Below are 57,671 nucleotides of genomic sequence, written 5' to 3' on the forward strand. Positions count from 1 at the left end.
CGGTGCGCGACACCTACGACTACTCGCTCCGCGAGTTGTAGCCGATCACGCTTGGCCGCGTCTTCGCCCACACCGTGCCCCGGTGAACCTCGAACCGGCACGCCAGCGCGGTCACGCTCACGCCCTGCGCGCGGGCTGTTCGCATAGCGTCCACTTCGGTGTCCGTGAGGCGTGTTCGAGGTCGTTTCTTTGGTTCCGCCGCCGCCCCGATCAACGGGTCATCGGCCCCGTCCTCGGGCTCGGCATCCTCGCGGATGCCTTGATTCCACGCGGAAACAAGCCGCTCAACCCGCTGTCGTCTGTTCCCGCAGCGTTCCATTGCGCCCACCCGAACGTCGTTGTTCAAACCAACGACATTTCCAGTTTGACCCCCAGATTCCCCGACCTGGCGTTGCCGCTCGGCGGCGGTGCGCTGCACGTCGAGGTCGAACAGGATGGTGAAGGCCTCACCGGGCCGACGTGAGCAGTACGAGGGAAAGTCTTGTCCCCGACCGATTGTCGGTGGTCTCTGGGAGGCTTGAGGTGTGAGTGATCCCAGCGTGTCAACTCCGGAGGACGGCAGCAGCCCTCTGCATCGTCGGGCGATCGGCGTGCCGCTGACCGGGGATATCGAGCTGGTCGAGCGGGTGTCGTCCCTCATCGACCAAGCTCGCGAGCAGGTTGCCTCCTATGCCAACGCGACCTTGACGATGACCTACTGGCAGATCGGATCGCTGATCGACACCGAGGTGCTGCGCGGCGAGAGGGCCGACTACGGGTCTCAGATTCTTGTGTCGCTGGCACACGAATTGACTGAGCGGTTCGGGCGAGGCTTCGACCGCCCGAACCTCAGCCGGATGGTCAAGTTCGCTCGTCAGTTCCCCGACTCTGAGATTGTTGCGTCGCTGGCACACAAATTGAGTTGGACGCACATCGTGGCTCTCTTGCCACTGAAGTCCGACGAAGCGCGGAAGTTCTACGCCAGCTATGTCGCCGCCGGTCGGCTCACGGTCAGGGAGCTCAAGAGCGCGATCGGGCGCAAGGCATACGAGCGTCGGGAGATCGCCGACTCACAGCTCGGTCCTGGGTCGATGGTCCCGGCCGATACCTTCAGCGACCCCTACCTGCTCGACTTCCTAGGCCTCCATGACGGCTACCTCGAAGCGGACCTGGAAGCGGCGATCCTGCGAGACCTGGAGGCATTCCTGCTGGAGGTCGGCACCGGCTTCACCTTCGTGGAGCGTCAGAAGCGGATGGTCATCGACGGCAAGGACTTCCACCTCGACCTGCTCCTGTACCACCGAGCGCTGAAGCGGCTGGTCGCCGTCGAACTGAAGATCGGCGAGTTCGATGCCAGGGACGAGGGCCAGATGAAGCTCTACTTGAAGTGGCTCAACCGGTGTGAACGTCAAGACGGCGAAGAAGCGCCGATCGGGCTGATTCTCTGCACCGCGGCCAGCCGCGAACAGGTCGAACTCCTGGAGATGCACAAGGACGGCATCGTCGTCGCGGAGTACTGGACCGCCCTGCCACCCAAGGAAGAACTCGAACAGCGGCTCCACACCATGCTCCGCAACGCCCGCGAACGCCTCACCCGGCGAGAACTGCCCTCCGTCGGAGACGACTGACAATGTGCATCGTCACCGATCCCGGAACTCGATTCGAGCAGTCGTCGCGTCCGCCTGATCTGCGGCATCCGGATCGCTCGTCGGCGTCGCCCTCAGACGGCGGGGAACGCGATCGGCTCGCCCCAATGAGAGAACCGCTGCTCGCCGATCGACGCCGTGTCTCCGAGCTCGGCCGTCGTGGAATAGGCGATCAGCGTGAAGTCCCGCGTGAGCCAGAGCTGCTGCCCCGACACCGTCACGCCCATGGCTCCACCGGGCCGTTTGCGACGACCAGCACGCCCTCGCGCCGGATGCCGTCGGCATCGTCGTGGCCGGAGTGCTCGTCCTGCACCGTCCACGTCTCCGTCGCTGCGATGACCTGCGCGCTCACCCGCAGATCGACGAGCGCCTGCAGCAGCGCGGCACCCGCGCCGAGCATGACTTTGTCGACGTCGTCGCCCTCGTGCCCGACTTCGGCGTCGAGCGGCGCGCCGTCGCCCGCAGTCTGCCAGATGTGGTCGCCGCGCACCTCGTAGACGGAGCCGTCCGTGTCCCTGCGCGCGGGCTACCGGTTGGCAGTGGTGGCCGAACCGAGGAACCGGAGCACCTCGGCGATCGCCGCGCGCTGGGCGACCGCCTGAGCGGCTCGATCGCCACCCAGGACGATGCCGCCGGTCCACTGCGCGTCGGTGGGCAGGTTCCCGAGCCGGATGAGGTGCCCGGCCCCCTCGTAGCCGACGTGCCGATCCGGCTTCGCACCCCGGCGGGCGACGATCGCGTCGGCCATCTCGCCCGACGGCCACACCGCGTCCACGCTGCCGGTGAGGAGCAGTAACGGCGCGTCGACGCGCTCCGCGGCCAGCTCCCCGACCGTGCCGTGGGCCAGGCCCGCCGCGTACGCGGCACGCAGGCGCAGCAGGGTGGGCCGATGCGCCGCCCGGTCGCGCCCGATGCGCCAGGCGTTGCGCACGAGCTGGCCCATCAGCTCGCCGCTGCGCACCGGACGCCAGGGCACCGGCACGCCCGCGTGAGTCCACGACGGGGTGTCGGGGATCTCGCCATCGCCGCCGATCGCCTGCCAGGACAGGCTGCTCGGGCTGATCAGCACGAGCCCGCGGCACGGAGCGTCCGAAGCCGCGGTCGTGGCGGCCAGCAGGCCCTCCGCCCCCCGCGAGATGCCCATCGCGACGATCCGACGAGCATCGACATCGGGATGATCGGCGAGCAGTCGGATGGCCGCGACGAACCGCTCCAGCGGTACCGACGCGATCGCGGTCGCGGCATCCGCCTCGCTGATCCACGATGCCGCGAGCGCAGCGAACCCGTGCGCGGCCAGCATCTCGGCGTTGCCGACCTGCGATTCGAACCCGCCCTCGGATCCCCCGAAGCAGGCCACCGCGGGCCAGCCGCCCGCGGGCGGTCGGCCCGCCGGGAGCACGAGCAGGCCGTCGAGGCCGACGGCTCCCCCGGTGCCCGTGGAACCGGCCGTGCCGGCCGGCGCGATGACGACCGGGACCCGTTGCGCGCCCGGAGCGCCCGCGACGCGTTCGACGGTCCGCCGGACCGTGACGCCGGAACCGGCACCGCCCGCCCCCACCCGGGCCTGGATCGTCACCTGCCACGGCCTCGCGGGCGGCACGAACATCTCGGGTGTGACCTCGGGCTCGGCGAACCGCATCGCGGTGATGGGCGCGTCGTCGGACGGATCGCTCCAATCGCCGGAGACCGGCGCGGTGACGCGCAGGTCGAGCACCCCGGAAGGCGGCGCGGTGAAGGCCGCGGTCGACCGCCAGGTGCGGCCGTACAGATCGTCGCCCTGGGTCATGAGCTGCACGTCGGCACCCGCCGGCAGACCCCGCAGCATCACCGGGAACGGCTCGTCGTGCCGGCTCACCGCGGGTGCATCGAGCGCCAGCCCGGGTGCGGTCAGGTCGGGCGGGGCGGCCCGCTGCGGCGCAGGCTGGGGCGTCTCCTCGGCCTCCCGCTGGTCGACGAGCGCCGAACGCTTCTCGAACCACGGCGGGAACAGACCCGACACGAGGCCCCCGATTGTCAGCAGCAGGTAGGGCAGCACCCAGTAGCACAGGATCGACAGCAGATCGCCGCTGTCGCGCAGCGTCGCCGCACCGTCGACGAACGGCGGGATCGCCGACAGGATCGCCATCCCCGCGAACACCCCGATCCAGAGCACCGTCATGTCGCGTGTGATCCTCGCGAAGCCGTCGGTGCGAGCGGTCCGTTCGTCGACGGATGCCGCGGCGTACTCCCGCACGAACGGCCTGCCGACGAGGAGTCCGCCCAGCGCCACCAGGAAGATCCCCACGTTCGACAGCGGTTGCATCCAGCGGGCGAGCACGTCGTCGTTGAGGACGAACGCGGCGATCGTGAGCAGCGCGAACACCGCGAGGCTGCCGACCTCCAGACTGCGCCAGGGCCGGTGGCGCAGCCGTCCGATCACCTGAACGGCCACGGCCACCGCGAGCACCAGCACGGAGACGAGGCGCAACGGCACATTGCCGATCAGCACCCAGTACAGGATCCACGGCAGGAAACCCAGGACGAACCCCATCAGATCCTCCACTCCAGGCGGGACGAGCCCAGCGGTTGGGTGCCCCGTACGTAGCCCGGGGACACGTCGGGCATGCGGATCAGGCTGGGCAGATACGTGATCTCGCCGTACGGCCCGTCGATCGTGGCCAGCGGCAGCGCGGCCCGGGCGACGACGTCGGCGAACGGACGGGCCCCGTCCAGCGCGCTGGCGTCGAGCAGCCCGATCTCCTGCGCCCACATGCACATGCGGGTCAGCGACACGCCGACCCGCCAGCTGCCCCCCTCGGTCGCCCGCCGGTGCAGCGCCGCGGCGATGCCGGCGGCACCGACGTAGGCCGCGAGGTAGTCGGCGAAGATCGCCTGGACCGGCATCATGGGCGCGTCGACCGCACCCTCGTCCTCCACGTAGCCGGAGACGGTCACCGCCATCATGTCGAAGCCGCGGAAGTTCGCCCACTCGCCCTCGTTGTCGAAGCAGCGCAGCTCGTGGGCGATGATCCCAGGTCTGCTCGCGGCGAGCGCGTGCGGCGAGATGCCCCGGCGCTCGAGGTCGAGATAGGAGCAGGTGACCACGTCGGCATCCTGCAGCAGCGCGAAGAACCGGCGCTTGTCGGCCTCGTCGTCGAGGTCGCAGTAGGCGGCGCGCTTGCCGATGTCGGTCTCCATCCGCCAGTTGGGATGGTCGGGATAGTCCACGCGCGACAGGTGCAGCACGTCGGCGCCGAACTCGGCGAGCGTGCGGGCCGTGACCGGCCCTCCGATGACGTGCGTCAGATCGAGCACGCGCAGTCCGGCCAACGGGGCCGCGAGCCCGTCGGGCAGCGGGACAGGATCCGCATCGCCGATGCGCTCGACCTCGACGATCGGCTTGCCCGCCAGCCGCCGTCCCACCGGATGCTCGCGCCACTCCGCCGCCGAGCGCACCACCCCGACGGCTCCCCCGACGTCGCGGATCGCCCGTTCGAGCGCCTCGGCATCCCATCCCATGGTGGCCGCCTCGGTCGCCGTGCGCGTGGGTGCGCATCGCAGCACGCTGTAGACGGCATCCTTCAGCCGCGGGTAGAACATCTCCAGCTTCACGAAGCGGCCGTCGCGAGTCGGATAGAACTCGCCGGTCACGGGGTCGTCGACGCCGTCGACGGGACCGTAGTCGGTGAACGGCACTTTCCGGCCGTTCTGGCGGAGGAACGCGATGCCATGATGCTGGTGGACCGCGCCCTCCACATCGACGGCCACGTCCTGCGGCGCACCGCCGCGCGCCACCCACAGCTCCCCCAGGGCGAGACCGAACGCGGCCTGCGCGGCGGCCATCAGCTCGCCGAACCGGTGCCGCGAGGCGAGCACCGGGTCTGCGCCGGTGATCGTCGCCGCTCCCGCGCACTCCCGCTCGGACAGCCCGATGGCGCTCATCATCATGTCCAGCGCCTGTTGCGTCGTGGGAGTGTCCACCGTGGCCACGTCGGCTCCGCTCTCCTCGGTCCCCGCCGCCCATTCTTGGCCGCATGCCTCTCAGTGCGCTTGAAGTGCCTGATCAAGCCCTCTTTCTGCTACGTTGAGCAGGTGCGATTCCGTGATCTCGGTGTGCTCACGATCAGCGCCGGCCGCTCCGATCGGACGCCCGGGGGCCGCCGTCCGGCATCCGTTCTCGCCGCTCTGCTCGTCGAGCTGAACCAGACCGTGCCCACCGCGCGGCTCATCGAGAGGGTCTGGGGCGGCCACCCGCCCTACCGGGCTCCCGCCGTGATCGAGTCGCACGTGTGGCGGCTGCGGCAGGTGCTGGAGCCGGCGCGGCCCGCGCACACCCCGCCGACGGTGCTCATCACCGACAGCGGCGGCTATCGCCTCGCCGTCGATCCCGACGACGTCGACTCGCGGCGGCTGGCGGCGGCGGTGGCGCAGGCCCGCACGGATCTCGCGGCGGGGCGGGCGCAGCCGGCGCTCGACGGTGCCGACGCGGCAGCCGCGCTGTGGCGGGGCACGCCGTACGCCGACGTCGTCGAGGAGTGGATCGAGCCGGTCCGCGACCGGCTCGCGGAGCTGTGGCTGTCACTACGCGAGGCGCGGGTGGCCGCGCTGCTGGAGACCGGACGCGCGGAGCAGGCGCTCGCCGAGGTGACGCCGCTGATCGCCGAGCAGCCCTACCGCGAGCAGCTCCGTGCGCAGCAGATGGTCGCCCTGTACCGCTGCGGCCGCCAGAGCGAGGCGCTGGATGCCTATCGGCAGGCCCGGATCGTGCTGCACGACGAGCTCGGCGTCGAGCCGGGGCCCCAGCTGCGCGAGACCGAGCACCGGGTGCTGACCCATGATCCGGCGCTCACTCTTCCGGCTCCGCCCGTCGCGACCGTCATGCCGCTGCGACTGTCGTCGTTCGTCGGCAGGGCGACCGAGCTGGCGGACGTGCAGGCGCGGCTGAGCGCACACCGCCTGGTCTCGATCGTGGGCGCGATGGGATGCGGCAAGACACGGCTGGCGATCGAGGCGGCCGCCCGCTCCACGTTCCCCGACGGAATGTGCTTCGTGGAGCTGGCCCCGGTCGGAACGCCCGAGGTGACCGCCGTCGCGAGCGCTGTCGCCTCCGCTCTTCGACTCGCCGCCCGTCCGGTCGCGGCTCTGGATACGGTCGCCGCGTATGTCGCCGAGCGGCGCATGCTGCTGGTGCTGGACAACTGCGAGCACCTGTCGGAGTCGGTCGCCGCCGCGGTCGAGGCGCTGCTGGCGGCGGCTCCAGGGCTGGTGGTGCTGACGACGAGCCGTGAACCGCTGGACGTCGACGGCGAGCAGATCGTCCGGATCGGGCCCTGGCCGCCGCCGTCGCCGGAGCTGTCCAGCGTGCTGAGCAACCCGGGTGCGCAGCTGTTCGCCGATCGTGTTCGGGTCTTCGATCCGGAGTTCGCGGTGGATGCCTCGACCGCCGCAGCGGTCGCCCGCATCTGTACGGCACTGGACGGGATCGCGCTCGGCATCGAGCTGGCTGCGGCGCGACTGCGGGCGTTCACCCTCGATGACACGGCGGACATGCTCTCCGACCGTCCCGCGGGCCTCGGCCGGTCGGGTCGCGGGCCGGCCCGCCACCGCACCCTGGCCGACGCGGTCGCGTGGAGTCACCGGCTGCTCAGGGACGACGAGCAGGTGCTGTACCGCCGACTGGGGGTGTTCCACGGCACGTTCTCGGCCGCCGCGGCGTCGGCCGTCTGCGGCGCCCCGCCGTTGCGCGTCGAGCTCGTCCCCGACCTGCTGGCCTCGCTGGTGCACCGGTCGCTGCTCGCGCCGGTGCCGCCGGCGGTCCCGGGCGGATCCACGCGGTTCGTGCAGCTCGTGCCCGTGCGCGCGCACGCGGCAGGCGAGCTGGCGGCGTCGGAAGAGGCCGACGCGGTGCACGCCGCGCGGAACGCCTGGTCGGCCGCGCTCGTGTCCGCCCGGCCGCGGATCGGGCTTCCGGCTCAGGATGCCTGGTACGACGCCCTGGAATCCGATCGCGATCAGGTCCGCTCGCTGCTGCGGGAGACTCTCGCTCCCGGCGTCGATCCGGCAGAGCTGGCGACGGGGGTCGCGGCGGTCGCCCGGCTGGTGTCGTTTTGGCACAACCGCTCCGGGATGGTGGAGGGGTTGAGCTGGCTGTCGTCGGCCGAGGAGCGGGTGGCGGACGACCGGGAGGCCGCAGCGGTGAGCGGCTTCGAACGTGCGCTGCTGAGCGCCGCCCACGGCGCCGCGCTCGGGTTCAATCAGCGGATGACCGAGGCGCACCCGTACATCGACGCCGCCCGCGCGGCCCTTGCCGACCCCGCCGCGGTTCCCGAAGACCTCCGACCCGACGCCGGCCAGGCGCTGGCCGAGCTGGCCGCGGCCGCCTGGGTGGGCGACGACCCCGGGTTGGCGGCCGACCTCGCGACCGAGGCCGCGGAGGTCGGCGCGGGCGACCCGGACGTCGTGCTCGCCGCCCGCGCGGTCGCCGCGGCCGCCGCCATCCTGGATCGGTCGGACGGCGGCGCCGACCAGGCCGAGGTCGTGCTGGCCGACGCGACGTCGGCCGGGAACGCGTTCGCGGCGTTCTTCGCCTCGATGGCGCTCGGCGTCGAGTCCCTGTTCACCGGTCAGCCGTTGGCAGGCCTGCAGCGTTCCGAGGAGTCTCTGCGCCACTACCTCGCCATGGGCGGACGCGAGGCCGGCGATCTGTGGGAGCTGCGGGGGAACCACCACGCCCCGGCGGGTCAGTTCGCCGACGCGGCCCGCTGCTACGGGGCATCCGCCGCGTGCAGTCGCCGGTCGGGCATGCCCTGGCCGCGGCATCCGCACACGACCGACCTGCTCGCCCTCACCCGTTCCCGGCTCGACCCGGCCGTGTTCGATCGGGCCTGGGCCGAGGGGCAGCGATCGGCGGTTCCGCTCCGCGGCGCGGAGTGACCGGCGGGTCCCGGTGAGCGAAGCGAACCCCGCCGGCCCACCATCGCCTTGTGCAGCACGGGACCGCGCCCAGCCGCGGACCGTCCCGTGCTGTCGTAGAACCCGACCGGCCGCGACGAACCTCGGAGTCGTGCGCGAACTTCGGAGGATTCAGCCGAAATCCTCCGAACTTCGCGCGACTCTCCGAAGTTCGTGGGGCCCGACGCTCGCGATGCGCGACGCGGGTCGTGTGGAGCCCCAGCTCCAGTGAACCCGCGGTCTGTCCGGAGCTCCCCCGCTCCGGACAGACCCAGGCTCGGTTCCCCAGTCCCCAGTTCGTCCGGCTCCCCAGCCCAGACCCCAGTTCCCCAGTCACCCCAGTTCGTCCATGGCCCCCCAGCCCCGGACCCCCAGTCTTCACTTCATCCGCGGCTCCCCAGCCCCCGGATCTTCCCCAGTTCGTCCGCGACTCCCCAGTCCCGGACCTCGGCTTCGAGATCCCCATCTCTCGCTGCCAGAAACAGCATCGCTCGCCGACCACAACGATCCCTTCGGGGACCACGAAGACCGACGCAGGGTTTCCTCAAGGCTCCCTCAATCCCGTGCCCGGCATCCTGAGACAGCGCTGCCGGCCCGAGGCCTATGGTCGAGAACGGGCCAGGGCGCAAGCGACCGTCAGCGATCCCCGGAGCCGCCGGCCGCCGCGACGATGCCCTCCAGCGCGGCGCGCAGCCGGTCGCGCTCCGGCCCGCGCGCACCGAACAGCCGGTCATCGACCTCGGCCACGATCCGCACCGCCCTGCTCACGAGCTCCGCACCGGCATCCGTCGTGCGCACCGCCTTCGCCCGCCCGTCCTGCGCGTGGGCGACCCGATCGACCAGCCCGCGGCGGTGCAGCTCGGACAGGATCTTCGAGGTCATCATCCGATCGACGCCGGACAGCTCGGCGACCTGCTGCTGAGTGGGCGCGTCGTGCCGGCGGCCGAGATGGTTGGCGGACGCGAGCAGGGTGAACTGGGTGTGCGTGAGACCCAGCGGACGCAATCCGTTGTCGAGCTCGCGCTGCCACGCGAGAGCGGCGTGGTACAGCCAGAACCCCGGACTGGCCCGCGGGCCCCGCGGTGCGGTCGGCCCCGCGGGCGACCCGGAAGACCCGGACGGCCCGGACGATGCGGCCGACGCAGATCGCCGATCAGCCACGACGCAGCGCCTCGGCCTCGAGCGCGCGGAAGGTATCGGGCATCGCCTTGCGCACGCGGGGCCCGAAGTAGCAGCGGAAGGCGAGGCTCATGGGTCCGCTCACCTCGTAGAGCTTGGTGACGCGCGTGCGGCCGGGGCCGTCGGCGACCAGCGTGTGCTCGAACGTCAGCGTCCCGCCGGGAAGAGCAGACGCGATCGTCCACCGCTCCCCCGGGGCGACCTCGGTCACCGTCATCTCCGCCTGAGGGATGCCGCGCTGCCTGGAGCGGATCGTGCTGCCCGCCGCGAACGGGCCGGTCAGCTCGGTGCGCTGCTCTCTGGGGTCCCAGCTCGGGAACGAGTCGGGGTCCGACCAGACCGACCAGTCAAGAGGAATTCGTGCAGATATGCACATGCTACAGTATGAGCATGAAGACGGAGCGACTGCAGGTGCTGATCGACGCCGCTCAGCGAGACCGACTGGAGCAGACCGCGTCGGCGCGCGGGGTGTCCGTGGCCTCGCTCGTGCGCACTGCGATCGACGTCGTGTATCCGCCTCTGGCGACCGAGCGCATGCGCGCTGCCGCCGCCATCCTCGCCGCCGACGAGATGGACACACCCTCCGTGGGCGAGATCGCACGCGAGCTCGACGACCTGCGCGGGCGCCGCGCATGATCGTGCTGGACACGACCGTGCTGGTCTACGCGGTCGGCTCGGATCACGCACTGCGCGAACCGTGTCGCACGCTCGTCCACGCGATCGGTGACGGCCGCGTCCGCGCCACGACCACGGTCGAGGTGCTCCAGGAGTTCGCCCACGTGCGGGCGCGCCGCCGAGGACGAGCCGACGCGGCCGCGCTCGCCGGCCGGTTCGCCACACTGCTCGCACCCCTCCTGTCCCCCGGCGCCGAGGACGTGACGGCCGGACTGCGCCTGTTCCGCGAGTCCGACCGGCTCGGCGCATTCGACGCCGTCCTGGCCGCCGCGGTGCTCCGGCGGGAGCACCTGACCGGGCTCGTCTCCGCCGACCGTGCGTTCGCCGACATCCCGGAGCTTGCGCATCTGGACCCCGCATCGCACCGTTTCCTCGTCGAGCTCGGTCTGTCGAAGGACGCCTGAGCGCGAGGGGCGATCGGCAGGGGCGGATGCCACGAAACGTCACAGACGAGCCGGACGTCGTGGCGGGGGCTAGCGTGGAACGGGCGCACGCCCCGGACAGGAGCACGTCATGGCCACACCACGCGCGGCGACCGCCGGAGGGCTGCGCCGCAGCCTCAAGCTCCGGCACCTGATCGGCAACGGCCTGGTCTTCATCGGACCGGCCGCCCCGGTCGGCATCTTCGGCCCGATCTACGCGAAGAGCGACGGCGCCGTCGTGACGGTGTACATCGTCGCGACCATCGTGATGGGCCTGACCGCGGTCTCCTACGCGCAGATGTCGCGCGCGGTGCCGGCCGCCGGCTCGGTCTACTCCTATGCCACCGAGGGCATGGGTCGGGGTCCTGGCTTCGTCGCGGGCTGGATGGTGCTGCTGGACTACCTGCTGATCCCGAGCGTCGCGTTCCTGTTCACGGGCCTGGCGATGCACTCCTTCCTCCCCGACGTGCCCGCCTGGCTCTTCACCGCCGTCGCCGTCGTGGTCACCACGGCGCTCAATCTCGCGGGCGGGCGCAGCCTCGCCCGCGCCGCCATGATCGTCGTCATCGCCGAGGTTGCCGTGCTCGCGATCGTGCTGGTGGCCGCGATCGCCGCTCTCGCGGCGGGCGGCGCTCAGCAGGCCCCCCTGGCCCCGCTGGTCGGAGTCGGCGGTTTCTCGCTCGTCGCGGTGCTGGGCGCCGTCTCCGTCGCGGCGATGGCGTTCCTCGGCTTCGACGCCATCGCGACCTTCGCGGAGGAGGCCTCGGGCAGCGGCCGCATGGTCGGCAAGGCGATGCTGGCGTGCCTCGCGATCGCGGGCGTGCTGTTCCTGTTCCAGAGCTGGGTCGTCGAGCTCGTCACGGTGCCCACGCCGGCAGAGCTCGCCGCCGACCCGGAGGCGCAGGGCACCGCGTTCTACGACGCCATCCGCGCACAGGTCGCTCCGTGGCTGGCGACCCTGCTCGGCATCGCGAAGGCGCTCGGGGCGAGCTTCGCCGGCATGATGGGCCTGGCCGCAGGCAGCCGCGTCATCATGACGATGTCGCGCGAGCGCCGCTTCCCGGCCGTCTTCGGCCGCGTGTCACGAAGCGGCACATCGCCGGCTCTCGCGACAGTGCTGGTGACCGCGATCACCCTCGCCCTCGCGGTGTGGGCGGCGATCGAGCCGAACGGGCTCGACCTGCTCTCCTCCACGGTGTCGATCGGCGCGATGTGCGCGTTCGTGCTGCTGCACGCCTCGGTCATCGGCTACTTCCTCGTGCGCGGGCGCAGCCGGAACTACCTCGTGCACCTGGTCGTGCCGGTGCTGGCGATGCTCTTCTTCGCCGTCGTGATCGTCTTCGCCAACTCGAGCGCGCTGACCGTCGGGGCGGTCTGGCTCGTCGTGGGCGTCGTCGTGGCGGTCCTGCAGGGTGCGCGGTCGCGGCGATCGGGTCAGGCTCCGTCGTAGTCGGGGTCGGGCTCGGCGAGCGCCTGGATGACCCCCAGGAAGCCCAGCGCGGCCAGATCCCAGTCCGTCGTCCCGCCGTCGATCGCAGGTCCGGGCAGCATCCCGCCGACCAGCTCCGGGCTCACGACGTTGCGCTGCACGAGCCCCTCCACCACCGCGGCACCGGCAGCGGCGAGATGCCGCGTGGTGACGCCCGGACGCAGCCGGTAGTGGAGCACCGGCAGCAGCTCCCGGTAGAAGTCGGCCATGCGGTCGAGGAACTCGTTCTCGGCCCGCTGCAGTGCCGTCTTGATGCGCTCGCGGGCGCCCTCGTCGGAGATCCCGGGGAGTGTGGCGAGGATCGCCATATAAGTGCGCCAGCCGACCGAGCCCAGGAGAGCGGTGAAGTTGCGGTGCGCGCCGACGCGAACCATCTCGCGCATCAGGCGCTCCCGGCCCTCCGCGGTGGCCAGCAGCTCCGGATGCTGGCGGATCACCAGTCCGGAGACGCGAATCGTCTCCGGATCATAGGCCGCCCCGACACCGCCCTCGGGCTGGACGAGTTCTTCGAGCAGGCGCGCGAAGAAGCGGTCCTTGCTCGTCCACACGCGGTAGAACGAGGTCTTGGGCACATCGGCCAGTTCGAGCAGCTCATCGAGGCGAAGGTGCTCCAGGCTGACCGTCAATCCGGTCTGCTGGATCTGCTCTTTCGCGGTGTCCAGGAGCCTCCGCTCGATCTCCGACTTGGAGAGACGCTGCGGCCCACGGGGTGCTCCGGTCCAGGAGCTGCTCACCATGATCCGTCCACGGCATCCGATCCTACCGTGAAGATGAGAAACTCCTCACTTTGGGACTTGACGTTCCAAGTTCACAACCGATACGATCAATCAATCCTCCAATCGCAGAGGTTGACGCGGGCCCTCCGAATACTGGGACCGGAGATATGGTCCGCATAGGCGAGCGAAATGCTGGGGACACGTATGGTGCAGGTGGCTGAGGCGTGGGGACGCCACGTCACGACGAAGGCGCACCGGCGGGCAGTAGAGCGGCGAAGGGCCCCAATCGAACTCCTGGGGACCCTTCGCCGCTCCTGACCCTCGCCACGGTCAGAGGAGCACGTCCTCCCCGGCGGCGGTGCGGACCGTGAGACGGAACGCGGGCGTCTCGCCCGGCACGATCTGCGCGAGCGCGCCAGCGGGAAGCCCCAGAGCGTCCAGGGCCACCCTGGCGGCCACCGGGTCGGGTTCCACGCGCTCGAACGACACGAGCTCGATGGCAGGCAGGTCGCCGAACCCCGGATGGGCGGTCTGGCCCCAGTCGATGAGGAACGGCAGGTCGCGTCGCGACTCATGGCCCTTCGTCAGCCGCCACTCCAGCAGGGCGCCGTCGGGCGTGCGCCGCGAGAGGCGAACGACCGGCCCCGGGTCATGGCCCGCTGCGGTCGCGCGCGCGACGACGGCGTCGATGTCGTCGGGGTGCACCGAGTACGTGCACACGACCGGCGCAGCCAACCCGGCGATGCCGAAGGTCGTCGGCGCCGCGGCCGCCTGCGGATCGGGACCGATGAGCTCAAGATAGTGGCGACCACGTCGTCCGCCGACGGTGAAGGCCACGAGCGCATTCGCCGTGCCGGTCGGGTGCGTGCCGCCGGGAGCGGCGACCACGCCGGTGCGCTGGGCGAACCAGTCGACGAGGGCGTCCAGCTGCGGCCCCGCGATGACCACGTGGTCGAGCGCGGCCGGGACGCTCACGATGTCGCCCTCCGCCGCGCGGGGATCTCCGGCTCGCCGAGTGAGAGCATCAGCCGGTTGGCCCAGTTGAAGAACGCCGCGCCGCCGATCACGTCGACGATCTCGCCGTCGTCGAGGCCCGCGTCGCGCAGCCGCGCCACGTGCTCCGGTCCGAAGTCCGGCGGGGTCGTCGTGAGGGCGACGGATGCCGCCACCACGGCGTTCCAGCGCTCGTCGCCGAGGTCGGCTCCGACCCCGTCGTCTAGGAGTCGCTGCACGTCGTCCCGTCGCCCCGACTCGCGGGTCGCGGCGGCCGAATGCACCGACGCGCAGAACACGCAGCCGTTCACGCGAGAGGCCGCCGTGGCCGCCAGCTCGCGCTCGGCGCGACCGATGCCGTCAGCGGTGTTGAAGAAGATGTCGAGGTCGGTGAGGGTGCGCGCGTGCAGCGCCTCGGCGTCGCGCACGAGCAGCCGGAAGTACGGGCTCTTGATGCGGAACTCGTCGATGAGCGCCGCACGCTGCGCATCGGTCAGCTCCTCCTCCGCGACCGGCTCCAGCCACGGCACCCAGCCCAGGCCCTCCTGTGTGAACCGGTCGGGCCGGTGCAGCTCGGGGTACTCCGCCACGGTCATCGGGTCCTCCCCTCTCCGTCGCGGCCGGCGGGCGCGGCGCCGAGCACGCGCAGCCCCCACGCCGTGCGCAGCTGGAACGACAGGAAGGCCACGAGCTGCGACAGCGTGACGATGTCGTCCGCGCTCCAGCCCGCTGCCACGAGTGCGGCCAGAGCACCGGGGCTCGACTCCCGAGGCCGGTACACGAGCAGCTGGGCGTGCGCGAGCGCTGCGCTCAGCCGCTCGCCGAGCAGGGCCGCGAGCGCGGCATCCGGCGTCCACGCGTCGCCGGCGACGCTCTCGGCGACAAGGCCCGGCTCCCGGTACCTTCCGTACGGACCGGTCCGTTCGCCGTCCCCGGCCGCCCGCGCCACCGCCTCGACCAGCTCGGGGGCCTCGTCCGCGAGCAGGTCGCGGTAGAACTCCGCGCCGAGTCCGTGCAGCTGGGCCACGAACGCCGCCACCGCGTACCGCTGCGCGAGCGGGAACGACCCGGGATCGGCGGGCTCCAGGAGCACCTCGAAGCTGCGCTGCGCGTTCTCGCGCGCCTGCGACCGTCGCGCACGCACGGCGTCGAGCGATCCGCCCGGCGCGACGTGAGCGAGCAGGTCGATGATGTCGGCGCGGGGTCGCGTCGCGGCGGGTGAGGGGGCTTTCATGGGTGTCCTTCCGTGCGATGGCCCGCGTGCAGTTCCGCGGCGGTGTCGGGCCCGATGCGCCAGCCCAGCCGCGGAGCGACCTCGGTGGCCAGCAGCTCGAGCGAGCGCATGGTGATCTCGTGCGGCGGGTCGACCGAGTGCACCTGGAGGGCGACGTCGGTCGCGTGCGCGAGGGTCTCGTCGGCACCGAGCGAGGCGACGACCTCGTCGGCCGTGCCCACGTGGGTGTCGGTCAGGCGCAGCAGCTCGTCGAGTCCGAGCCCGGAGACGTCGAGCTTGAGGAAGCGCCCGGCGAGATCGCGCAGTCCCGCCTCGGCCTGTGCGAGCACGCGGGTGCGGTTGTCGGCATCCACGACGACCGCCGTACGGGAGGCGAGGATGCGCGGCGGCCCCGATGTGCCGAGGGCCGCCAGATAGCTCTCGATCACCGGGCGCTGCACGTCCCACAGCGGCGCATCCGGCCGACCCTGCGGCCGTGGCTGGGTGCGCGAGAGGAGCAGTCCGTCTCCGCGCTCGCCCGCGCGCGCCGCCCCTTCGGGCGAGAACGTCGCCTGCCACAGGCGACGCTCCAGACCGTTCGCGAACGGGTAGAGCGTCTCCGGCGTGCCGCGCAGGCCGCGGCCGGAGAAGGCGTCGACGAGTACCTGGAGGTGGTCGGCGAAGACCTCCCGGCGCTCCTCGAACGTGCGCCCGAACGCCGCGAACGACGACGGCGTTCCGCCGGTTCCGACGCCCAGCTGCACCCGGCCGCCGCTGAGCGCGTCGAGCACCGCGGCATCCTCCGCCACGCGGACGGCGTCCTCGAGCGGCAGCGTCACGATGCCGGTCGCCAGCGCGATCCGGGTCGTGCGCTGCGCCGCCGCCGCGAGGAGGATCAGCGGCGAGGGCAGCCCGCCCTCCTGCTCGTGGAAGTGGTGCTGGGCGACCCACGCGGAGGCGAACCCGACCCGTTCGGCCTGGTCGATCTGCTCCAGCGCGAACCGGTACCGGTCTGCCGGAGAGGCCCGCTCGAGCAGGCGGGTGAACAAGCCCACGCGTGGACCGGTCATCGGTCTGGTCCTTCCGTCGAACGGGCGCCGCGGAACGCGGCCCCGGGGATCGCCGCGAGCAGCCGGCGCGTGTAGTCATGCTGCGGCTCGTCGAACACGCGTCGGGTCGGACCGAGCTCCACCTGTTCGCCGCGCCGGAGCACCGAGACCGTGTCGGCGATCTGCCGGACGACGGCGAGGTCGTGCGAGATGAACACGTACGTCAGTCCGAGCTCGGTCTGAAGCCGCGACAGCAGGCGCAGGATCTGCGCCTGCACCGTGACATCGAGCGCCGAGACCGCCTCGTCGAGCACGACCAGGCGGGGCTCGAGGATGAGAGCGCGCGCGATCGCCACGCGCTGGCGCTGCCCGCCGGAGAGCTCGCGGGGCTTGCGCGCGCCCAGCTCCGGGGCGAGCGAGACGAGCTCGAGGAAGTGCGCGGCCCGCTCGTGGCGGTCCTTCGCGTCGCCGATCCCGAAGTTGCGCAGCGGCTCCTCGACGATCGACGCGACGCTCTGGCGCGGATCGAGCGACCCGTACGGGTTCTGATAGACCAGCTGCGCGGTGCGGCGGAACTCGCGCGCCGAGCGGAGCGCCGTCACATCCACCCCGTCGACGCGGATCTCCCCCGCCGTCGGCCGCCCGAAGCCAGCGACGGCACGCCCGGTCGTGGTCTTCCCCGAGCCGGACTCGCCCACGAGGGCGTGGGTCGTGCCCGCCGCCACCGTGAACGAGACATCGTCCACCGCGACGAAGGGGGCAAGGCCCCTTCCGCGCGAGAACTCCTGGCGGAGCCCGGCGACCTCCACGAGCGGGCGAGAGCCTGCGACGGCCTGGCGCGGCAGCATCCGCTCGACGACACGGCCGAGCGAGGGGGCATCGGCCAGGAGCGTACGCGTGTACTCGGATGCCGGTGCGGACAGCACGGCCGTCGTGCGGCCCTGCTCCTGCACCTGTCCGCCCCGCATGACGACGAGGCTCTGCGAACGATCGGATGCCACGGCCAGGTCGTGCGTGATGAACAGCACGCCGGTGCCGAGCTCGGTGCGCAGGCGGTCGAGGAGGTCGAGCACGCGCTTTTGCACCGTGACGTCGAGGGCACTGGTGGGCTCGTCGGCGATCACCAGCTCGGGCTCGAGAGCGAGAGCTGCGGCGATGAGCACGCGCTGGCGCATGCCGCCGCTGAGCTCGTGCGGGTACTGGCGGGCGCGCAGCTCGGGCTCGTCGATGTCGACGCGCTCGAGCAGGTCGAGCACGCGTGCACGGATCTTCGCCCGGTCGCGCCAGCCGTGCACGCGCAGGCTCTCGGCCACCGACGCGCCGATCGTGGTCACCGGGTTGAGCGAGTTGCCCGGGTCCTGCGGGACGAGCCCGATGCGCCGGCCGCGGAGGTCCCGCATGCGGCGGTCGCTCAGCCCGGTCAGCTCCGTCTCGCCGAGGCGGATGCTGCCGCCGGTGACCCGGCCGTTGCCCGCCAGCAACCCGATCACGGACTGCGCGACCGTGGTCTTGCCCGATCCGGACTCGCCCACGAGGGCGGTAACCTCGCCGGGTCGCACCTCGAAGCTCACCCCGTCGACCGCCCGCACGGCGCCGCGGCGGGTCTGATAGGCCACGCGCAGGTCGTCGACGCGCAGCAGCGGGGAGGCGGCGCTCATCGTCCCTCACCCCCGCGGATGGCCTGACTGAGCCGGTTGGTGGCGAGCACCACGAACACCACGACGAGCCCCGGGAGCACCGTGAGCCACCACGCGGTGGCGACGTAGTTGCGGCCCTCCGCGATCAGCAGACCCCACTCCGGGGTGGGCGGCGGGGCGCCGTAGCCGAGGAAGCCGAGCGTGGAGATCTGCAGGATCGCCGAACCGAACTGCAGTGCGGCCAGCGCGATCACGGGGGTGAGAGAGTTGGGCAGCACGTGCCGCCACAGCACGCTCAGGAACGTGCCGCCGCTGCCGTACGCGGCCTCGACGTACTCGCTCGCGCGCACGCCCACCACCTGCGAGCGCGCGAGCCGGGCGAACACGGCGATCGAGGTGATGCCCACCGCCAGCGCCGCCGTCCAGGTGCCGAAGCCGAGGAGGATCACGACGGTGAGCGAGAGGAGCAGCGTGGGGATGGCGAGCATGACGTCGATGACCCGCATCAGCACGTCGTCGACGACGCCCGCGCGCGCGCCGGCGACGACCCCGATGAGCGTGCCGACCACGAAGCCCACGAGCACCGCGATGAGCGCGGCGCTGATCGACTGCGACGCCCCGTACACGACACGGGTGTAGAGGTCACGGCCGGTGGCATCCGTCCCGAACAGGTGCTCGGCGCTGGGCGCCTGCAGCGCCGTCATGGCCGTGCCCTCGGTCGGGTCGCCGGGCGCGAACAGCGCGGGCGCGACCGCCCATGCCAGCGCGACGAGGATCACGACCGCCGACAGGACGACCCCGACCGAGAGCCGGCGCGGGCTGCGGCGTACGTCCGTCAGCACGGATGCGGTCACGGCGGTCATGCGCGTGCTCCCTTGCGCAGCCGGGCATCGAGGACCGGGTAGAGGAGGTCGACCACGAGGTTGATGACGACGAACGTGACCGCCGACAGCACGACGACCGCCAGCAGCACGGGGGTGTCGCGGTTGGCGACCGCCTGCGCGGTCAGCTGGCCGATGCCGGCACGGCCGAACACCGACTCGGTGACCACCGCGCCGCCGACGAGCTCGCCGAACAGGAGCCCCGCCATCGTCAGGGTCGGAAGCAGCGCGTTGCGCGAGACGTTGCGCCACAGCAGCCACGACGTGCTCGCCCCGCGCGCTTTGACGACCGACACGAACGGCTGCGCCTTCACGTCGTCGATGCTGCGGGTGAGCACCTGGGCCAGGGGCGCGGCGATCGGCACCGCGATCGTGAGCACCGGCAGGATCAGCGCCTGCGCGGGCGTCGCGCCGATGAGGGGCACGAGCCCGAGCTGGAAGGAGAAGATCTGGATCAGGATGATCCCCAGCCAGAACACCGGCACCGACACGAACAGCGGCGGGATGCCGCGGAACACGCGGCGCAGGACCGGGTGGCCGCCATAGGTCGCGGTGAACGCGACGGTCACCGCGACCACGACCGCCACGACGATGCCCAGCACCGCCAGCAGAAGCGTCGACGGCAGCGCGGTCGCGACGAGCGTGGCCACAGACGCACCGGATTGCACGGAGTAGCCGAAGTCGCCGCGCACGAATCCCGCCGTCGTGTCGAGGAACCGCGTCAGCGGCGGCCGGTCCGCCCCGTACGCCGCCCTGATCTCCTCGAGCTGCTGCGGCGTCAGGCCCAGCTCGGGGCTGCCGTAGCGGGCCAGCACCGCGTCGCCGGGCAGTACGCCCAGGAGCAGATAGGCGACAGTGTAGGCGAGCACGAGCACGATCGCGGCCTGGCCGAGTCGGCGCAGCACGTAGGTCATGTCCATCCTTCACGCAGGACCGGAGACGGGATCGCGCCCGCCCCCGGTCCTGTCACCGTCAGCGGTCGAGCCAGGCGGAGTACCAGCTGGGCCGGCCGACCGACTCGGTGGCGAATCCCTGCACGTCGGCGCGCAGGCCGAACACCTGCGGCTCCTCGAAGATCGGCAGGATGTAGGCGTTCTCGGCGAGGTGCTGCTGCGCGGCCGCCGATGCCGCCTGGCGCTCGTCGGACGTGGGCTCGGAGGCGACGGCGCTGAGCAGGGCGTCGAGCTCGGGGTCGCCCACGCTGCCGTCGCTCGTGTCGAGGTTGAGCAGCGTGTTGCGGTTCTTCGACGCGTACTGCGACTTCAGGACGTCGTAGTCGGCGCGGCCGACCATCGAGTGGTACACCTGGATCGTGTCGATGTCGAGCCGGGCGGCGTCCTGCGCGGCCTGATCGCCGGGGAAGAGCTTGACCTCGATGCCGAGCTCGGCCAGCTGCTCCTGGATCATCGTCACGACCTCCTTCGAGCGCGGCTGCGGCAGCGCCTCGTTGAAGGTGAGGGAGAGCCGCTGACCGTCCTTGACGCGGATGCCGTCGTCGCCGGGCACGAAGCCGGCCTCGTCCAGCAGGTCGGCCGCCTTGTCCGGGTCGTACTCGTAGTACTCCGACGTGTCGACGTAGCCGAGCGCGGTCTCGGCGAGCGCGCCGGTGGCGAGCGGATAGTTCTCCGTGAAGAGGGTGTCGACGATCGCCTCCCGGTCGATGCCGGCGATGATCGCCTCGCGCACCCTGATGTCCTGCAGGAGCGGGTGGCGGAAACGGAAGCTCAGCCCGTTGTTGACGCCGTTGGTCGCCGCGGCGACGAGCGCAAGCCCGGACGCGGCGAACTGGGCTTCGTCGGGCGCCTCGATCTGGCGTGCGGCATCCGCCTGTCCCGACACGACCGCACCGACGCGCACGCTGTCCTCGCCGGCGACGCTGATGGTCACCGAGTCCAGCAGCGCCCGACCCTGGTGCTCCAGCGAGGGCGGAGCCCAGTCGTAGTCCTCACGCGCGGTGAGCACGATCTCGGTGCCGACCTTCTCGTCGCTGATCACGAACGGGCCGCTGCCGATGATGCTCGTCGCGTTGCCGGGCCCGTAGCCCTCGGTGGACTTGTCGAGGGTCGCGTCCGACAGCAAGCCGGAGGTGATCGTCGAGACCGCCTGGGCGAAGCCGGGGGCGGGCGCCGAGAAGTAGAACTTCACGGTGTCGTCGTCGACGACCTCGCCGTGGTCGTAGTTGTTGATCGCCTCCGAGACGGCGAGCTTCTTGTCCGTGTCGCCCTTGCCGTACAGGTCGAGGTTCTTCACGACGTTGGCCGCGGTCAGCGGCGTGCCGTCGGAGTAGGTGACGTCGGTTCGGATGTCGAAGGTGTACTCGGTGGCGTCGGCGTTCACCTCGGGGAGAGCGGTCGCGATCCACGGCTCCAGCTCGAGCGTCTCGGGGTTCTGGTACAGCAGCCGGTCGGCGATGTTGTTGATGATGCCGCCGTTGGGGTAGAAGCCGCCTCCGGGCGGGTACAGCGTGTTCCAGGTGAGCGAGTCGAGGTAGGTGAGATCGCCGCCGGCCTTCGGCTCGCCGGCGGTAGCCGTGCCGTCGGTGTCGGTTCCACCGCCGGAGCAGGCGGTCACCAGCGCGGCGACGAGGGCGAGCGAGGTCGCGGCCAGAACGGCGCGAGTGGTTCGGGTACGGGACATGGGGGAATCTCCTCGGGGTTGCTCCCAGTAGAACGCAGGAACGCGCGGATGCCGCATCCGCGCTTCACGCAACGTAAGACAACGGTGCGCCGACGGCGTCAGCGCTCCAGGTCGATCGCGACGATCCGGTCGTCGATGGCGAGCGGCTTGCCGCGGCCGTCGGTGTTGCTGGTGAGGATCCAGAGTCGTCCGTCCGGAGCGAGGGCGACGTCGCGGAGCCGTCCGTAGGTCGCCGTGAAGTGGTCCTCGAAGCTCGCCGGGTCGGCGACCGGGACGGTGCGCAGCGCCTCGCCGCGCAGGTTCGCGATGAGGATCGTGTCGTCGACGATCGTCATTCCGCTCGGGCTCGCGGCATCCGGTGCCCACTGCTGCACCGGGTCGATGTAGTCGTAGTCGTAGGCGATGCCCTCCACCTCCGGCCAGCCGTAGTTGCCGCCGGGGACGATGATGTTGAGCTCGTCCCAGGTGTCCTGGCCGAACTCGGTGGCGAACATCGTGCCGTCCTCGACCCACGCCATGCCCTGAACGTTGCGGTGCCCGTAGCTGTACACGAGGGAGTCCGGGAACGGGTTGTCCTCGGGCACGTCGCCGTCCGGGGTCATCCGGAGGATCTTCCCGCCCCACTCGTCGAGATCCTGTGCATCGTCGGGCTCGTCGGCATCGCCCACCGACACGTACAGCATGCCGTCGGGGCCGAAGGCGATGCGACCGCCGTTGTGGTTCGTGCTGGAGGGCAGCTCGCCGCGCAGCCACTCCCGCCGGCCGAACGAGAACGAGCCCGGGTCGCCGGAGAGCGTGTAACGCTGCACGCGGTTGCCGGTGTACCCGGTGGAGTACACGTAGAGCCGGTGCTCGTCGTCCACGGCGAGGCCGAGCAGGCCCCCTTCGCCCCCGTCTTCGATGCCTTCGACGACCCCCGCCTCGCGCACCTCTCCGGTGGGCGAGACCTCCAGGATGCGGCCGGAGTCGCGTTCGCTCACCAGAGCGACGCCGTCGACGAACACGACCGACCACGGCACGGCGAGCGTCTGGGCGATGTCGGTAGAACCGCCGAAGACGAGGGCGCCCGGGGTGGCGGTGGGCGTCGGCGTCGGAGTGGACGTGGGGGTGGGCGAAGGCTCGGGCTCGGCCGAGCCGCTGCATCCCCCCGTCGCCAGCGCCAGGGCGATCGTCGCCGCGGCGATGACGGTCCTGCGTGTTTCCGGCCTGCTGCTGTCCACTCTCACGTGCTCCTCTCGGTCCGAAGACAAGGCTACGTGCGCGCGACCGGCGGGGGCGCCAGGGCCGGGCCGTGGCGCGCCGGGCTCAGCCCGTCGGCCCTGTCTGCGCGACCGCGAGCTCGACCCCGGCGTGCGCCAGTTCTGCCAGCGCCGCCTCGGTGGAATCCGGCGCCACTCCCGCGACGAGATCGGTGAACAGGCGCACGTGCACGCCGTGCGCGAGGGCGTCGAGGACCGAGGCGCGCACGCAGTAGTCGGTGGCGATGCCGGTCACGTCGACGTCGACGACGCCGCGCGCGGCCATCAGATCGGCGACCGACTCGCCGGCATCCGTCACTCCCTCGAAGAGCGAGTAGGCGGGCCTGCCCTGCCCCTTGACGACGTGGTGCGTGACGGCGGTGGTGACCAGCCCCGGGTCGTAGTCGGCACCGGGCGATCCGGCCACGCAGTGCACCGGCCACGAGTCGACGAAGTCGGGCTGCGCCGAGAAGTGGCCGCCGTTGTCGCCGTCGGCGTCGTGCCAGTCGCGCGACGCGACGAACAGCGCATAGTCGGCGGCGTGCGCGGCGAGCAGACGTGTGATGCCCTCCGCGACGGCATCCCCTCCGGACACGGCGAGCGCGCCGCCCTCGGTGAAGTCGTTCTGGACGTCGACGATGAACAGTGCCCTGGTCATGACTCGAGGGTACGCCGGAGCTCGCGCCGCGTGGCCGGGACGGATGCCGGATCCGCCGGCACCGGGCGCCGGGACAGCCGCGACGGCCACCAGCTGACCCGCCCGAGGTCGTAGGAGACCGCCGGGACCAGGAGCGATCGGACCACGAGGGTGTCCAGGAGCACCCCGAACGCCACGATGAAGGCGATCTGGGCGAGGAAGAGGATCGGGATGACCCCGAGCGCGGCGAAGGTCGCCGCCAGCACCATGCCGGCCGAGGTGATGACCCCGCCGGTGGCGATGAGCCCGCGCAGGATGCCGCGGCGCGTGCCGTGCGCGAGCGACTCCTCGCGCACGCGCGACATCAGGAAGATGTTGTAGTCCACCCCGAGCGCGACCAGGAACACGAACCCGTACAGCGGCACGGCCGGATCGGCCCCCGGGAAGCCGAGCACGTGGTCGAACACGAGCGCGCTGACCCCCATCGCGGCGCCGAAGGAGACGATGACGCTCGCGACCAGGATCAGCGGGGCGACGAGGGCCCGCAGCAGCAGCATGAGGATCAGCAGGATCACGGCCAGGATCACCGGGATGATGAGCGTCCGGTCGCGGATCGAGGTGTCGTTGGTGTCGAGGTCGATCGCGGTCGGTCCGCCCACGAGCGCGACCGACTCCCCCAGTGTGCTCGAGAAGTCCGCGCGCAGCGCCCGCACGGTGTGCTCGGCGGCGAGCGAGTCGGCGGGATCGTTCAGCGTCACGAGCAGGAGCACGTCGCCGTCGGACACCGTCGGCGTCGGGGGCGCCGCACCGGGCGGGCCGGGTGCGGCGAAGACCGCCGCGCCGCCGTCGAGGGCGACCGCGGCCTGCCCGGTGGGCGAGTCGGCGGATGCCACGGACACCGTGTCGACGCCGCGCTCGGCCTCCAGCACGCCGACGGCGTCGACGAGCCGCTCCTCGGGCACGATCACCGAGGCGGGGCTGCCCGACCCGGCCGGGAAGTGCTCGCCCAGCACGGCCTGGCCGTCGCGCGCCTCGGATGCGCCGAGCACCAGGTCGCTCGCGGCGACGCCGTCGGCCTTCAGCTGAACGAGCCCCGCGCCGGCGCCCAGGAGCACGAGCGTGCACACGATCCAGATCGCGCGCGGATGCCGGGAGATGAGCCGAGCCTGTCTCGGCCACAGCCCGCGCACCGGAGCGCGCGGGTCGTCGGGGAGGTCGATCGAGGCCGCCCGCGGCGGGAACGGCCAGAACGCGGCGCGGCCCACGAGGGCCAGCAGCGCCGGCAGGAAGGTCAGCGCCGACAGGATCGCGAACACGATCCCGATCGAGGCGATCGGGCCCAGCGCGCGGTTGGTGGCCAGGTCGCTCAGGAGCAGGCACATGAGGCCGGCGATGACGGTGCCGCCGGAGGCGACGATCGGCTCGACCGATGCGCGCCACGCGCGCACGGCGGCATCCCACCGCGGCCGGGGTTCCGCGAGCGCCTCGCGGAACCGCGCCACGTACAGGAGCGCATAGTCGGTGGCGGCGCCGATCACGAGGATGAAGAGGATCCCCTGCACCTGTCCGTTGAGGACGAACACCCCCGCCTTGGCGAGCCACCACACCGTCAGCAGCGCCACGCACAGCGCGAACGTCGAGGTGAGCAGCACGAGCACCGGCAGCAGCGGCGACCGGTAGACGATCACGAGGATCACGAACACCGCGCCGAGGGCGACCGCCAGGAGCAGCCCGTCGATGCCGAGGAACCCCTTCACCAGGTCGGCCGTGAAGCCGGCAGGGCCCGTCACCCAGGCGTCGAGGCCCTCACCGAGCTCGTCGTGGACGAGGGCGCGGATCTCCTCCACGCTCGCGCGCACCGTGCCGTCGGAGTCGATCGGGACGAACAGCTGCACCGCCTCGCCGTCGTCCGAGACGATCGGCGGCGAGCTCTGGCCGACACCGTCCAACGCGGAGATGTCGTCGGCGAGCGTGCGCAGCTCCGCGAGGCGGTCGTCGTCGAAGCCGGCGTCGGAGGTCACCACCACGACGGCCGGGATCGTGTCGCCGCCGGTGAAGTCGGGGAGCCGTTCGTTCACGCGCGTCGACTCGGCGCTGGCCGGCAGGAACGTGGACTGATCGTTCGTGGCGACCTGGTCGACCTTGCCGAAGTACGGGCCGCCGATCGCACCGCCGACGAGCCACACCAGCACGAGCAGCACGGGAATGCCGATGCGCACCCACCGCCCGGCTGTCATGGCACCGAGCGTACGCGCCGGGTCCGACGCGCGGCACCCGCTCAGCCGCGCACGAACAGCAGCACCCACGAGACGATCGTGGCGACAGCGGCCAGGACCGCCAGCGCCACCGCACCGCGCACGACCGTGCGCAGACCCGGCGGGCGCCGGGTCAACCGCATCCGGTCGTGCCAGCCGTGCCGGTACCAGATCGCGACGGTATCGGCCTGGCCGATGACGGATGCCTCGTCGTCTGTCGCGCGGGCGCTGTTGGCGTCGCCGTCGCCGTCGAACCAGCGCACGACCGTGCCGTCTCCCTCACGGTCGACGACGGCCTCGGCGGGCAGCCACGTGCCGTCGACCGCCCACAGCACGACCGCGACCACGCCGAGCACGACCGCACCGCCCAGGCCCACCCAGGTGAACAGCTCGAGCACCGCGTCGAGGGCCGTGTCCATGGCCGCACTCAGTCCTGCGCGTCGCGCACGAGCAGCGCGAGCCGTACGCGGTTGGTGTCGCCGAGCTTCGCGAACACGCGCGTGAGGTGCGTCTTCACGGTCGCCTCGGAGCAGAACAGGCGGGCGCCGACCTCGGCGTTGGACAGGCCCTCCGCCACCGCGACCGCGATCTCGAGCTCGCGCGGGCTCAGCGACTCCAGCAGCGCCCGCGCCTCCGCGCGCCGGGCGTCGCGGCCGCTGTCGGCGAACCGCTCGATGAGCGCGCGCGTGTGCGAGGGGCTCAGCATCGCGTCGCCGCCGGCGACCACGCGCACGGCCTCGATCAGCTCGCGCGGGGGCGTGTCCTTGAGCAGGAACCCGCTCGCGCCGGCCTCGATGGCCGCGAACACGTGCTCGTCGAGCTGGAACGTCGTGAGCACCAGCACGCGCACGCCGGAGTCCGCGCCCAGCAGCCTCGTCGCCTCGATGCCGTCCACCCGCGGCATCCGGATGTCCATCACGATCACGTCCGGCCGCTCCCGCCGCACGAGCTCGGGCACGCCCGCGCCGTCGTCGGCCTCGCCCACGACCGCGATGTCGTTCGCCGACGAGAGGATCGTGCGCAGCCCCGCACGCACGAGCGCGTCGTCGTCGACGATCCCGACCCTGATCATGCGGCCTCCCACGGCAGATGCACGCTCAACTCGTACCGTCCCTGCGCGGCATGCGCGTCGAGCCGGCCGCCGAGCACCTCGACGCGTCCGCGCAGAGCCGCCAGGCCCGTGCCCGCCCCGCGGTCGCCGCCGGGGGCGAGGGGGTTTCCGACCTCGAGGCGCACGCCCTCGCCCGGCGCGCCCGTCAGCACGATGTCGACCGGGGCGCCCGGCGCGTGCCGGTGCGCGTTGGTGAGGGCCTCCTGGGTCACCTGGTAGAGCACCCGGCCGATCGCAGGGGAGAGCTCCGTGCGATCGGATGCGCTCAGCTCGTCGCGGAAACCCACGGTCGCGCCGGCCGCACGGCTGGCCTCGACCAGCCGTGGCACGGCGGCCAGATCGGGCGCGGGGTCGCGGCGCGCGTCCTCGCCGAGCGCGCGCACGACGGCCCGCAGGTCGGCGAGGCCGGTGCGTGCGGAAGCGCGGATCTGTTCGGCCGCGGCCACCGTATCGGGATCGGTCGAGCGCACCTCGAGGGCGCCGGCCTGCATCGTCACGAGCGCCAGCACGTGCCCGAGCGAGTCGTGCATCTCGCGGGCGATGCGCTCGCGCTCGGTGTGCACGGCCTGGCGCGCCGCCAGCTCGCGCTCGAACTCCGCGCGCACGGCGCGCTCGGCGACGGATGCCGCCAGCCTCCGGTGCGCGCGCATGTACCCGCCCACGAGGGTGGGGGCCAGCCCCACGATGACCACGACCATCGCGACGCCGAAGACGATCTCGCCGGGCGTGTAGCCGAGGTCGGCGTCGCGCTGCGAGATGAGGATCGCGGCGGCCGCCGAGCCCGCCGCCGCCATGAGCCACGTGCGCGCGCCGCCGCGGCGCACGGCGAGGCTCATCATCCCGACGATGAACACCGAGAACGTGCCGGCGGCGATCGCGGCGATGCCCAGAAGCGGCAGGGCGTGGGGGAACCGCACGCGCAGCACGATCGCGGCGATCACGAGCGGCAGGAGCACGAGCTGCAGCACCCACTGCCACGACAGGAAGGTGATCGCCGGCGAGTTGTTGATGTAGAGCAGGCCGATCGCCGCGAGGTAGATGAGCGGCGCACCCCACCGGAGCACGGCGGCGGTGTCCCGCGGCGGACGTGCGCTGGCCTCCATGGGGAAGACCCTACCGGGCCGGTCCGCCGGTCTCGCGCACTCGGAGCCACCTAAGGGAATCGAACCCTTGACCTATTCATTACGAGTGAATCGCTCTGCCGTCTGAGCTAAGGTGGCGCGCCTCGCTCGCGCGATGCACGATCAAGGATCCTACCTGCTGGATCGGGGCTCCGCGAACCGCGACAACCCCCGCGGAGATCCCCGCGGCATCCGCTCACTTGGCCCGAAGTGCCGCGACACGCCCGGCGGCACGACCATATGCGCCGACCGAAGCCCACTCGGGACCACGCCCATGACCCCGCGGCATCCGCTCAGCGGCAGACGAGTCCGTCCTGCGGGACCGTGCCGTCGACGAGGTAGTCCTCGACGGCGTCGTCGACGCAGGAGTTCCCCTTGCCGTAGCCGGTGTGCCCCTCGCCTTCGCGCGTGACGAGCACCCCGGAGTCGAGCTGCTCGGCCAGCGCCACCGACCAGCTGTAGGGCGTGGCCGGGTCGTTGGTCGTCCCGACCACCACGATCGGCGCCGCACCGGCGGCCTCGATCGGCTCGCGGACCCCCGTGGGCGGGTACGGCCACACCTCGCACACGCTCACCCCGAACCAGTACGGGGCGATGGTCGGGGCCTGCTCGGCGATGGCCGCCTTGGCCGCGGCGAGATCGGCCTCGGTGCTGTCGCGCGGGTAGTCCATGCAGTTGTACGCGAAGAACGCCTCGGTGGAGTTGTCCATGTACATCCCGCCCTCGCGCTGGTAGTAGAAGTCGACGAGCGCGAAGGCGATCCCCGGGTCTCCCACGAGCGCGCCGTCGAGCGCCTGAGTGAGGTACGACCAGTTCTCCTTCGCGTACAGCGCCGCGATGATCGCCAACGTGAGCGCGTTCGCCCCCAGCTTGCGTCCATCGGTCGCCACGAGCGGCCGCTGGTCGACGCTCGCCAGCAGCGTGCCCAGATCGCGCATCGCATCGTCGACAGTGCCGCTGAAGGGGCATTCGCGCGTGCTGAGACAGTCGGCCATGTAGGCGCGCAGCGCCGATTCGAAGCCGATGGCCTGCGTCTGCTCGACGTCGAGGTCGCTGCTGGACGGGTCGATCGCCCCGTCGAGCACGAGCCGGCCCACGCGCGAGGGGAACAGCTTGGCGTAGGTCGCGCCGAGGAACGTGCCGTAGGAATAGCCGAGGTAGTGCAGCTGCGCGTCGCCGAGCACGCCGCGCAGCAGGTCGAGGTCGCGCGCCGCGTTCTCTGTCGTGAGGAAGGGAAGGATGCCGTCGCTGCCGCTCTCGCATGCGGCCACGAAGGCGCGGTTGCGCGTGGTGAGCTCGTCGCGCCACTGCGCGCTGTCCCGCGGCGCGGTGGGCAGGTCGAACAGGTACGCGTCCATGTCGGCGGCGTCGAAGCAGTGCACGGCGGTGGAGCGCCCGACCCCGCGCGGGTCGAAGCCCACGATGTCGTACGCGGCGGTCAGCGCCTCCCCCACCACCAGGGTGAGCGAGTCGGCGACGAGGTCGTAGCCGCTGGCGCCGGGGCCGCCCGGGTTGACCAGCAGCGAGCCGATCGGCTCGGCGGCCTCGGCGCGGTGGCGGATGAGGGCCAGCTCGAGGTCTCCGGCATCCGGGTCGCTCCAGTCCCGCGGCGCGCGCACCGTCGTGCAGTCGAACTCGTCCGTTCCGAGGTCTTCGCACGACCCCCACGTCAGCGCCTGCTCGTAGTAGGGCCGGAGATCGGCGGACACGCCGTCGGCCACCGGCGGGCGCTCGGTCGACGCACTCGACGAGGTGCCACGCGGGATGCCGGTCCACACGCACCCGGACAGCACGAGCGCGGCGGCGGTCGTGGTCGCAACGACCGCGGCGATTCGGCGGATCGGGGTCATGGGGCGCTCCCGTTGGCGACGGTGACGAGCATGCTCTCCAGCGCGAGGGCGGGAGCGGCGTTTCCCTGCAGGTTGGTGCGCGTGGCGGCGATCCGGTCGAGCACGCCGAGCGTGCGCTGCGGGGTCCAGGCGGCGGCCAGCGCCTCGACCTCGGCGCCCAGCTCCCGGTTGATGAGGTCGTCGCCCCGGCCGAACTGCACCATGAGCGTGTCGCGGTACAGCGACTCCAGATCGGTGAGCACGCGGTCGATGCCGTCGCGCAGGCTCCGCGTCGCCCGGCGCTTCTGGTCGTCTTCGAGGGCGCTGAGCTGACCGCGCACCGCGGGCGGGACGACCGCACCGGGCGCGACGCCGAGTGTGCGCAGCAGGCTCTCGCGCTCTGCCTCGTCGCGCTCGGCGGTGAGCGCCTTCGCGTCGTCGGTGGCCACCTGCACGATGCGGCCGGCGACCTCGACGGCGTCGCCGACGCCCCGCACGCCGAGCACGGCGCGCAGCGCCGCGTCGCGACGCTCGCGCGAGGCGGCGTCGGTCGCGAGGCGCTGCGCCATGCCGATGTGCCGCTGCGCGAGGCGAGCGCACTGCTCGGCGGTGGCCTCGTCGACGCCGGTGCGCTGCACCAGCAGCCGCGCGACGTCGTCGACGCCGGGCTCGCGCAGGCGCAGCACGCGCACCCGGGAGCGGATCGTCGGGAGCAGGTCGGCGTCGCTGGGCGCGCACAGGATCCAGACCGTGCGCTCGGGAGGCTCCTCGAGGGCCTTCAACAGCACATTGCTGGTGCGCTCGACCATGCGGTCGGCATCCTCCATCACGATCACGCGGTGACGGCCGAGCGACGGCGCGAACGAGGATCGCTCGACGAGCGCGCGGGCGTCTCTGATCGAGATGATGACGCCCTCGGTGCGAAGAGCCGTGAGGTCGGGATGGGTTCCGGCCAGCACCTGCCGCATCGCGGTCTCGTCGCCGGGCTCTGCGATCAGCGCCGCCGCGAACGCGTAGGCGAGCGTGGAGCGGCCCGATCCGGGCGGGCCGGTGACGAGCCAGGCGTGTGCGAGCCGGTCGGGGTCGGATGCCGCGGCCTGCAGCAGCGCGACGGCCTCGTCCTGCCCCCACACCCGCCCCCACGGGAGGTCGTCCACCATGGCCGCAGCGTGCATGCCGACCAGCCTAGTTCGACCCGCCGACCTCGCCGCCACCCCGTGCCCGGCCACCGCCCCCGCGGCACATCGTCGGAGATCTGCACAACGTCGGAGCCCTCGCGGCGCGTCGCTCCGACGAACGGCAGATCTCCGACGAACGGCCGCGGCCGGGCCGGGCTCACAGCGCCGCGCTCACGCGCGCGCGGATCGCCTCGGCGAGCTCCCCTACCGGGCGGTCGGCGGAGAGCACGAGGAACCGGCCGGGGTCGGATGCCGCGAGGTCCAGGAATCCGGCCCGCACCCGCTCGTGGAACGCGGCCTGCTCGGCCTCCAGCCGGTCGAAGGGCTTGTCGGCCGCGTCGAGGCGCCGCCGCGCGGCGGCCGGGTCGAGGTCGAGGAGCACCGTGACGTCGGGGAGGGCCCCCTCGGCGGCCCACAGCGACAGGTCGCGCACCTCCGCGGCATCCAGCACCCGCCCCGCCCCCTGGTAGGCGACCGACGAGTCGAGGTAGCGGTCCTGGATCACGACCTCGCCGCGCTCGAGCGCCGGGCGCACCACGGTCGCCACGTGGTGGGCGCGGTCGGCGGCGTACAGCAGCGCCTCCGCGCGCGGGGCGATGTCGCCGCGGTGGTGCAGCACGATGTCGCGCACGAGCCTGCCCACCTCGGTGCCGCCCGGCTCTCGGGTGCGCACGACAGAGCGGCCCTGCGCGACCAGCCACTCCTCCAGGAGCGCCGCCTGCGTGGTCTTTCCCGCACCGTCGCCGCCCTCGAGGGTGACCCAGAGCCCGCGAGTCACTTCTTCTTCGCCGCCGGCTTGCGGGTCGTCGTGGTCCGGCGGGCGGTGCGCTTCGGCGCAGGGCCTTTGGCGCGCTTGTCGGCGAGCAGCTGCACGGCGCGCTCGAAGGTCACCTCGTCGACCGACTCGCCGCGCGGGATCGTCGCGTTGGTCTCGCCGTCGGTCACGTACGGGCCGAAGCGGCCGTCCTTCAGCTTGATCGGCTTGCCGCTCGTCGGATCGGCCTCGAACTCCTTGAGCGCGCTCGACGCGCCGCGCGCGCCGTACTTGGGCTGCGCGTAGATCGCGAGCGCCTCCTCCAGGGTCAGGGTGAGCAGTTGCTGCTCGCTCTGGAGCGTGCGCGAATCGGTGCCCTTCTTCAGGTACGGCCCGTACCGGCCGTTCTGCGCGGTGATCTCCACGCCCGACTCCGGGTCGACGCCGACGACGCGCGGCAGCGAGAGCACCTGCAGCGCCTGGTCGAGATCGATCGTGTCGACCGTCATGGTCTTGAACAGCGACGCGGTGCGTGGCTTGGGCGCGGCATCCGCCTTCTTGCGCGTCGTCTTCTTGGGCGCCTCGTCGACGACGCCGGTGGACTGGTCCGCGGCATCCGGGTCGACCGGGTCGACCTCCTGCACGTAGGGGCCGAACCGGCCGTCCTTGACGACGACGAGCTTGCCGTTGGCGGGGTTCTCGCCCAGCACGCGGTCGCCGGCGACGGGGGCGTCGATGAGCTCCTGGGCACGGGCGGGGGTCAGCTCGTCGGGGGCGAGGTCGTCGGGCACGTTGACGATGCGCGACGTGCCGTCGGGGTTCGGCACGTCGAGGTACGGGCCGTACTTGCCGAACCGCAGCGTCGCGACGTCGCCGATGCGGGTCGCGTTGAGCTCGCGGGCATCGATATCGCCGAGATTGTCGACGATCCGGCGCAGTCCCACGTGCTCCTCGGAGCCGAAGTAGAAGTCGTTGAGCCACGCGACGCGCTGCTGCTCCCCGCGCGCGATGGCGTCGAGGTCGTCCTCCAGCGCTGCGGTGAAGTCGTAGTCGACGAGGTCGGCGAAGTGCTGCTCCAGCAGCCGCACGACGCTGAAGGCGAGCCAGCTGGGCACGAGCGCCTGCCCCCGCTTGGTCACGTAGCCGCGGGTGAGGATGACGTCGATGATGCTCGCGAACGTCGACGGGCGCCCGATGCCCTTCTCCTCCAGCGCCTTCACCAGGCTCGCCTCGGTGTAGCGGGGCTTGGGGCTCGTGGCGTGCCCCTTGGGCTCGACATCGCGCAGGGCCAGCACGTCGCCCACGGCGAGGGCCGGCAGCGACTGGTCGCTGTCTTTGTCGGCGTCGCCGCGACGCTCGTCGCGGCCCTCCTCGTACGCCTCCAGGAATCCCTTGAACGTGTACACGGTGCCCGAGGCGGTGAACGAGGCGGTCCGGCCCCCGGCATCCGCGTCGAGCGTGACGGTCGTGGTCTCGTACTTCGCGTCGGACATCTGGCTGGCGATCGTGCGCTTCCAGATGAGGTCGTACAGGCGCGCCTCGTCGCGGTCGAGAGCGGATGCCACCGACGAGGGCGTGCGGAAGTGCTCGCCGGACGGGCGGATGGCCTCGTGCGCCTCCTGCGCGTTCTTGCTCTTGTTGCGGTAGCTGCGCGGATTGGCCGGCACCGCCCGGTCGCCGTAGAGGGCGACCGCCTGCGCGCGCGCCGCCTGCACGGCCTGCGCCGACAGCGCCGTGGAGTCGGTGCGCATATAGGTGATGTAGCCCTTCTCGTAGAGCCGCTGGGCGACGCTCATCGCGTGCTTGGCGCTCATCGAGAGTTTGCGGCCGGCCTCCTGCTGCATCGTGGAGGTCGTGAAGGGCGCCTTGGGGCTGCGGGTGCCGGGCTTGGCCTCGATCGAGGCGACGCTCGCGCGGCCGGTGCTCTCGATCGCCGCGGCCAGCTCGCGGGCGGCCTCCTCGTCGAGCACGACGACGGCCTTGGTCAGCTCGCCGCGGTCATCGAAGTCGGTGCCGCGGGCCAGCGGGGCGCCGTCGATGCGGGCCAGTCGCGTGGTGAACGATGCCGCCTCCTTGGTGGCGCGCGCCTCGACGTCCCAGTACGAGGCGGAGACGAACGCCATGCGCTCGCGCTCGCGGTCGACGACCATGCGGGTCGCGGCGGACTGCACGCGGCCGGCGCTGAGGGTCTGGCCCTCGCGTCCGCTGCCGATCTTGCGCCACAGCACGGGCGAGACGTCCCAGCCGTAGAGGCGGTCGAGCACGCGGCGGGTCTCCTGCGCGTCGACGAGGTCGAGGTCGAGCTCGCGCGTGTTGCCTGCGGCGGCGACGATGGCGTCCTTGGTGATCTCGTGGAAGACCATGCGGCGCACCGGGACCTTGGGCTTGAGCACCTCGAGCAGGTGCCAGGCGATCGCCTCGCCCTCGCGGTCCTCATCGGTGGCGAGCAGGACCTCGTCGGCGTCCTTGAGTGCGCGCTTGAGCTCGGCGACGGTCTTCGTCTTGCGGTCGTTGACGACGTAGTAGGGGTCGAAGCCGTTGTCGATGTCGATCGAGTACTTGCCGTACGCCTGCTTCTTGTCGGCGGGGATGTCCTTCTTGTCGGCCAGGTCACGGATGTGCCCGACCGAGCTGAGCACCTCGTAGCCGTCGCCGAGGTACCCCTGGATCGACCTCATCTTGGTCGGAGACTCGACGATGACGAGCTTCTTGCCGTGTGCCACTGGCGTCCTTTCTTCGATGCACACCATACACACCGCAAGGATCGGCGGACGCTGAGTGTCGCCGCAGCGGCCCGTCATCGCCGTCAGCGCGCGGGCGGGGCCTCACCGCCGAGTTCCTCCAACAGCGTCACCGCCTCGGGCGACGAGTCGGCCCTTCCTGCCTTCCGCTCCGCGCGCCGTGCCGCGCGTTGTTCGCGACGCTGCGCCCGCCGGTCTATGCTCCGCAGCCGTCCTCGCTCGACGAGCGTGTACAGGATCGGCACGAGCACGAGGGTGAGGAGCGTCGAGGAGATGAGCCCGCCGATCACCACGATCGCCAGCGGACGGGAGATGAACACGCCGCCCCCGGTGAGCCCGAGCGACATCGGGACGAGCGCGAAGATCGTCGCCGCCGCCGTCATGAGGATCGGGCGCAGCCGCAGGCGCGTGCCGTGCTCGACGGCCTCCTCCAGCGGCGCTCCGGCCGAGCGCAGGCGGTTGACGAGATCCATGAGCACGATCGCGTTCGTCACCACGATGCCGATGAGCATGAGCAGGCCGATGAGGGCGGGAAGGCCGAGGGCGGTGTCGGTGACGAGCAGGCCGATGATCGCGCCGGTGGCCGCGAACGGGATCGACACGAGCAGCACGAAGGGTCCGCGGAAGCTGCGGAAGGTCGCCACCATGACGATGAGCACGAGCAGGATCGCACCCAGCATCGCGGCGCCGAGCTGGCCGAAGGCCTCGTCCTGCTCGGCCGCGACGCCGCCGACCTCGAAGCTGACGCCCGCGGGCAGCTCGACGACGGAGATCGCGCGGTCGACCACGGCCTTCGCGGCGTCGAGCTTCCCCTTCTTCGGCAGCACGGTGAGCGTGACCTGCCGCTCGCCGTCGGCACGGGTGATCGTCGGGGCGGTGAGCTCCTGCTCGACCGTTGCGATGTCGGCGAGCACGATCGCCGTGCCGGTGACCTCGGTGGCCGCCTGCTGTGCGACCTCCGACGCCTGCTGCTGCGCGAGCCGGTCGGCCGCGTCGGTCTGGGCCTGCCGCAGCCCGGCGATCTGCTCGTCGACCCCTTCGATGCCCGATCGGGCACCCGCGATGGCTTCTTCGAGCGCGGCGAGCTGCTCGGCCCGCTCCAGCTGCGCGCGCTGCATCGCCTCCTCCTCGGGGCTGAGCGCAGGCTCGGGGACGATCGGCAGGCTCTGCAGCTGGGCGAGCTGCCCGCTCATCACGCCGATCTGCGAGGAGAGCTGGGCGCGCCGGTCGACGGCCTCGTTCACCTGCCTGGTCAGGTCGGCGTTGGCCTTGGCCCGCTCCGCCTCGGCGGCGGCTTCCGCCTCCGCCTTGAGGCGGTCGGATGCCTGTTTCTGAGCCTCGGCGGTCTGCTGCGCCGTGACCGGGAGCACGAGTGCGCCGAGCTCCTCGGCGGTCGGGGCGGTGGCGGCGGTGTGCAGCACGATGTCGCGCTCGCGCCCCGCCATCATGAGCCGGCCGACGATCCTGCCGTCCAGGGCCTCCTGCACGGTCCGCGCGACGAGGGCGCGGTCGAAGCCGAGTCGCGTCGCCTTGACCTCGTCGAGCCGCACCCGCACGACCGGCTGCTCGCCGGTCAGCTCGCTCTTGACCGACCGCACGGCATCCGAGTCGGAGAGTCGCTTCTCCAGCAGGTCGCCGGCCTCGCGCAGCGCCGCCGGGTCGGTGCCGCGGATCTGCAGCGCGATGCCGCCGCCTCCCCCGGCGAGCGCGTCCTGCGTCTCCAGTCGCACGTCGCCGGCGCCGCTGAGCTTGTCGAGGGCGCGCTCCACGGCGTCTCCGACCTCCTCGACGTCGGAGCCCGCGTCGAGCTGCACGTCGTAGGAGATGGTCGCGGGGCCGCCCGTGGCCGACCGCAGCGGAATGGAGGTCATGACGTCGCGCACGCCGTCGACGCGGCCGATCGCGGCCTCCACCGGCTCGGCGGCGGCCACCGGGTCGCCCGCCTGCTCGGGCGTCTGCGTCACGCGCAGGCTCTCGTTGCCCGAGGAGCCGAGGAAATCGGTGTGTAGGAACGGCAGCATCGCGATCGTGGCCACGAGCACCAGCACCGAGGCGACCACGGTGAGCACGGGCCGGCGCCGGGTCGCGTTCAGCACGGGCATGAGGGTGCGCTGCAGGCGGTCGGGGGCGGTGTGGATCTCGTCGAGGTCGGAGTGCGGGGCCTCCTCCGCCGCGCCGGGCGTCGAGGCCGCGGCATCCGTCGCCTGGTCGCGGGCACGCAGGAACCAGAACGCCAGCACCGGCACGATCGTGAGGGCCACCACCAGGGAGGCTGCGAGGGCGAGGGTGACGGTCACGGCGAACGGCCGGAAGAGCTGGCCGACGGTGCCGGAGACGAAGGCGATCGGCAGGAACACCGCGACGGTCGTGAGAGTGGATGCCGTGATCGCTCCGGCGACCTGCCGCACCGAGGCGACGACGGCCTCGACGGTCAGCGGCTCCAGCGCACCCTCCGCGGTGCGCGTGCGTCTGCGGCTGATGTTCTCGATCACCACGATCGAATCGTCGACCACGCGGCCGATGGCGATCGTGAGGGCGCCGAGGGTCAGGATGTTGAGCGTGTTCTCGCTCCACCAGAGCCCGATGAGGGTGATCAGCAGCGACAGCGGGATCGACACCGCCGCGATCGCCGTCGAGCGCCACGAGCCGAGGAAGGCGAGGATCACCAGCACCGCGAACAGCAGGCCGAGTCCGCCCTCGGCGGACAGGTCGTGGATCGACTGCTCGATGTAGGGCGCCTGGTCGAAGACGGTCACGAACTCCGCCTTCAACGACGGGGCGAGCCGGTCGAGCTCGGCGTTCACGGCGTGCGAGATGTCGACCACGTTGCCGCCCTGCGCGGGATAGACCTCCACGGTGATCGCGGGCTTGCCGTTGACGCGCGAGATCGTGGTCGCCGGCACCGTCTCCAGGCTCACATCGGCGAAGTCCGAGACCAGCACGGCGCCGGATGCCGACCCCTTCTGCGAGGAGAGCGGCATGGCCGCGACCTGTTCCAGCGAGCTCAGCGCCGTGCCCACCGTGACCGAGACCGTTCCGTCGGCGGATCCTGCCGAGCCCGCCGGCAGGGCTGCGCCATGGGCCTCCAGGGCGGGTGCGATCTGGGCGGGGTCGACGCCCAGTCTCAGCGCGTCGGCGGGGCGCGGGGCGATCACGATGCGCTGCTCCTCGCGCCCGGCCAGCACCACGCGCTGCACACCGCCCAGGCCCTGGAGCGCGGGAACCACCTGCTGCGCCAGCGCGTCGCCGAAGACCGCGGGGGCCTCGCTGCTGCCGGCGCTCAGCACCATCGCGGGAATGTCCTCGGTGCCGCCGGAGAACACCTGAACCTCGGTTCCCGCGGGGAAGGAGGGCTTGAGCGACTCGGCCGCGGAGCGGATTGCGCGGAGGGTCTCGTCCTCGCCCTCCTCGAAGGGCCAGCCGACGATGATCTCGGCACTGCCGTTGGTCGTGGTCGAGGTGACCTTGTCGACGCCCGGCACCGCCGAGAGCGCCCGTTCGCTCGGCTCGGTGACCGTGCGGGCCATCTCCTCGGGGGCGAGGCCGGCGGACTGCACGATCACGTAGGCCGTCGGCATCCGCATCGAGGGCATGAGCTCCTGCTTGAGCGCGGTCATCGAGAAGACCCCGATCACCGCCACCGCGATCGTGATGAGGCCGACGATGAGGCGATTGGTCAGGCTGATCCGCGTAAGAGACGACACGGTTTCGAGCCTGGCGGTCTTCTCCGAGCCGCGCATCAGACCCCGGTACCAACCCCAGTCAGACCTGAGTAGGACTGTCGGTCACGGCGGCGGCCCGGCCCGGGCCCGCGCCCGGAGCGGGAAGACCCCGGCGGATGCGGTGACCTCGATCGTCGCGACGAGGCCGTCGACGGTGCACGAGACCACGCCCGCTCCTCCGCGCGCGGCGAGCTGCGCGGCCCGCTCGCACGGCAAGCCGGACACCGCGCCGGAGGCCGCGTCGGCGGCGGCGAGGGCCGCGGCATCCGCCACCCCCGCCACCTGCGCGGCGCGCACCGAGACGGCGCCTGCCGTCGCGTAGCCGACGCCGAGGGTCGCCGACACCGCGAGCACGCCGACCGCCAGAGCGGAGCCGGCCATCACCGGCCTCCGCTGAGCGCGCACGCGTCGGCGACCGGGTCGGGAAGCAGCGGCACGGCCGCTTCCGCCCGGGCGCGCACGCACACGAGGTCGCCCTCGTCCCGGATCGCGACCTCGGCCTCGCCCGCGACGGCCGCCACCGCTGCGCGCACGCGCTCGGCGCCCTCGCCGCGGCCGGCCAGCCGCGCGGCCTGGGCGGCGCCGTGCTCGAGCCGCACGCCGTGCGCCGAGACCGACAGCATCCCGACGACCAGCAGCACGACCAGCACGACGGCGGGAAGCACGATGGCGAGCTCCGCCGTGACCGAGCCGCGCTCGCCGCGGCTCATGCGACGGTGAGCGCGCGTCGGACGAGGTCGGTGAGGATGCCGCGCACCTCGTCGCTGCGCATGATGAGCACGAGCAGCCCGGCGAACGCGACCGCGGCCATCGTGGCGACCGCGTACTCGGCGGTGGCAGCGCCGGACTCGTCGGCGAACAGCCGCGCAGCCCGTCGCCGGGTGAGCGGGGGAAACGTCGACTGCGGGAGGGATGGATCTGACATGGTGACTCCTTGCTGCGGATTCGAATCGGGCACGTTCAGAGGCTCGGGGACGCCGCGCCGAGCACGCTCAGGAGCATCGGTCCCACCCCGAGGAGGAGGAAGGCGGGCAGGGTGCAGATCCCGAGCGGAAGGAGCAGCCGCGACGAGAGGCGCGCGGCCCGCAGCCGCCCCTCCGTGCGCGCCGCGTGCCGTTCCAGGGCCGCGGTCGCCCGGAGCAGCTCGACCGCCGGCGCGCCGGTCTCCCGCGACAGGGCGAGCACCTCGACGACCTCCGCCGTGGGCTCGCCCCCGCCGGCGCGGGCGACCACCGCGAGAGCTCGCTCGATCGAGACCCCGGCGCTCAGCGCGATGGCGACGATCTCGGTGTGCAGGCCCGGCACGACGGCATCCGGCTGCGCCCGCGCGACCAGCCGCCCGCTCCAGCGGCGCGCGAGGAGCATGAGGAGGAGCCCGCAGAGCACGCACGCGATGCCGAGGGGATGGCCGAGCGCCCGGACGAGGTCGAAGCCGAGCAGAGCCGACAGGCCCGCCGCGGCCAGCGGCAGCCACGCGATCAGCCTCGCGGTGGCAGCGGGCTCCGCCAGCGCCACGCGCACGTCGTCGCGGGAGGCCTGCGCGTCGCGCAGGGCGTCGGCGATCGTCCGCAGGCTGTGCGCGAGCGGGGCGCCCACGGTCTCGGCCACCCGCCAGGCCGTCCCGACCTCGCGCCACGCCCCGCCGCCGGCTGTGACGGCGTCGCCGAGCGCGGCACCCTGGGCCGCCCGGGCCGCGATGGCTGCGGCGACGGGCTCGCCGGTGCCGGACAGCTGCTCCCACGCGCGTGCCGGGGGCAGACCGGCCTGCAGCAGCACCGCGACGCGGTGCACGGTCGCGGCCACCGCCTGCGCATCGATCACGGCGCGCACGGGACCTCCCGCACGTCGAGGCGGCCGGAGACGACGACCGGCCGCGCGATGCCGGCGATGCGGCGGATGCCGTCGGCTCCGCGCTCCACGTGCACGATCGCGCCGATGGCACCGGCGACCTGCCGTGCGAGAGCCTGGTCGTCGAGCCCGGCCAGAGACCCGAGCGCTTCCAGGCGCGCGGGCAGCTCGCGAAGGCCGCCGGCGTGGACGGTGCCGGCACCGCCGTCGTGGCCGGTGTTCAGGGCCATCAGGAGCTCGCGGACCTCCTCGCCGCGGCACTCGCCGACCACGAGCCGGTCGGGGCGCATGCGCAGCGCCTCGCGCACGAGACGGCTGAGCGGCAGGGCGCCGGCGCCCTCCAGGTTGGCCTGACGCGCCTCCAGCCGCACGTGATGCGGGTGCGCGATGCGCAGCTCGGCGACGTCCTCGATCGTGACGATGCGCTCGACCGGCGGCACGAGGGAGAGGAGGCACCCGAGCAGGGTCGTCTTTCCGCTCCCGGTGGCGCCCGACACCAGCACGTTCACGCGATCGGCGACCAGGCGCCGCAGGCGCTCGCCGGTGGCGGAGTCGAACATGCCACGGCGCCCCAGTTCGTCGAGCGAGATCTCGCCGGTGCCGGGCAGCCGGATCGAGATCGTGGTGCCCCCGACGGCGATGGGCGGCAGCACGGCGTGCACCCGCGCCCCGTGCTCCCAGCGCACGTCGACGCACGGGGTGGCGTCGTCGAGGTGCCGACCGCCGAGTCCGACGAGGGCGACGGCGAGCGCGCGCACCTCGGCCTCGTCGGCGCTCCAGTCCGCCACCGGCTCGGCGCCGCGCCCCCGGTCGACGAACAGTCCGTGGGCGCCGTTGACGAACACGTCGGTCACCTCGGGGTCGGACAGGTGCGCGCGCAGCGGATCGAGCGCGGCGTGGTCGGGGAGCGGGCGGGGAGCGGCCGGGGCGGCCGGCGCGCGGCGGGCGCGGCGGGAGCCCGAGGCGGCCCCGGACCGGGGCTGGACGACGAACGGCGCGGACATGCGATCGACGGTAGGCCGACGGCATCCCGCGTGGGTGCCCGAAGGCCGGATCCGTGGACAGTTCGGCCGATCCGCCGATTGTGGAGGAGGCCAGGGCGGCGCGGCTGCGCGCGGCCCGCCGGCACCCGCCCGAGAAAGAGAGGGCGGCATCCCATGGGGGGGAATGGGATGCCGCCGCAGCAGCACCCCGTCAGGGGGGGTGGAGATCGGGTTGCTGCAACGCCTGAATCTGAGTTCGGGCGACGTTCAGCTTACGCGGGCCGCGGCCCGGTTTCAAACATGACGCGCGAACGTCGTGGCATCCGTCCGCCCGACGACCTACTATCGGCGGTGGAGACCCGCGCGGCTGCGGTCGGCGCGCGCTCCGCACCGAAACGTCGCAAAGGAGCGCGCCGCATGAGCAGCAGCCAGATCGACCATCTGCTGGAGGAGACGCGGCGGTTCGCCCCGTCCGCGGAGTTCGCCGCCGGCGCCGTCGCCACCGCCGCGCTCTACGAGCAGGCCGCCGCGGACCGGGAGGGGTTCTGGGCCGAGCAGGCCCGCGCCCTGCACTGGCACACTCCGTTCACCGAGGTCCTGGACTGGTCGAACCCCCCGTTCGCGCGCTGGTTCGGCGACGGCGAGCTCAACGTCGCCTACAACTGCCTCGACCGCCACGTCGAGGCAGGCCGCGGCGGCCGCGTGGCGCTGCTGTGGGAGGGCGAGCCGGGCGACGAACGCGCGGTCACCTACGCCGAGCTCGCCGACGAGGTCAAACGCGTCGCCAACGTGCTGACGGGCCTGGGCGTCGCCGCCGGCGACCGGGTCGCGATCTACCTGCCGATGATCCCCGAGGCGGTCGCCGCGATGCTCGCGTGCGCGCGCATCGGCGCGATCCACTCGGTCGTCTTCGGCGGCTTCTCGGCCGACAGCCTGCGCGCCCGCATCGACGACGCCGGCGCGAAGGTCGTGATCACCGCCGACGGGGGCTATCGCAAGGGAAAGGTATCGCCCCTCAAGCCCGCCGTCGACCTCGCGCTCGGCGAGCGCCCTGGTCTGGGTGCGCAGCAGACGGTCGAGCACGTGCTGGTCGTGCGCCGAGGCGGCAACGACGTCGAGTGGAACGACGGCCGCGACCTGTGGTGGCACGACGTGGTGCCGCAGGCCTCCGCCGAGCACGAGGCGGCGGCCTTCCCCGCCGAGCATCCGCTCTTCATCCTCTACACCTCCGGCACCACCGGCACCCCCAAGGGCATCCTGCACACCTCGGGCGGCTACCTCACCCAGGCCGCGTTCACGAACCGCATCGTGCACGACCTGCATCCCGAGACCGACGTGTACTGGTGCACCGCCGACATCGGCTGGATCACCGGGCACTCCTACGTCGTGTACGGGCCACTGGCCAACGGCGCCACCCAGGTGCTCTACGAGGGCACGCCCGACACGCCGCATCCGGGCCGCTGGTGGGAGATCGTGCAGAAGTACGGCGTCACCATCCTCTACACCGCTCCCACCGCCATCCGCTCGTTCATGAAGATCGGCCGCAAGGTGCCGCGGCGCTTCGACCTGACGTCGCTGCGGGTGCTGGGCTCGGTGGGCGAGCCCATCAACCCCGAGGCGTGGATGTGGTACCGGCGGATCATCGGCGGGAAGACCGCGCCGATCGTCGATACGTGGTGGCAGACCGAGACCGGCGCGATCATGGTCTCCGCCCTCCCCGGGATCACCGAGACCAAGCCCGGCAGCGCCCAGGTGCCCCTCCCGGGCATCTCCATCGACGTCGTGGACGAGGACGGTGCGCACGTGGGCAACGGCAACGGTGGCCTGCTCGTGATCACCGAGCCGTGGCCGAGCATGCTGCGGGGCATCTGGGGCGACCCGGAGCGGTTCGTCGCGACGTACTGGGAGAAGTTCCAGAGGCTCGGCTACTACTTCGCCGGCGACGGCGCACGCCTCGATCAGGACGGCGACGTGTGGTTCCTCGGCCGCGTGGACGATGTCATGAACGTGTCCGGGCATCGGCTCTCGACCACCGAGATCGAGTCGGCGCTCGTGGCCCACGAGGCCGTCGCCGAGGCGGCCGTGGTGGGCGCCTCGGACGAGACGACCGGCCAGGCGGTGGTCGCGTTCGTCATCGTCAAGGAGTCCTACCTGGCCGAGCACTCCCCCGAGGGCCTGGCCGGCGCGCTGCGACTGTGGGTCGGCGAGCAGATCGGTCCGATCGCGCGCCCGCGCGACGTGTACATCGTCGGCGAGCTGCCCAAGACCCGCTCGGGCAAGATCATGCGGCGCCTGCTGCGCGACGTCGCCGAGGGCCGTGACGTCGGCGACACGACGACGCTCGCCGATGCCGCGGTGATGAACGTCATCAGCGCCCAGGTGCACTGATCGCGGCATCCGACCTCACACGAGGCTGAAGACGACCTCGACCTCGACCGGGGCGTCCAGCGGCAGCACGCTGACCCCTACGGCCGACCGGGCGTGCCGCCCGGCGTCTCCGAAGATCTCGCCGAGCACCTCGCTCGCGCCGTTGATCACCCCGGGCTGGCCGGTGAAGCCGGGGGCGGATGCCACGAACCCGGTCACCTTCACGACGCTGCCGAGCCGGTCGACGCCCCCCGCGGCGGCCGCGGCGGCGGCGATCGCGTTCAGCGCGCTCTGCCGCGCATAGGACTTCGCATCGGCCGGCGGGACGAGCCCGTCTCCGTCGCCGACCGTTCCGGTCGCCGGCAGGGCGCCGTCGACCATCGGCAGCTGGCCGGCCGTGTAGACGAGACCGCCGTGCACCTTCGCGGGCACGTAGTCCGCCACCGGGGGCACGACCTGCGGAAGCTCGATGCCGAGCTCGGCCAGGCGCTGGGAGACAGTCATGTCATCGCTCCTCGAACTGCTGCGCGGCCTGGGCCGCGGCGTGAAGCCCCGCGTTGGCGTCGCCGCCGCCGGAGGGGCGTTTGAAGTAGGCGACCAGGCCCCCCTCGGGCCCGGGAACGACCTGCACGAGCTCCCATCCCTTCCGTCCCCAGTTGTTGAGGATGGCGGCGGTGTTGTGGATCAGCAGAGGGGTCGTGAGGTACTCCCACGTCGTCATCGTCGGCTCCCGGATCGTCGCAGCACGGGGAGCCGCCGAGCGTCCGCTCAGGTATCTCCCTTACGATCAACCCTATGCCTGAAACGAAACGGACGGCGCGCGGCGTCGCCGGCGGACTCGCGGGCCTGGTGGGTCTGAGCGCCGTCGCGGGGATCCTCGTCACCGCGGCCGTGACGCCGGCCATCGCCGTGTCCGGCTATGCGGCCTCCAGCGCCATCTCCGTCTTCGACAACATGCCGAGCTACCTCGAGATCGACAAGCTCATGCTGCCGACCGAGCTGCTCGCCAAGAACAGCGCCGGCGAGTACTACACCCTCGCGCAGTTCTACGACCAGAACCGCATTCCGGTGACCTCCGACCAGGTCGCCCCGGTCGTGTACGACGCCCTGCTGTCCAGCGAGGACAAGAACTTCTATTCCCACGGCGGCATAGACCTCGTCGGCACGATCGGCGCGATCGCGAGCAACCTGCGCGGCAACAACACGCGCGGCGGGTCGTCGATCACCCAGCAGTACGTCAAGAACGTGCTGCAGCAGAGCTGCGAGATGCAGGCGAAGACCCAGGAGGAGGTCGACGACTGCTTCGAGCGGACCACGGTCGCCACCGGCGCAGAGGGCATCGAGCGCAAGCTCCAGGAGATGCGCTATGCGATCCAGCTGGAGAAGCAGTACTCCAAGAACGACATCCTGATCGGCTACCTCAACATCGCGCACTTCGGCGGCACGGTGTACGGCATCGGCGCCGCGGCGCAGTATTACTTCGGCGTCAACGCATCCGACCTGACGATCGGCCAGGCCGCCGCGATCGCCGGCATGGTCCAGGAGCCGAACACCTACCGGATCGACCGTCCCGAGGGCACGTATGTCGACGGCGACGGCGTGGCCCACAACAGCGCGGCCGACGGCTACGCCGAGACCAAAGACCGCCAGCTGTACGTGCTCGCGCGCATGTACGCGGATGGAAAGATCACCAAGGCGGAGTACGACGAAGCCGCCGCCGCACCGATCGAGCCGCACATCACCCCCCGCGTCTCCGGATGCCAGCAGGCCACCGGCGCCGAGTTCTTCTGCGACTACGTCCGTACGATCATCACCGACGACCCCGCGTTCGGGCAGACCGCGGACGACCGCGCTGCGGCATTGCGGCGCGGCGGGCTGAAGGTCTACACCACGCTCGACGTCGACCTGCAGCAGGCGGCCACGGCGGCGATGTCGATCATCCCGCCGACCGATCCGGACCTCGATCTCGGGACCTCCGGCACCCAGGTCGAGGTGGGCACGGGGCGCGTGCTGTCCATGGTGCAGAACCGCCTCTACAGCCAGGACTCCGACGTGCTGGCGACCGACGGCAACTATACGGCGGTCAACTACAACGTGCGCGAGGCCAACGGCGGTGGCATCGGCCACCCGGCCGGATCGACGTACAAGGTCTTCAGCCTCGTCAACTGGCTCGAGCAGGGCCACTCGGTCAACGAGCGGCTCAACGGCCGCATCGGCACGAAACGCGTCGATACGTGCGACGGCAACATCCAGACCGTCCGCTCCGCCAACACCTCGGGCGCGATCGGCAACTTCGACAACAACCCCGGTTACACCGGCTCGGTGTACCAGTTCACCGTCGACTCGCTCAACTCCGGCTTCCTCGCGATGGCCGAGGAGATCTCGGTGTGCAGCACCAACCAGGTCGCGATGAAGCTGGGTGTGATGCGCGGAGACGGCGAGCCGCTGGACAACCTCAACGCGCCGTACGACGTGCTCGGCTCCGCCAACGTCGCCCCGATCGACATGGCCGAGGCGTACGCCGCGATCGCCGCCGGCGGGGTGCTGTGCGAGCCGAAGGCGATCGACCGCGTGACGGATGCCGACGGGGTGGACCTCGCGATCCCCCAGACGACGTGCACGCGCGTGATGAGCGAGGCGGTGGCGGCGACGGCCGCCTACACGCTTCAGGGTGTGATGAACGGCACCGGCATCGACGCGCGCACCTACGACGGCATCCCCATCTTCGGCAAGACCGGCATCCACGAGTACGAGCACACCTGGATGGACGGGGCGAGCACGAAGGTGGCCACCGTGGTCTGGGTGGGGAACGTCACCGGGTACGCGTTGCTCAATCAGAACTGGGTCAACGGCTATCAGCTCTCCCGCGTGCGAACGACGATCTGGCCCGACATGCAGCGCGCCGCCAACGCGAAGTACGGCGGAGACGAGTTCCCCTCGCCCGACAGCGAGCTGACGAAGCAGGTGTACGTCGACCTGCCGAACGTGATCGGCATGAGCGTGGACCAGGCGACGCAGACCCTCACCGACGCCGGCTTCGAGGTCAGCGTGGGCGGCGCGGTCGACGGCGTGGAGGATGCCGGCACGGTCATCGCGCAGGAGCCCGGTGCCGGGCGGGTCGTGCCCGGCACGACCGTCGTGATCCAGCCGAGCAACGGCGTCGGCATCGCGGTGCCCAGCGTCAGCGGCACGCCCAGTGCCGCCGAGGCGCAGCTGCGGGCCGCGGGCTTCGGGCGCGTGGAGAGCCAGTGCACCGAGGACGCCGGCGCCGGCGGACCGGGCACGGTGACCGGGACCGATCCGGCGGCAGGCACCGTGGCCAATCGCAATGCGATGATCACCGTCCAGTACAAGCGCGCGAACTGCCCGTGACCGGGGTGCATCGGGCCGCCCTCGCCGCGGTGACGGCGGCCGGGACGATCGGCGTGGGCGCGGCGGTCTGGGGCGTCGGGATCGAACGCTTCCTGTTCACGCTGCGTCGGCACGAGACGGCCGTCCTGCCGCCGCGCTCGGCACCGGTGACCGTGCTGCACCTGTCCGATGCGCATATGGCGCCGTGGCAGCGCCGCAAGCAGGAGTGGATCGCGCGCGTGGCCGACCTGATCCAGCCCGACCTGGTGGTAAACACCGGAGACAACCTCGGTCACGCCGAGGGTCTGGACGGCATCCGCACCGCGTTCGCGCCGCTGCGCGGCGTGCCGGGGTTCTTCGTGCACGGCTCCAACGACGTCGTGGGGCCGTCGGCGCGCAATCCGCTGCTGTACTTCCGCGGTCCGTCGCAGCGCTCGCACCGCGGCGGGTCGCTGGACACAGCCGCGATGGACTCGTTCTTCACCGACGAGCTCGGCTGGACCGACCTGAACAACCGTGCCGGCACGCTGGAGCTGCGCGGCCTGCGCATCGACGCCTTCGGGGTCAGCGACGCCCACCGCGAATGGGACGACCTCGAGGCCCTCCCCGAGGCGATCGAGCGGCTGCACCCTGCGGGCGGGGCCGCGCTCACCATCGGGGTCACTCACGCGCCCTACCGCCGTGTGCTCGACCGGTTCCTGGAGCTCGGCGCCGAGATGGTCTTCGCCGGCCACACCCACGGCGGCCAGGTGCGCATGCCCTTCTCCTCGCGGGCTCTCGTGGCCAACTGCGACATTCCGCTCGACCAGGCCCGGGGCCTGAGCACGTGGTCGCACGCCGGGCGCACGGTCCCGCTGAACGTCAGTGCCGGGCTCGGTCAGTCGATCTACGCGCCGGTGCGCTTCGGATGCCGCCCGGAGGCGTCGGTCCTCGTGCTGCGCCCACGTGCGATGCAGGGGCCGCCGCGGTCCGGAGCATCGGTCACCGCAGGGTAGACTCGGAGGGTTGCCACGGGGTGTGGCGCAGCTTGGTAGCGCGCTTCGTTCGGGACGAAGAGGCCGCAGGTTCAAATCCTGTCACCCCGACCGCGTGGGCCGTGCGCATGCGCGCCGGCCCGCTGGCGGATGCGAAGATTGAGTCGCCGTCCGCCTGAGCGCCGCGGCGCCTGTCCCTCTCGATCGCACGGAGCCGCCATGTCCTCCCCCGCCCCGCGCCTGGTGGCGTTCGACCTCGACGACACGCTCGCCCCCTCCAAGGCGCCGATCTCCGACACCATCGGCGAGCTGCTCATCCGGCTCGCCGAGCGCGTGGACGTCGCGATCATCTCCGGCGCGCAGCTGGAGCAGTTCCGCACCCAGGTGGTCCGCAGGCTCCCGGATGCCGCGGCGGAGACCCTCGCGCACATTCACATCATGCCCACCTGCGGCACGCAGTACTACCGGATCGGCGCGGACGGCCTCACCGAGGTCTACGCGCACCCACTCAGCGCCGACGAGAAGTCCCGCGCGATGGCGGCCGTCGAGGCCGAGGCGCGCCGACTGGGCCTGTGGGAGGAGCGGACCTGGGGCGACGCGCTGGAGGACCGCGGATCGCAGATCACGTTCTCGGCGCTCGGCCAGTCCGCCCCGCTGGAGGCCAAGACGGTGTGGGATCCGACCGGCGAGAAGAAGAACCGGCTGCGCGACGCGGTCGCCGCCCTCCTCCCCGACCTGGAGGTCCGCTCGGGCGGATCGACGTCGGTGGACATCACCCACCGTGGCATCGACAAGGCGTACGGCATGCACCAGCTCGTCGAGGTCACCGGCATCCCGCTGTCGGACATGCTCTTCGTCGGCGACCGGCTCGATGAGCACGGCAACGACTACCCCGTGCTGGCGATGGGGGTGGCCTGCCAGGCCGTGACGGGCTGGGAGGACACCGCCGGCTTCCTCACCCGGCTGATCCCCACCCTGCCCGAGCGCGACTGACCGCACCCGCTTCGCGCTACGGTGTGAGGATGCGTTCGCTGCCGATCGAGCCGGAGGGCCACCGGGCCTCCATCGGCCCGCGGCTGCGCGCCGCACGCCAGGCCCAGCACCTCACGATCGGGGAGGTCGCCCGCATCACGGGGCTGACGAAGGGCTTCCTGTCCCGCGTGGAGCGCGACCGGACCTCGCCCAGCGTCGCCACCCTCGTCGCTCTGTGCGAGGTGCTGTCGGTGCCGCTCGGGTCCCTGTTCGAGGCGCCCGAGGTCGCGGTCGTGCGCGCCGGGGCCGGGCCGCGGCTGAACCTCGGCGGAGTGGGCACGGAAGACCGTCTGCTCTCGCCGCGGCACGACTCGCGCCTGCAGGTGCTGCGCTCGCACATCGACAGCGGCGGGCACGGCGGCGAGGAGCTCTACTCCCTCGCCGCGGAGGTCGACGTGCTGCACGTCATCTCCGGCGACGTGCTCCTGCGCCTGCCGGAGCGGGAGTGGCGACTGGGCCCCGGCGACACCGCGACGTTCAACGGGCGCGAGCCGCACAGCTGGACGGTGGTCAGCGAGGAGGGCGCCGACGTGATCTGGGTGCTCGTCCCGGCCCTCTGGAGCCTGTGACCCCGACCCCGTAGACCGTCGCGCCGAACCTGTGCGAGCGCTTGACGCGGTGCGGACGCCACGGCTAATGTCGCACGCACCAGGATGCCCAGCAGGCATCCAGAGTTGTCTTTCAAGCAACCTCGGAGATTGTGATGGCAGACCCGATCGGCCCCGTCGACTCCTCGAAGGTCCCGCGCTACGCGGGCAGGGACGGGTTCGCCCGCCTCCCCCGCCTCGACCAGGTCGGCCGCGCCGACGTCGTCGTGGCCGGCGTCCCCTTCGACAGCGGCGTCTCGTATCGTCCCGGCGCCCGGTTCGGCCCCACCCACATCCGCGAGGCCTCCCGGCTGCTGCGCCCGTACCACCCCGCCCTCGATGTCTCGCCGTTCGCCATCGCGCAGGTCGCCGACGCCGGCGACATCGCCGTCAACCCGTTCAACATCGGCGAGGCCATCGAGACGATCGAGGATGCCGCGATCTCCCTCACCGAGGGCGGCACGCGCCTGGTGACCTTCGGCGGCGACCACACGATCGCCCTGCCGCTCCTGCGTGCCGCCGCGAAACGCCACGGGCCGGTCGCGCTCCTCCACTTCGACGCGCACCTGGACACGTGGGACACCTACTTCGGCGCCGAGTACACGCACGGCACCCCGTTCCGCCGGGCGTTCGAGGAGGGGATCATCGACACCGAGGCGCTCAGCCATGTCGGAACGCGCGGACCCCTGTACGGCAAGAGGGACCTGGAGGACGACCGGCGCTTCGGCTTCGGCATCGTCACCAGCTCGGACGTCTACCACCAGGGTGTGAACGAGGTGATCGCCAAGCTCCGCGACCGCATCGGCGACCGCCCCCTGTACATCTCGATCGACATCGACGTGCTCGATCCGGCCCACGCCCCGGGCACCGGCACGCCCGAGGCCGGCGGCATGACCAGCCGCGAGCTGCTGGAGATCCTGCGCGGCTTCCGCGGGCTCAACCTCATCGGCGCCGACGTGGTGGAGGTCTCGCCCCCCTACGACCATGCGGAGCTGACCGGCGTCGCCGCCTCGCACGTCGCCTACGACCTCGTCTCGCTCCTGGCGCTGCGCCACGACGAGGGGATCGCCTGAGCCGCCCGTCGACGGCCGCGCTGGGACGTTTACGTCTAGGAAACATGGGTATCGCATCATGACACTGCAGGGCTGGAACGGCTGCCGTTCCGAGAAGGGCCTCCCCCATGTCTGACTCCCCCGTCCGCAACGGCGGCGACGTCGTCGTCGAGACGCTCACCGCGCTCGGCGTGACCCACGTCTTCGGCATCCCCGGTCAGCACGCCCTGGGCCTGTTCGACGCGATCCGCCGCAGCGAGCTGGAGTTCGTGAGCTCGCGCGTGGAGAACAACTCCGCGTTCGGCGCCGACGGCTACGCGCGGGCGACCGGCAAGCCGGCCGTCATGTTCGTCTCCACCGGCCCCGGGGCCCTCACCGCCCTCGGCGCGCTGCAGGAGCCGTACACGACCGGCGTCCCGCTGCTCGTGCTGAGCGCGCAGATTCCGCGGCGCGGGCTCGGCGGCCAGAAGAACGGCCTGCTGCATCAGCTCGACGACCAGCAGCGCAGCGCCCAGAACGTCACCAAGAGCACGGTCGTCGTGCGGGATGCCGCGCACCTGCCCAGCGCGATCGCCGACGCGTGGGCGCTGGCCCAGACCGTTCCGGCCGGCCCGGTCTGGGTGGAGATCCCGCAGGACGTGATCCTGGAGCCGGTACGCGTGCCGCCCGTCCGCGACATCCGCGTGACCGTCCTCGACCGCGCCCCGCGCGCGGAGCTCGTGGCGGAGGCGGCCCGGCTCCTGGCCGGGGCCGAGCGTCCGGTCGTCCTCGCCGGCGGCGGCGTCCGGCGCTCGGCGACCGGACCCGCGCAGCTGGTCCGCGTGGCCGAGTCGCTGGGGGCACCGGTGGTATCGACCGTGGGCGGGAAGGGTGCGATCGGCTTCGACCATCCGCTCTCGGCCGCGAGCTGGATCGAAGACCGGTACACGACGGAGCTCCTCGAAGACGCCGACGTGCTGCTGGTCGTCGGAACGACGATCGGCGAGGTCACCAGCAACTACTTCACCTTCGCGCCGCGGGGAACCCTCGTCCAGATCGACGCCGAGCCGCGCGCCCTCGGATCCAACTATGCCGTCCTCGGTATCCACGCCGACGCCGGTCTCGCCCTCGGCGCGATCGCCGACGCCCTGCCGGATCCTGCCGCAGGCGCCGCGGCGCACGGCGCCGCGATCGCCGCCGACCTGCGCGCGCGGGTGCAGGCACGGATCGACGGGCAGGACCTGGCCACCGAGCAGGAGGTGCTGCGGCAGATCCGCACCGGCGTGCCCGCCGCGGCGCAGACGTTCTGGGACATGACGATCGCCGCCTACTGGGCGTGGTCGGTCTGGGACCCGCAGGACGGGCAGTTCCACTCCGCGCAGGGCGCGGGCGGTCTCGGCTTCGCCTTCCCCGCCGCCCTGGCGGCCGCGATCGGCACCGGATCGCGCACTCTGGCCGTCTCCGGAGACGGCGGCGGCATGTACTCGATCGCCGAGCTCGCCACCGCGCGGCAGCACGACGCCGACGTCACCTGGCTCATCGTCGACGACGGCGGCTACGGCATCCTCCGCGAGTACATGACCGACGCATTCGGCCAGGCCACCGCGACCGAGCTGGCGCGTCCCGATTTCGTCGCGCTGGCAGAGGCGTTCGGCATCCCCGCCGTCCGCGCCACCGTCGAGACGCTCGGCGACAGCCTCGCCCGCACCTTCGAGCAGCGAGGACCGGCCGTCGTGGTGCTGCCGGCGGTCCTGCGCATGTTCGAGCCGACCTGAACCCCTACCCGACAGCAAGGAGTCACCTCGTGGACATCGCAATCGTCGTCATATACCTGGTCGCCATGATCGCCTTCGGCTTCTGGGGCAAGACCAGAACGAAGAACTCGAGCGACTTCCTGGTCGCCGGCCGGCGCCTGGGCCCGGGGTTCTACACCGGCACCATGGCCGCCGTCGTCCTCGGCGGCGCCTCCACGGTCGGCGGCGTCGGCCTCGGATACACCTACGGCATCTCCGGGATGTGGCTGGTCATCGCGATCGCGGTGGGCCTGCTGCTGCTGAGCCTGCTGTTCGCCCCGGCGATCCAGCGGCTCAAGGTGTTCACGGTCGCGCAGATGCTGCAACTGCGGTACGGGATCAACGGCACGCAGGCGTCCGGCATCGTGATGGCCCTCTACACGCTCATGCTCGTCGTGGTCTCCACGACCGCGTACGCGACGATCTTCCAGGTGCTCTTCGGAACGCCCCGGTGGCTGTCTATCGCGATCGGCGCGGCGATCGTGATCGTGTACTCCTCGATCGGCGGCATGTGGTCGATCACCCTGACCGACATGGTGCAGTTCATCATCAAGACGATCGGCGTGTTCTTCCTGCTGCTGCCGTTCACCTGGTTCCAGGCCGGCGGGTACGACGGCATCGTGGAGCGCCTCGGCGAGGCCGCCGGCACCTCCCACTTCGACCCCATGGCCATCGGCGTGGACACGATCATCACCTACTTCGTGATCTTCACGTTCGGCATGCTGATCGGCCAGGACATCTGGCAGCGCGTCTTCACCGCCCGCTCCCCGCAGGTCGCCCGATGGGGCGGCACGGCCGCGGGGCTGTACTGCGTGCTCTACGGGGTCGCCGGCGCCCTGATCGGCACCGCGGCGGCGGCGCTGCTGCCGAACCTGCTGGAGACCAGCGGCTCCAGCGACGATGTGTACGCGGCGGTCGCCGAAGAGGTGCTGCCGACCGGGCTGTCGGGCGTCGTGCTGGCCGCCGCCGTGGCCGCGATGATGTCCACGGCATCCGGCGCGCTCATCGCGTGCGCCACCGTCGCCCGCGCCGACGTGACCCCGCTCGTGCTGCGCATGGTCGGCAAGAAGGAAGCCGCGATCGGCGAGGGCAACCCCGAGCACGACGTGAAGGAGAACCGGCGCTTCGTCCTGGTCCTCGGCATCGTGGCCACCCTCATCGCGATGGTCCTCAGCGACGTGGTCGCAGCCCTCACCGTCGCCTACGACGTGCTCGTCGGCGGGCTCCTGGTCGCGATCCTCGGCGGCCTGGTCTGGAAGCGCGCCAACGGGGCGGGAGCGGTGGCATCCATGATCGTCGGCACCATCGTCACGCTCGCCAGCATGGGCGTCTACGCCGCGATCAACGGCGACCTGCTCGCGGGGATCTACGCCAACGAGCCGATCTACTGGGGCCTGCTCACCAGCGCCATCGTCTACGTCGGGGTGAGCCTTGCCACCAAGCCGACTCCGCCCGAGGTGCTGCAGAAGTGGGAGGACCGCAAGGCCGGCAACTTCGACGAGTCCGAGGTCGAGGAGGTCGCCCCCAGCGGGCACTGACCCCCTCGTACGCGGGGCCGTCGCCGGTTGCTCTCCGGAGCAGCCGGCGACACCCGTCTCAGCGGGTCGTGACCTCGGGCGCCATGACAGGCACCAGGCGCTGCAGCTGCGTCACGTGCCGCGGCTCCAGCTCGGCGAGGCTCGAGACCCCGAGGAGCTTCATCGTCCGCTCGATCTCGTCGCGCAGGATCGCGATCGTGCGGTCGACCCCCTGCCGCCCCCCGGCCATCAGCCCGTACAGGTAGGCACGGCCGATGAGCGTGAACTTCGCACCGAGGGCGACGGATGCCACGATGTCGGCGCCGTTCATGATGCCGGTGTCGATCATGACCGTGGCATCCTTCCCGACCTCGCGCACCACCTGAGGCAGCAGGTGGAACGGTACCGGGGCGCGGTCGAGCTGGCGCCCGCCGTGGTTGGACAGCACGATGCCGTCGACCCCCGCGTCGATGAGCCGCACCGCGTCGGGGACGTTCTGCACACCCTTGACGACGAGCCGGCCCGGCCACAGGTCGCGGATGACGGCGAGATCCTCGTACGAGATCGTCGGATCCATGGCGGAGTTCAGCAGCTCCCCCACGGTGCCGCCCGTGGAGGAGAGCGAGGCGAACTCCAGCTTCGGGGTCGTGAGGAAGTCGTACCACCACCACGGCCGCGGGATCGCGTTCACGATCGTGCCGAGGGTCAGCTGCGGCGGGATCGAGAAGCCGTTGCGCTTGTCGCGCAGCCGGGCCCCTGCCACCGGGGCGTCGACGGTGAACATGAGGGTGTCGAATCCGGCATCCGCCGCCCGCTTGACGAGGCCGTAGGAGATCTCGCGCTCGCGCATGATGTAGAGCTGGAACCAGTTGCGCCCGTGCGGGTTGGCTGCCTTGACGTCCTCGATCGAGGTCGTGCCGAGGGTGGAGAGGGTGAACGGGATGCCGGCAGCCCCCGCCGCGCCCGCCCCCGCCGTCTCGCCCTCGGTCTGCATGAGCCGCGTGAAGCCGGTGGGTGCGATGCCGAACGGCAGCGCAGAGCGCCCGCCGAGGATCTCGGTCGAGGTGTCCACGTGCTCGGCAGGTCGGAGCACGTCGGGGAGGAACTCGATGTCCTCGAACGCCTGCCGGGCACGGGCGAGCGACAGCTCCCCCTCTGCGGCGCCGTCGGTGTAGTCGAAGGCGGCCTTCGGCGTGCGACGCTGGGCGATCGCGCGCAGGTCGGCGATGGTGAGCGCGGCGTCGAGGCGGCGTTTCCTGCCGTCCCACTCCGGCTTCTTGAACTGCATGAGCTCCAGCAGCTCGGGGACCTTCGGCAGCTGTCGGGTGACCATGCTCTCACCCTATCGAGGCAGGAGGTTCAGTTCAGGCGGCTACCGGACGGTGAGATCGACCCTTGCCGGATCACGGCGTTCCGACGACCTGCACGCGAATCGGAACACCCATGAACATCTGACCCGGCGCACCGTTCGCGAGTGCTTTCTCAACATGGCTTTGAAGGTGAGCTCGCGCTTCCGGCTTCATGGATGCGAACTCGGGTATCTCGATGTTGATGATGAGCTCATCGGGTTGACGCAGGGTCAGAGACTCGGCCACGCCGTCGACCATCTTTCCGGTTCGCCGCGACGCACCGCTTTCGAGGGGCCGCCCAAACTTGGCCAAAGCCTCCTTCACGGCGGCTGCCGCACGTTGCTCAACCGGTCGCGTAGCGAGACCCTGCAGTTTCGCCTCCGCTGCGGTCATCGTCGAAGGGGCCTGCTCCCACAGTCGCTTGTTCTGGATCCAACTACCACCGGTCCAGGTCTGCGCATAGGTCGTGCCCTCCTTCGAGGCGTGCGCGGTGCGAGCCGAACGCTCACCGCCCATGACCCAGTCCACACCAGGCTGCTTCGGGATCGTGTCCCTCGCCGCCGGGAAGTGCATCGCACGTGACTTCGGCTCGTACATCTCGTGCAGGCTCATGCCTCGCGGAATCCGAGTCCGACCCCCCTCCTCGACACCGGTCAGAGTGTGCGTGGCGGACGTCTCGGTCAGACGGTCGGCGACGCCTGCGGCACGGTTGGCCACGTTCTTCGTCTCGGAAGCCGCCACCTCGACACCCTTCACGACAGTGCCGGCCTTACCTCCCACACGTTCGACGACGGCAGCCTTGGTCAGCGTCTTCGCGATCGACGCAGGCTTCGCCCTGGCCACGACGCGCGTGGCGACACCCGCTCCGAGCTTCTCGAGCGCTCCCTCGGGGATGACTGACAGAAGGCCGAGCACGACCTCTTTGGTCCGCGCATCCGCGGCCTGCAGATCGAGAAAGGCGAGCCGATACTGACCCTTGTCGAGGTGTTCGAAGACGCGCATCCCGAGTTCGAAAGCCTCCGCGGCATTGGCCGGCACGTCAAGGACAGGTTTGACGATGAACTCGTAGACGGCAAGCGTAAGCGGGTCCGGACTCTTCGACAGGGCCAGCTGAGCGGCGACGCGTTCCTCAGGAGTGGCCGTCTCGTCGAACAGGGTCTTGAAGTTCTTGATCGCGGGGTCCAGAAGAGAGGGAGCACGCGTGCGCTCCTTCACCGCCGGCGCACCGTCGGACGTTGCGGCGAGTTCCTGAGCCGGCGTCCTCCCCCCGAGCAGACGCCCGGCGAGCAGACGCTCGGCGAGTTCCCGTGGGGTCAAGGTCGCGATGCCGGTGGGCGAGACCGGCTGCTGCTTCCCGAGCTGCGTCGCCGTCACGGACTTTCCGGTCTCCGTCGCCGAGTCGGAGGCGACGGCGTTCTTCGCCCCGTCGGCGCGCGTCCGGTCGTTGTCCGTGACTGCTTCGACGGCCGCCGCGCTGCGCTTGTGCTCCGACGCGCTCGAGCCCGCCTGTGTGGCCCGGATCGAGGTGGCGTCGGAGGGCTCGGTGGACAGCCCGCGCGACGCCTTGGCGTCGAGCGCGGTGGCCGTCGCCCGCATCTCGGCCAGCGCCGCGCGCGTCAGCACGGGTCCGCCGTCGCGGCCCTCGAACCCGGTCACCGGGACCACGTCGTGCGACGCCCGCGCGTCGGAGGCGATCAGGTCCTTGCGCTTCCCCTCCAGGTCGAACACGGCGTAGCCGCCGCCACGCTCCTTCCGCTGGTAGCCGATGGTGCGCCCGCCGTCGACGAGCTGTTCCATGCCCTGCTTCCGCGCCCGCGCCTCGAACTCGGTGCGCGGGGTCGTCCCGAGCGCAGCCTGGATCGAGGTCTCGGCGTCGCTCCCGCGACGCCCGTTCGCGCCGTCTCCGGGCGTTCGATCCTGCAACGGGATGCCGGTGAGGTCGCGCTGCTCGCGCGGCATCGCGGGCGCACCAGGCCCGTTCTGGTCGCGCGGCTGGCCCGAGCCCTCGGCACGCCCGCCACCGGCGTCCTTCGCCTCCTTGGGCGCGCCGTCCGGCTTCCCTTGCGTGCCGCTGTCGGCCCCGGCGCCGGGAGTCCCTTTGGCCGTGTCGGCGCCGGCCGAAGCTCCGCTCTTGGATCCGCCGCTCCGGTCCGCCGGGGCCGCACCCGACGCGGCGTCGCCGGCTTTGGCCGGCCGCACCGCCTTCGCCGCGTCGATAGCACCGGCACCGGCGCCGGCACCGGAGGCGCCCTTCTGCGCGGTGTCGGTCGCGTGCTCGCCCGCGGCCTTGGCAGCCTCGGCGACCGGGGACTTCTTGGGCGCCCCGGTGACCGTGTCAACGCCCATCGTCCGCTCCGTCCGTCGTGGCGCCGGTGAGAAGGCCCGCCGGCCAGCTCGTCGCGAAGGGCCGGAGCGCGTCGTCCACCGAGGTCGCCCATGCCGCATCGCCGGCGACGGCGCCGACCGCCGCCTCCAACCGCGAGGGTCGGGTGCCACCGTGCACGAGGAGCCCGCGGGCCCGCTCGTCGGCGCGGAACGCCGCCCACCACCGCTCCGCCACCTCGAGCTGCGCACCTGCCGTGGCGCCGGGGATCCGGCGCCCGATCAGACGTTCCCAGTGATCGGAGTCGGGATGCCGTGGCTCCGCCGCGCCGCACGCACGAAGCCCGTCCCGGGCGAGCCTGAGCGCGTAGGACGCCGAGAGGAACGCGTCGCCGTCGTGCCGGCATCCGGCGACCGGGTCTCCGCCGGACAGTCGGAGGTCGAGGGCGGCGATGCAGTGCTCCGCCAGCTGCGCGGCCGAGACT

The 57,671-nt window shown here is 71.8% G+C and carries 50 protein-coding genes and 2 tRNA genes (1 of these 52 running past the window's edge); 15 read left to right on the top strand and 37 right to left on the bottom strand.

The window, feature by feature from the left end; genetic code table 11:
- Positions 1 to 82: 82 nt before the first annotated feature.
- Both QM641_RS03545 and QM641_RS03550 read left to right on the top strand, forming a co-directional pair.
- Positions 83 to 463: a hypothetical protein gene (locus QM641_RS03545; protein ID WP_415113507.1), complete on the top strand. Its 381-nt coding sequence runs from the start codon at positions 83 to 85 to the stop codon at positions 461 to 463.
- A 61-nt stretch (positions 464 to 524) separates the two neighbouring features.
- Positions 525 to 1,607, top strand: coding sequence for a PDDEXK nuclease domain-containing protein (locus tag QM641_RS03550; protein WP_415113509.1), 1,083 nt, complete (start codon positions 525 to 527; stop codon positions 1,605 to 1,607).
- Between the two features lie 92 nt (positions 1,608 to 1,699).
- Here the strand turns inward: QM641_RS03550 and QM641_RS03555 are convergent, their stop codons facing one another.
- Genes QM641_RS03555 through QM641_RS03570 form a run of 4 tightly spaced genes read right to left on the bottom strand, consistent with a single transcriptional unit; the run spans position 1,700 to position 5,594 of the window.
- A complete protein-coding gene (locus tag QM641_RS03555; protein ID WP_415113511.1) occupies positions 1,700 to 1,852 on the bottom strand; it encodes a hypothetical protein in 153 nt (50 codons plus the stop codon).
- Positions 1,843 to 2,115, bottom strand: a complete 273-nt coding sequence (locus QM641_RS03560) for a hypothetical protein (protein ID WP_415113513.1) — start codon at positions 2,113 to 2,115, stop codon at positions 1,843 to 1,845. Before QM641_RS03560 ends, QM641_RS03555 begins: the two co-directional genes overlap by 10 nt.
- A 36-nt stretch (positions 2,116 to 2,151) precedes the next feature.
- Positions 2,152 to 4,155, bottom strand: a complete 2,004-nt coding sequence (locus QM641_RS03565) for an acyl-CoA thioesterase/bile acid-CoA:amino acid N-acyltransferase family protein (protein ID WP_415113515.1) — start codon at positions 4,153 to 4,155, stop codon at positions 2,152 to 2,154.
- Positions 4,155 to 5,594, bottom strand: coding sequence for a CoA transferase (locus QM641_RS03570; protein ID WP_415113517.1), 1,440 nt, complete (start codon positions 5,592 to 5,594; stop codon positions 4,155 to 4,157). The genes QM641_RS03565 and QM641_RS03570 overlap by 1 nt, the downstream gene beginning before the upstream one ends.
- A gap of 102 nt (positions 5,595 to 5,696) precedes the next feature.
- On the opposite strand from QM641_RS03570, the gene QM641_RS03575 reads away from it, so the two are divergent.
- The gene (locus QM641_RS03575) at positions 5,697 to 8,537 is read left to right on the top strand and encodes a BTAD domain-containing putative transcriptional regulator (RefSeq protein ID WP_415113519.1); all 2,841 of its coding nucleotides are present in this window, start codon (positions 5,697 to 5,699) and stop codon (positions 8,535 to 8,537) included.
- Between the two features lie 654 nt (positions 8,538 to 9,191).
- On the opposite strand, the gene QM641_RS03580 is transcribed toward QM641_RS03575, so the two are convergent.
- On the bottom strand, positions 9,192 to 9,716 hold the full coding sequence (locus tag QM641_RS03580; protein ID WP_415113521.1) for a MarR family winged helix-turn-helix transcriptional regulator: 525 nt from the start codon (positions 9,714 to 9,716) through the stop codon (positions 9,192 to 9,194).
- Positions 9,709 to 10,110, bottom strand: a complete 402-nt coding sequence (locus tag QM641_RS03585; protein WP_415113523.1) for an SRPBCC family protein — start codon at positions 10,108 to 10,110, stop codon at positions 9,709 to 9,711. The genes QM641_RS03580 and QM641_RS03585 overlap by 8 nt, the downstream gene beginning before the upstream one ends.
- A gap of 14 nt (positions 10,111 to 10,124) precedes the next feature.
- Here QM641_RS03585 and QM641_RS03590 point away from each other — a divergent pair, with 14 nt between their 5' ends.
- The 3 genes from QM641_RS03590 (at position 10,125) to QM641_RS03600 (ending at position 12,281) form a co-directional block, all read left to right on the top strand.
- Positions 10,125 to 10,370, top strand: a complete 246-nt coding sequence (locus QM641_RS03590; protein ID WP_415113525.1) for a hypothetical protein — start codon at positions 10,125 to 10,127, stop codon at positions 10,368 to 10,370.
- Positions 10,367 to 10,813: a type II toxin-antitoxin system VapC family toxin gene (locus QM641_RS03595; RefSeq protein WP_415113527.1), complete on the top strand. Its 447-nt coding sequence runs from the start codon at positions 10,367 to 10,369 to the stop codon at positions 10,811 to 10,813. Before QM641_RS03590 ends, QM641_RS03595 begins: the two co-directional genes overlap by 4 nt.
- Before the next feature lie 109 nt (positions 10,814 to 10,922).
- Positions 10,923 to 12,281: an APC family permease gene (locus QM641_RS03600; protein ID WP_415113529.1), complete on the top strand. Its 1,359-nt coding sequence runs from the start codon at positions 10,923 to 10,925 to the stop codon at positions 12,279 to 12,281.
- Here QM641_RS03600 and QM641_RS03605 read toward each other — a convergent pair.
- The 26 genes from QM641_RS03605 to QM641_RS03730 all read right to left on the bottom strand — a co-directional run bounded on the left by QM641_RS03605 (position 12,266) and on the right by QM641_RS03730 (position 40,884).
- Positions 12,266 to 13,054 (bottom strand): hypothetical protein, encoded by a 789-nt coding sequence (locus tag QM641_RS03605; protein ID WP_415113531.1) that lies wholly within the window; start codon positions 13,052 to 13,054, stop codon positions 12,266 to 12,268. The genes QM641_RS03600 and QM641_RS03605 overlap by 16 nt on opposite strands.
- 312 nt (positions 13,055 to 13,366) lie before the next feature.
- The gene (locus QM641_RS03610; RefSeq protein WP_415113533.1) at positions 13,367 to 14,011 is read right to left on the bottom strand and encodes a VOC family protein; all 645 of its coding nucleotides are present in this window, start codon (positions 14,009 to 14,011) and stop codon (positions 13,367 to 13,369) included.
- Positions 14,008 to 14,625: an alkylhydroperoxidase domain protein gene (locus tag QM641_RS03615; RefSeq protein ID WP_415113535.1), complete on the bottom strand. Its 618-nt coding sequence runs from the start codon at positions 14,623 to 14,625 to the stop codon at positions 14,008 to 14,010. Before QM641_RS03615 ends, QM641_RS03610 begins: the two co-directional genes overlap by 4 nt.
- Positions 14,622 to 15,263 carry a CMD domain protein gene (locus QM641_RS03620; protein ID WP_415113536.1) on the bottom strand — a complete coding sequence of 214 codons (642 nt, stop codon included), beginning with the start codon at positions 15,261 to 15,263 and terminating at the stop codon, positions 14,622 to 14,624. The genes QM641_RS03615 and QM641_RS03620 overlap by 4 nt, the downstream gene beginning before the upstream one ends.
- Positions 15,260 to 16,312: a putative FMN-dependent luciferase-like monooxygenase gene (locus QM641_RS03625; RefSeq protein WP_415113538.1), complete on the bottom strand. Its 1,053-nt coding sequence runs from the start codon at positions 16,310 to 16,312 to the stop codon at positions 15,260 to 15,262. The genes QM641_RS03620 and QM641_RS03625 overlap by 4 nt, the downstream gene beginning before the upstream one ends.
- Positions 16,309 to 17,949 carry a dipeptide ABC transporter ATP-binding protein gene (locus QM641_RS03630; protein ID WP_415113540.1) on the bottom strand — a complete coding sequence of 547 codons (1,641 nt, stop codon included), beginning with the start codon at positions 17,947 to 17,949 and terminating at the stop codon, positions 16,309 to 16,311. The genes QM641_RS03625 and QM641_RS03630 overlap by 4 nt, the downstream gene beginning before the upstream one ends.
- A complete protein-coding gene (locus tag QM641_RS03635; protein WP_415113542.1) occupies positions 17,946 to 18,791 on the bottom strand; it encodes an ABC transporter permease in 846 nt (281 codons plus the stop codon). The genes QM641_RS03630 and QM641_RS03635 overlap by 4 nt, the downstream gene beginning before the upstream one ends.
- Complete coding sequence (locus QM641_RS03640; RefSeq protein WP_415113544.1) at positions 18,788 to 19,723, bottom strand: ABC transporter permease; 936 nt, start codon at positions 19,721 to 19,723, stop codon at positions 18,788 to 18,790. Before QM641_RS03640 ends, QM641_RS03635 begins: the two co-directional genes overlap by 4 nt.
- Positions 19,724 to 19,781: 58 nt before the next feature.
- Positions 19,782 to 21,446 (bottom strand): TIGR04028 family ABC transporter substrate-binding protein, encoded by a 1,665-nt coding sequence (locus QM641_RS03645; RefSeq protein WP_415113546.1) that lies wholly within the window; start codon positions 21,444 to 21,446, stop codon positions 19,782 to 19,784.
- Positions 21,447 to 21,544: 98 nt separating this feature from the next.
- Complete coding sequence (locus QM641_RS03650; RefSeq protein ID WP_415113548.1) at positions 21,545 to 22,672, bottom strand: PQQ-dependent sugar dehydrogenase; 1,128 nt, start codon at positions 22,670 to 22,672, stop codon at positions 21,545 to 21,547.
- Between the two features lie 79 nt (positions 22,673 to 22,751).
- Positions 22,752 to 23,342: an isochorismatase family protein gene (locus QM641_RS03655; protein WP_415113550.1), complete on the bottom strand. Its 591-nt coding sequence runs from the start codon at positions 23,340 to 23,342 to the stop codon at positions 22,752 to 22,754.
- On the bottom strand, positions 23,339 to 25,558 hold the full coding sequence (locus QM641_RS03660; protein WP_415113551.1) for an MMPL family transporter: 2,220 nt from the start codon (positions 25,556 to 25,558) through the stop codon (positions 23,339 to 23,341). Before QM641_RS03660 ends, QM641_RS03655 begins: the two co-directional genes overlap by 4 nt.
- A gap of 41 nt (positions 25,559 to 25,599) precedes the next feature.
- On the bottom strand, positions 25,600 to 25,995 hold the full coding sequence (locus QM641_RS03665) for a hypothetical protein (RefSeq protein WP_415113553.1): 396 nt from the start codon (positions 25,993 to 25,995) through the stop codon (positions 25,600 to 25,602).
- Positions 25,996 to 26,003: 8 nt separating this feature from the next.
- Complete coding sequence (locus QM641_RS03670) at positions 26,004 to 26,648, bottom strand: response regulator transcription factor (RefSeq protein WP_415113555.1); 645 nt, start codon at positions 26,646 to 26,648, stop codon at positions 26,004 to 26,006.
- On the bottom strand, positions 26,645 to 27,790 hold the full coding sequence (locus QM641_RS03675) for a sensor histidine kinase (protein ID WP_415113557.1): 1,146 nt from the start codon (positions 27,788 to 27,790) through the stop codon (positions 26,645 to 26,647). Before QM641_RS03675 ends, QM641_RS03670 begins: the two co-directional genes overlap by 4 nt.
- 44 nt (positions 27,791 to 27,834) lie before the next feature.
- A tRNA-Thr gene (locus QM641_RS03680) sits at positions 27,835 to 27,907 on the bottom strand.
- A gap of 194 nt (positions 27,908 to 28,101) precedes the next feature.
- Positions 28,102 to 29,658, bottom strand: coding sequence for an alpha/beta hydrolase (locus tag QM641_RS03685; RefSeq protein WP_415113559.1), 1,557 nt, complete (start codon positions 29,656 to 29,658; stop codon positions 28,102 to 28,104).
- A complete protein-coding gene (locus tag QM641_RS03690) occupies positions 29,655 to 30,812 on the bottom strand; it encodes a DNA polymerase III subunit delta' (protein ID WP_415113561.1) in 1,158 nt (385 codons plus the stop codon). The genes QM641_RS03685 and QM641_RS03690 overlap by 4 nt, the downstream gene beginning before the upstream one ends.
- 160 nt (positions 30,813 to 30,972) lie before the next feature.
- A complete protein-coding gene (tmk, locus tag QM641_RS03695) occupies positions 30,973 to 31,593 on the bottom strand; it encodes a dTMP kinase (RefSeq protein ID WP_415113563.1) in 621 nt (206 codons plus the stop codon).
- Positions 31,590 to 34,292, bottom strand: coding sequence for a type I DNA topoisomerase (gene topA / locus QM641_RS03700; protein ID WP_415113565.1), 2,703 nt, complete (start codon positions 34,290 to 34,292; stop codon positions 31,590 to 31,592). The genes tmk and topA overlap by 4 nt, the downstream gene beginning before the upstream one ends.
- Positions 34,293 to 34,375: 83 nt before the next feature.
- Positions 34,376 to 38,014 carry an efflux RND transporter permease subunit gene (locus QM641_RS03705; protein ID WP_415113567.1) on the bottom strand — a complete coding sequence of 1,213 codons (3,639 nt, stop codon included), beginning with the start codon at positions 38,012 to 38,014 and terminating at the stop codon, positions 34,376 to 34,378.
- An 81-nt stretch (positions 38,015 to 38,095) separates the two neighbouring features.
- Complete coding sequence (locus QM641_RS03710) at positions 38,096 to 38,413, bottom strand: helicase (RefSeq protein ID WP_415113569.1); 318 nt, start codon at positions 38,411 to 38,413, stop codon at positions 38,096 to 38,098.
- Entirely contained in the window at positions 38,413 to 38,742 is a 330-nt protein-coding gene (locus QM641_RS03715; RefSeq protein WP_415113571.1) for a TadE family type IV pilus minor pilin, read from the bottom strand. Before QM641_RS03715 ends, QM641_RS03710 begins: the two co-directional genes overlap by 1 nt.
- Positions 38,739 to 38,957 (bottom strand): DUF4244 domain-containing protein, encoded by a 219-nt coding sequence (locus tag QM641_RS03720; RefSeq protein ID WP_415113573.1) that lies wholly within the window; start codon positions 38,955 to 38,957, stop codon positions 38,739 to 38,741. Before QM641_RS03720 ends, QM641_RS03715 begins: the two co-directional genes overlap by 4 nt.
- 35 nt (positions 38,958 to 38,992) lie before the next feature.
- A complete protein-coding gene (locus QM641_RS03725) occupies positions 38,993 to 39,853 on the bottom strand; it encodes a type II secretion system F family protein (RefSeq protein ID WP_415113575.1) in 861 nt (286 codons plus the stop codon).
- A complete protein-coding gene (locus tag QM641_RS03730) occupies positions 39,850 to 40,884 on the bottom strand; it encodes a TadA family conjugal transfer-associated ATPase (protein ID WP_415113577.1) in 1,035 nt (344 codons plus the stop codon). The genes QM641_RS03725 and QM641_RS03730 overlap by 4 nt, the downstream gene beginning before the upstream one ends.
- 396 nt (positions 40,885 to 41,280) lie before the next feature.
- On the opposite strand from QM641_RS03730, the gene acs reads away from it, so the two are divergent.
- On the top strand, positions 41,281 to 43,251 hold the full coding sequence (gene acs / locus QM641_RS03735; protein WP_415113579.1) for an acetate--CoA ligase: 1,971 nt from the start codon (positions 41,281 to 41,283) through the stop codon (positions 43,249 to 43,251).
- A 15-nt stretch (positions 43,252 to 43,266) separates the two neighbouring features.
- Here the strand turns inward: acs and QM641_RS03740 are convergent, their stop codons facing one another.
- On the bottom strand, positions 43,267 to 43,734 hold the full coding sequence (locus QM641_RS03740) for a RidA family protein (protein ID WP_415113581.1): 468 nt from the start codon (positions 43,732 to 43,734) through the stop codon (positions 43,267 to 43,269).
- A gap of 1 nt (position 43,735) precedes the next feature.
- A complete protein-coding gene (locus QM641_RS03745; RefSeq protein ID WP_415113583.1) occupies positions 43,736 to 43,951 on the bottom strand; it encodes a hypothetical protein in 216 nt (71 codons plus the stop codon).
- Positions 43,952 to 44,025: 74 nt separating this feature from the next.
- Here QM641_RS03745 and QM641_RS03750 point away from each other — a divergent pair, with 74 nt between their 5' ends.
- The 8 genes from QM641_RS03750 (at position 44,026) to QM641_RS03785 (ending at position 53,536) form a co-directional block, all read left to right on the top strand.
- Complete coding sequence (locus tag QM641_RS03750; protein WP_415113585.1) at positions 44,026 to 46,602, top strand: transglycosylase domain-containing protein; 2,577 nt, start codon at positions 44,026 to 44,028, stop codon at positions 46,600 to 46,602.
- Positions 46,593 to 47,576: a metallophosphoesterase gene (locus QM641_RS03755; protein WP_415113607.1), complete on the top strand. Its 984-nt coding sequence runs from the start codon at positions 46,593 to 46,595 to the stop codon at positions 47,574 to 47,576. Before QM641_RS03750 ends, QM641_RS03755 begins: the two co-directional genes overlap by 10 nt.
- 16 nt (positions 47,577 to 47,592) lie before the next feature.
- Positions 47,593 to 47,666 (top strand) — tRNA-Pro (locus QM641_RS03760).
- 108 nt (positions 47,667 to 47,774) lie between these two features.
- Positions 47,775 to 48,548: an HAD-IIB family hydrolase gene (locus tag QM641_RS03765; RefSeq protein WP_415113587.1), complete on the top strand. Its 774-nt coding sequence runs from the start codon at positions 47,775 to 47,777 to the stop codon at positions 48,546 to 48,548.
- A gap of 29 nt (positions 48,549 to 48,577) precedes the next feature.
- Complete coding sequence (locus QM641_RS03770) at positions 48,578 to 49,156, top strand: helix-turn-helix domain-containing protein (RefSeq protein ID WP_415113589.1); 579 nt, start codon at positions 48,578 to 48,580, stop codon at positions 49,154 to 49,156.
- Between the two features lie 134 nt (positions 49,157 to 49,290).
- The gene (gene speB / locus QM641_RS03775; protein WP_415113591.1) at positions 49,291 to 50,247 is read left to right on the top strand and encodes an agmatinase; all 957 of its coding nucleotides are present in this window, start codon (positions 49,291 to 49,293) and stop codon (positions 50,245 to 50,247) included.
- Between the two features lie 107 nt (positions 50,248 to 50,354).
- Positions 50,355 to 51,980, top strand: a complete 1,626-nt coding sequence (locus QM641_RS03780) for a thiamine pyrophosphate-binding protein (RefSeq protein ID WP_415113593.1) — start codon at positions 50,355 to 50,357, stop codon at positions 51,978 to 51,980.
- A 65-nt stretch (positions 51,981 to 52,045) separates the two neighbouring features.
- Positions 52,046 to 53,536, top strand: a complete 1,491-nt coding sequence (locus QM641_RS03785) for a sodium:solute symporter (protein WP_415113609.1) — start codon at positions 52,046 to 52,048, stop codon at positions 53,534 to 53,536.
- 58 nt (positions 53,537 to 53,594) lie between these two features.
- Here QM641_RS03785 and QM641_RS03790 read toward each other — a convergent pair whose 3' ends face one another.
- The 3 genes from QM641_RS03790 to QM641_RS03800 form a co-directional block, all read right to left on the bottom strand.
- Positions 53,595 to 54,848, bottom strand: coding sequence for an alpha-hydroxy-acid oxidizing protein (locus QM641_RS03790; protein WP_415113595.1), 1,254 nt, complete (start codon positions 54,846 to 54,848; stop codon positions 53,595 to 53,597).
- 70 nt (positions 54,849 to 54,918) lie between these two features.
- On the bottom strand, positions 54,919 to 56,661 hold the full coding sequence (locus QM641_RS03795) for a hypothetical protein (RefSeq protein ID WP_415113597.1): 1,743 nt from the start codon (positions 56,659 to 56,661) through the stop codon (positions 54,919 to 54,921).
- Positions 56,662 to 57,199: 538 nt separating this feature from the next.
- On the bottom strand, positions 57,200 to 57,671 hold the end of the coding sequence (locus QM641_RS03800) for an ATP-binding protein (RefSeq protein WP_415113599.1). The gene runs 2,489 nt beyond the window's last position; 472 of the gene's 2,961 nt are visible here — the last part of the coding sequence; its start codon lies off the right edge, out of view — the gene reads right to left on this strand; the stop codon is at positions 57,200 to 57,202.

The organism is Microbacterium sp., from assembly GCF_047605725.1.
Taxonomy (GTDB): Bacteria; Actinomycetota; Actinomycetes; order Actinomycetales; family Microbacteriaceae; genus Microbacterium.

Bases quoted from the DNA above. Each gene is read 5' to 3' on its own strand.
- QM641_RS03630 (WP_415113540.1), bottom strand. From the start codon at position 17,949: ATGAGCGCCGCCTCCCCGCTGCTGCGCGTCGACGACCTGCGCGTGGCC.
- QM641_RS03710 (WP_415113569.1), bottom strand. From the start codon at position 38,413: ATGGCCGGCTCCGCTCTGGCGGTCGGCGTGCTCGCGGTGTCGGCGACC.
- QM641_RS03555 (WP_415113511.1), bottom strand. From the start codon at position 1,852: ATGGGCGTGACGGTGTCGGGGCAGCAGCTCTGGCTCACGCGGGACTTC.
- QM641_RS03730 (WP_415113577.1), bottom strand. From the start codon at position 40,884: ATGTCCGCGCCGTTCGTCGTCCAGCCCCGGTCCGGGGCCGCCTCGGGC.
- QM641_RS03785 (WP_415113609.1), top strand. From the start codon at position 52,046: ATGATCGCCTTCGGCTTCTGGGGCAAGACCAGAACGAAGAACTCGAGC.
- QM641_RS03635 (WP_415113542.1), bottom strand. From the start codon at position 18,791: ATGACCGCCGTGACCGCATCCGTGCTGACGGACGTACGCCGCAGCCCG.
- QM641_RS03640 (WP_415113544.1), bottom strand. From the start codon at position 19,723: ATGACCTACGTGCTGCGCCGACTCGGCCAGGCCGCGATCGTGCTCGTG.
- QM641_RS03770 (WP_415113589.1), top strand. From the start codon at position 48,578: ATGCGTTCGCTGCCGATCGAGCCGGAGGGCCACCGGGCCTCCATCGGC.
- QM641_RS03625 (WP_415113538.1), bottom strand. From the start codon at position 16,312: ATGACCGGTCCACGCGTGGGCTTGTTCACCCGCCTGCTCGAGCGGGCC.
- QM641_RS03595 (WP_415113527.1), top strand. From the start codon at position 10,367: ATGATCGTGCTGGACACGACCGTGCTGGTCTACGCGGTCGGCTCGGAT.
- QM641_RS03620 (WP_415113536.1), bottom strand. From the start codon at position 15,263: ATGAAAGCCCCCTCACCCGCCGCGACGCGACCCCGCGCCGACATCATC.
- QM641_RS03660 (WP_415113551.1), bottom strand. From the start codon at position 25,558: ATGACAGCCGGGCGGTGGGTGCGCATCGGCATTCCCGTGCTGCTCGTG.
- QM641_RS03790 (WP_415113595.1), bottom strand. From the start codon at position 54,848: ATGGTCACCCGACAGCTGCCGAAGGTCCCCGAGCTGCTGGAGCTCATG.
- QM641_RS03670 (WP_415113555.1), bottom strand. From the start codon at position 26,648: ATGATCAGGGTCGGGATCGTCGACGACGACGCGCTCGTGCGTGCGGGG.
- acs (WP_415113579.1), top strand. From the start codon at position 41,281: ATGAGCAGCAGCCAGATCGACCATCTGCTGGAGGAGACGCGGCGGTTC.
- QM641_RS03690 (WP_415113561.1), bottom strand. From the start codon at position 30,812: ATGCACGCTGCGGCCATGGTGGACGACCTCCCGTGGGGGCGGGTGTGG.
- QM641_RS03645 (WP_415113546.1), bottom strand. From the start codon at position 21,446: ATGTCCCGTACCCGAACCACTCGCGCCGTTCTGGCCGCGACCTCGCTC.
- QM641_RS03715 (WP_415113571.1), bottom strand. From the start codon at position 38,742: ATGAGCCGCGGCGAGCGCGGCTCGGTCACGGCGGAGCTCGCCATCGTG.
- QM641_RS03600 (WP_415113529.1), top strand. From the start codon at position 10,923: ATGGCCACACCACGCGCGGCGACCGCCGGAGGGCTGCGCCGCAGCCTC.
- QM641_RS03585 (WP_415113523.1), bottom strand. From the start codon at position 10,110: ATGTGCATATCTGCACGAATTCCTCTTGACTGGTCGGTCTGGTCGGAC.
- QM641_RS03675 (WP_415113557.1), bottom strand. From the start codon at position 27,790: ATGGAGGCCAGCGCACGTCCGCCGCGGGACACCGCCGCCGTGCTCCGG.
- QM641_RS03685 (WP_415113559.1), bottom strand. From the start codon at position 29,658: ATGACCCCGATCCGCCGAATCGCCGCGGTCGTTGCGACCACGACCGCC.
- QM641_RS03740 (WP_415113581.1), bottom strand. From the start codon at position 43,734: ATGACTGTCTCCCAGCGCCTGGCCGAGCTCGGCATCGAGCTTCCGCAG.
- QM641_RS03615 (WP_415113535.1), bottom strand. From the start codon at position 14,625: ATGACCGTGGCGGAGTACCCCGAGCTGCACCGGCCCGACCGGTTCACA.
- QM641_RS03655 (WP_415113550.1), bottom strand. From the start codon at position 23,342: ATGACCAGGGCACTGTTCATCGTCGACGTCCAGAACGACTTCACCGAG.
- speB (WP_415113591.1), top strand. From the start codon at position 49,291: ATGGCAGACCCGATCGGCCCCGTCGACTCCTCGAAGGTCCCGCGCTAC.
- QM641_RS03745 (WP_415113583.1), bottom strand. From the start codon at position 43,951: ATGACGACGTGGGAGTACCTCACGACCCCTCTGCTGATCCACAACACC.
- QM641_RS03665 (WP_415113553.1), bottom strand. From the start codon at position 25,995: ATGGACACGGCCCTCGACGCGGTGCTCGAGCTGTTCACCTGGGTGGGC.
- QM641_RS03565 (WP_415113515.1), bottom strand. From the start codon at position 4,155: ATGGGGTTCGTCCTGGGTTTCCTGCCGTGGATCCTGTACTGGGTGCTG.
- QM641_RS03720 (WP_415113573.1), bottom strand. From the start codon at position 38,957: ATGTCAGATCCATCCCTCCCGCAGTCGACGTTTCCCCCGCTCACCCGG.
- QM641_RS03795 (WP_415113597.1), bottom strand. From the start codon at position 56,661: ATGGAACAGCTCGTCGACGGCGGGCGCACCATCGGCTACCAGCGGAAG.
- QM641_RS03765 (WP_415113587.1), top strand. From the start codon at position 47,775: ATGTCCTCCCCCGCCCCGCGCCTGGTGGCGTTCGACCTCGACGACACG.
- QM641_RS03780 (WP_415113593.1), top strand. From the start codon at position 50,355: ATGTCTGACTCCCCCGTCCGCAACGGCGGCGACGTCGTCGTCGAGACG.
- QM641_RS03750 (WP_415113585.1), top strand. From the start codon at position 44,026: ATGCCTGAAACGAAACGGACGGCGCGCGGCGTCGCCGGCGGACTCGCG.
- QM641_RS03590 (WP_415113525.1), top strand. From the start codon at position 10,125: ATGAAGACGGAGCGACTGCAGGTGCTGATCGACGCCGCTCAGCGAGAC.